Below are 57671 nucleotides of genomic sequence, written 5' to 3'. Positions count from 1 at the left end.
TCTATCCAATAAGATAATGCATTATTTCTATCTCCTTCCATAGGTGTTTGACCATTACTATCGAGGATACGATCAACACGACCAACTCCCTGAAATACCATGTTTAAATCAAAACCCTTTAAAGAAAGGTTGGCGTTGAACCCATAGATCCAACGTGGAAATGGGTTTCCGATAACTGTCCTGTCAAAAGCATTTACCAATCCATCAGGCTCGCCTTCAGGTCCTGAAATATCCGCATATCGTAAATCTCCTGGCGCAGTCAGATTACTACCAAATTGCTGAGGAGCATTATCTACTTCCTCTTGAGATTGGAATACGCCTTCAACAACATACCCGAAATAGGAATTAAAAGGAACGCCAATTCGAATGATGGTTTGTCCTCCGATAGTCTCCTCTCCACCAGGACCAAGGTCAGTAACCCGGTTATCTGCCATCCTTGTCACATTTGCAGAAACATTTAATTTAAGCTTACCGATAATCTCTCGATAATTCACCGCAAGTTCTACCCCACTATTCTCCATTCCTGCGGCGTTTTGAGCTGCCAGATTAGTGACCCCAATCGTATTGGGGATTGGAAAATTGGTATAAAGAATGTCAGAACTAATTCTCTTAAAGTAATCGGTAGTAAGCCCTAGCTTGTTACTGAAAAAAGAAGCATCCAACCCGATATTGTACTGCTCAATTGTTTCCCATGTGATGAGCGGGTTTGCCAAGGCTGTCAAAGCAACAGCAGGCACGATCACATCCTGCCCCAAGTGATAGTCAAGTCCCGTATTATACGTTTGCTCAAAAATATAATTTCCGATTCGGTCATTTCCACTTATTCCCCAGCTTGCCCTAAGCTTCAATTCTGTCAGCGTCTCTGAACCTTCGAGGAATGCCTCCCTTCCAATATTCCAGCCTGCGGATAAGGAAGGGAAAGTTCCGTATCGGTTTGCAGCACCAAATTTGGAAGAGCCATCTCTTCTGACATTAGCTTCGAATAAATACTTCTCTTGATAATTGTAATTGACCCTTGCGAAAAAGGATTGCCAGGCTTCTTCTGATGCTCCACCTGAAACGGAAGGATTTAGTACGCCTCCACCATTAAATTCTTGAATCGCATCAGAAGGGAACCCCTGAAGGGAGCCTGAAAATCCATCAACCTTATCATAGATAATCGAATGCCCCAATAAAAATCCAATATTGTGAGAGTCATCAAAACTGAAATTATATCTCAAAATATTTTCATTCAACAATCGGTAGTTGAAGTTTAAGTTATTGTTTAGGTCATTGAGATCTCTTTGTTGGACAATATTTCCTTCCCAATCCCTTTGGGTGAGAGTAGGCTGAAAATTGGAAATATTGGCAAAATTAATAATCGCACTTCCACTGGTTTCGAAAAATAACCCTTCTGTAATTTTTGCGGATAAGCCTATTCGTTCGCTTATGTTGATGTTATCGCGGGAATGGTCACCATAGGTACCGGTGAGCAAAACGTTATTAATCGGATAAGAGAAGTTTACATTCTCATAGGCTCCATCTACAATTGCAAGTTCACCGTTTGAATACCTAACAGGAACCACGGGAGAAGATCGCTGAAATTGATTAATTATCCCTGTTTCCCCTGTAATAGCTCCTGCTCCACCACTTGGCCCTACAAATCGGGACCAATATGCATTGGTTACATTTGTGACAGTTAACCATTCATTTGGCTTGACACTTAGATTTATACCTAGGTTGTATCTATCTGATTTAAACTTTCCGCGAACTACTGCTTCTTGATTAAGATATCCAAGGGATAATCTAAAGGTGGTTTTATCTGTTCCTCCGCTAAAGGATAAGTAGTGATTTTGTATCGGGGCATTTCTCAAGGCGACATCAGCCCAATTAGTGTTGGCAAATTGATCGGGATCAGTCCCGTTCCGGATTGCCTCAATATTTTCTTCAGAAAATCTCAAAGGAGCATCTGGCCCATTGTTATTCCTATCCCGTTCATTACGGAGTAGTGCATAATTCACGGCATCCAAATACTCAGGCACTACAGTCACTTGCTGGGAACCAAAATAATTATTGTAATCAACTGAAAACTTACCTTTTGTTCCCTTTTTAGTAGTCACCACCAAGACTCCATTGGCACCTCGTGCCCCGTAGATGGCCGAAGCAGATGCATCTTTCAATACGGATATACTTTCAATATCCGAAGGTGCCAAATTGTTAAATTCTGCTAAGCCTTCATATTGGATATTATCAATCACTACCAATGGATTAGCACCTCCAAAAGTGCCTATTCCCCGAATCACGATAGAAGAACCATCAGAACCTGGAAGCCCTGTAGATTGCGTTAATTGTACTCCGGAGAATTTTCCATACATCAGCTGTGCAGAATTGGTCACAGGTTGATTGACCGCATCTTCAAAGCGAACAGTTTCTACAGAACCCGTGAGGTTCAACTTTTTCTGCTCTCCATATCCTACTACCACTACCTCTTCTAAGAGTTCTTCAGATTCTGCAAGTGAAATATCAATTACCGATTGATTCCCCACCTGAACTTCCTGGCTCGTATAACCAATCAGACTGAAAATGAGTACTGATTCTGGATTGGTTACAGAAATAGAATATTTTCCGTCAATATCCGTGACTGTTCCTCGACTTGTTCCTTTGACTAGGACAACCACTCCAGGAATAGGTGTATTATCTGAGGATGAGCTCACTGTACCAGTTACTGTTTGGGCGTTTTGCCTAGCTGTACTGATTGAGAAGCTAAGAAGGAAGACACCAAAGAAAAGTAGACATCTTGCAGTTTTAGACCCCAATCGTGATCTCAGTCTTTGTCTGAGATGTTGGGTATAATTTTTATGCATGAAAGGGAAATTTTGGGTTGTTACTGATTAAATTCAATCAAATTTGATTTTTAACCAGTGATTTATTGAGGTATGAATCATTCATCTAAGGGGGCAAATCATTCAGATATAAAAAAAATCACCTTTACAGGTGCTTTCGCGGGACTATTCAGCTTTTTGAAGAATCAATGATTTGTAATCAGACGGAAGGCATCCAAATTGTTGCTGGAATGATTTTTTGAAATACTTGTAGTCGTTAAAGCCCACTTCATATGCTACCTGACTCAATTTGTAATCAGTCTGTAATATGAGTTGGGCTCCTTTTTTTAATTTGACAGATCGAATAAATGCTGTGATGGATAGACCTGTGAGGGATTTTATTTTCCTAAATAAGGTAGACTGGCTCATACAGAGCTCGTCAACCATGGTTTCAATACCAAAATTCTCATTTAACAAATTGGTATTTACCAAAGAAATCGCTTTTTCAATAAACTGTGCATCCAGATCACTTTCAAATACTTCCTTGGTATCCGGCTCAAAGCGCACCTTGTTTAAATAATACTCTCTAAGCTTTTTCCTGTTTTCAAGGATAGTTTTAACTCTGGTTTTTACAATTGCCGGATTGAACGGTTTTGTGATATAATCTTCAGCTCCAGTTTGTAAACCATCCATTTCATAAGCCATGGATGTTCTGGCAGTCAAAAGAATTACAGGGATATGAGAGGTATTGATTTGGCTTTTTACCTCATGGCAAAGTTTAATACCATCCATTTTAGGCATCATGACGTCTGAAATCAGCAAATCAGGAAATTCTTTTTGTATCAAGTCAAGGGCTTGTTCCCCATCCTCTGCTTCCAAAATGTCATACTCCTCACTGAGAAGAGATCTTAAATAAACCCGGATATCTTCGTTGTCATCCGCAATTAAGATACGGATCTCTTTGTTTTCTTGATTGATCTTAAGGGCATCTCTATGCTCAAAGTCCAGATCCATGGAATTTGCCTTTGAAGTTTCAGATACAGATTCTCGTAGATTCCCTTGTTTGGAAGTACTTTTGATAGGCAGCGAAAAATAAATACAGGTCCCTAAGCCAGGTTCACTTTGCAAATCAATTTCTCCGTGATGCAAATCCACAATATTTTTGGAAAAGGCCAAGCCTATCCCACTCCCAATCAAATTTGAGGTTTCCGCATTTTGAACTTGGTAAAACCGGTCAAATACTAATTTAGACTCTTGATAATTCATCCCAATCCCATTGTCTTTCACACTGACACGAACTGAATCTTCTAAACAGCATATGCTTAATTTAATCTCTCCTCCTACCTTGGTGTACTTAAAAGCATTGGAAAGAAGATTACAAATCACGATTTCCATTTGACTTCTGTCAAACTCTAAATACAGGGAATCAATTTCAGTTTCTAAATCATAGCTAATTTGCTTTTTGATCGCCAAACCTTTAAAGCTCAGGTAGACTTCCCGAACAAAACCGATGAAATCCGAATGGGTCAGATTTAGTTTGAGAAGTCCATGTTCTGATTTTCGAAAATCCAGTAACTGATTAATCAAATCCAACATCCTTTTCCCATTAGATTCTACTAATAATAGTTTTTCTTTGACGGAATCTTTAAGGTCAAAATTACTCAACAACTCAGTAATAGGACTTAATATCAACGTTAGCGGAGTCCTAAATTCGTGAGAAATATTGGTGAAGAAAGTGATTTTTGCTTCACTCAATTCATGGTCTTTTTCCTTCTCAATTTGAATGATTCGAAGCTCAGCTTCCAGTCTTGCCTGCCTTGCTGTAACATACCGAATCAAGAACAAAATTGCCGAAACCAATAAAAAGTAGGCCAAAAATGCCCACCAAGTGAGCCAGGGAGGAGAATCAATTTGTATTAGTAGACTTCGCTCTGGACTCCAGTCCTGGTTATTTCTACTAGCCCTAAGGAGCAATTCATAATCACCCCATCTCAATCCAGTAAAACTAATCTGATTCGTTGACCCGAGGGTTACCCATTCATCCTGCAACCCTTTGAGTTTATAGGAATAAAAAATATTGTCAGGTCCCAAGAAATCATTGACAGTAAAGGTCAGAGAGAGATGATTTTGGCTATAATCCAATTCAATTTTCTGAGTATTTTCTATGGAATTATCGAGAATGACCTTTCCTCCTACTTCATCCCCTACATTTAAGGATTTGTTATTTACAATCAACTTTGTCAATACTACCTCTGGAACCTCAATTTGCTCAGAAATTTTTGAAGGATCGAAAGAGATCAGTCCATTAGAACCTCCAAAAAAAAGCAAACCTTTTGAATCTTTAAAGGAGGCACCTATATGAAAAGAATTGATCATTACTCCGTCTTCTCTATCATAATTGATAAAGGTTTTTTGACTTGGATTAAATTTAGTTAGAGTAGTTGTAGTAGATATCCAAAGATTACCTTCTAAATCATCCTCTATCGCACAAATGAAATCATTGGTTAAGCCCGAACTTCGATCAAAGGACTCGACTACCTCCAACATGCTTCCCGCTCTTTTTAAAACAAGAATACCTTTGGGAGTTCCTAGGTAAAAAAAGTTTTCAATTAAATGCATGTCATTGATGATACTCGGGGGCAAAGAAGAGGTAGTTAATTGCTCTTGGGGGATGAAATTACCGCTCTGTTCATCATATTTATTTATTCCAGAGTAGGTTCCCAACCAGATTTCACCTGATTCTGACTCTTTGATTTGACTGATTCTGTTATTTGTCAAAGGATGTTCTGAGCTAGATTCAGAAAAAATAATCCACGTTGAAGATTCCAGGTTTTGAGTCGAATCCATCATTTTCAAACCCAGCTGTTGGGTACCTAGCCAAAGTCTGTTCTTCCTATCAACATGAACAGCAGTGATTTTTTGATTTTTGAAATGTTTCTCTATCTGATTGAAATTTTTGTTCTTCACAATGTAGAGTCCTTGCCCTGTACCTATATACAGATCCTGTTCGCTTTCAAAAAAGCAGTTGATTCGTGATGGAATCACTTCTCTTAACCTTGAGAAATCATTAAGATTCTGATCAGTAAAAACTCCTTTTGTTAATGTCCCTTTATAAGAATTGCCTTGAGAGTCCTTAAAAAAGGAAGTGATGTTAAAATCTGGAATTGGGCCCGAGTCAACTATTCTTGATATTTCAAAGCCTTTATTCGGGTAGAGAATTAGCACTCCTCCATGGGAGGTTCCTAACCAAGCGACTCCATTTTCATCAATATCAATACTAAGTATAATTGAGTAATTGATATTATCCAGACCTCCACCTTGGGGATTGGTATTGATTTTTCTAAAATTCTTGGCATTTGGATCACTGATATATAAGCCATCTCCCCAGCTTCCCAGCCAAATTCTATTTTTATTATCTATTGCCAAGCTTTTAACATAGGAGGCCTGTAAAGGAAGTAATTCCTCCTCTAAAGATTGTAGCTCATAGTCAAAATTTCCTAGGGCTACGATTTTTCCTTTGTTACCGATCAGCCAGATTTTATTCCGAAGGGTATCCTCTGCTAAATTGTAGTAGATAGATTTGGTTTGATATCGAATTCTTCGTTTTTCAGATGGGTCAAATTTATTGAGCCCATTTCCTGCTAGGAACCAAATATTATCATATCTATCCTTGATGATATTATAGACAGGCTGCTCAAAAGGAAAATGCTGGGTGATCAATTCATTGAAAGGGTCCAAGACAAAAAGACCACTGCTCCAAGTCCCTACCCAAATTTTACCATCTCCATCTTCCTGAATTGAAATTACCCGCAACTTCTTATCTGTTAAGGAGGAAAAAACATGATTCATATTTCGAATCGTTTGCTTTTGAGTATTCATTACAGATAGCCCCCCCTCTTTGGTTCCTATCCATATTTTGTTCGAATTATCCTTATAAAGGATTTCAATATTTTCATTTTCCAATCCCGGATATTCTTCTCCTGGCCTAAAATCTGTAAAACTATAGCCATCAAATTTTGAAATACCTCCTTCAGTGGCAAAAAACTTCAGATTGTTTTCGTCAGATACCACTTTTGTGACAAAATTGCTCAAAAGGCCTTTTCTCACATTCAATACATCAATAGAAAATTCCTCTTGGGAAGGCTCAACCTGTTTAGCACTTACTGAATGCAATAACAATAGAGCCACTAAAAAAAGGAGAAGTGATCTCATTCATTTTTGGGTTTATTATCTGTAAGTTATTCCTTTTGTATTCCAAAACCATTAAATACCCGCTAACGGACTGATTTTTTCAACTTTACAATAATTCTCAAATTACTGGGGAATATTTTTCATTTAGGGGATAAATAGAGCAAAAAGGGGTATAGATCGTTCAATGAATCAGGAAAGCATTGTTTGAGCTGGTGTGGACTATATATATTTAGTAGTTTGAAATAAAATGGGATTTTTGCGCTCTATTTCAAATTATTGGCAATCGACCATCAATAAAAACATCATGAAAAGATCTTATTCACACCTTCTGATTTTTCTATTGTTTATATGCGGGAATCGAGTCCTTGGTCAAAGACCCAATGTGATTTTTATCCTCGCAGATGACTTGGGATATGGTGACCTGAGCATGACAGGACAGGCATATTTTGAAACTCCAAATATCGACCAACTCGCAAGGGATGGAATCTTTTTTACTAATCATTACTCAGGTTCTACCGTTTGTGCTCCTAGCCGCTCGACTCTTTTGACTGGACTACATACAGGTCATACCCCTATAAGAGGAAATAGAGAAGTTCAGCCTGAAGGACAATTCCCCTTAGCTGATACATTGATGACGATTCCAAAACTGTTTAAACAGGCTGGCTACGTCACTGGTGCTTTTGGAAAATGGGGTTTGGGTTTTCCGGGAAGTACAGGATCACCCGAAAATCAAGGGATTGATTCATTTTATGGCTACAATTGCCAAAAACTGGCCCATCGATACTACCCTGAGTATTTATGGAAAAATGAATCAAAAGTTTATTTAAATGGCAATGAATTAGGTTTAAAGAAGGTATATGCCCCTGATTTGATCCATAGTCAAGCTATGGAATTTATCAAAATGCAAAATGAAAAGACTCCCTTCTTTTTATTCATTCCACTGATCATTCCCCATGCAGAACTTGCCGCTTCTTCAGAGAATAGAGTGGAGAAATACCGGAAAATAATTGGACCAGAGAAAGAACACCTAGCAGGAAAAGGTGGTGATTACGGTCCTGATATGAGCCCTGGTGGATATCAATCCAATCCCTTTCCTAAGGCTTCCTTCGCAGCCATGATGGAGGAATTAGATCTACAGGTGGGCGATATTATTCATTTGCTTAAAGAAAAAGGCATGGAAGAAAATACTCTCATAATATTCACATCTGATAACGGCCCACATGTAGAAGGTGGACATGATCCTGAGTTTTTTAACAGTAATGGCCCATTTAGGGGACACAAAAGGGATTTATATGAGGGAGGAATCAGAGTTCCTTTGATCATCAAATGGCCTGAAAAAATCCAATCTGGCAGCATCAGTCATCACATTTCAGCCTTTTGGGATTTTTTACCAACCTTTTCCCAACTAGTGGAAACACCCTTGCATAATCAGGTAGATGGAATTTCTTTCCTTCCAACTCTTTTAGATCAAGGGAAACAAGAGAGCCATTCTTATCTCTATTGGGAATTTTTAGAACAAGGTGGTAAGCAAGCCATCAGAAAAGGAAAGTGGAAAGGTGTCAAACTTAATGTCAGAGATTATCCCGAGCGACAGATAGAGCTTTTTGATCTTGAGTCTGACTCCGAGGAAAAAATCGACCTAGCTAAAAGGTTTCCAGAAGTAGCCAAAGAATTAAACACTTTGATGCTTGAGGCCCATCAAGAAAATCCAATTTTCAAACTTTATAAAAAGTGAAAAAAACCTCTGATTATTAATTAATTACCATAAGTTTTTATTCAATCCAACCTCAAATCATCCCCATGACATCATCCAACTTGGAGGTTGCAGCCCAGACACTATTGAAGTCATTAAGATTTACCTTTGCCAAGGCCTCATAGAGAATTTGGGTCTCAGCACTTCGGTTTGAGCTACTTTCCAAGCTTCCAAAACTTTCTGCTTTGGCTTTAACCTTTGCCAAAACTTCAGCAGGCTCTCCCCCTTTCGAAATCAGGGACTTGATTTCCGAAATACCCTTCGGAGTAAAGAAAAAGAAGGTTTTTGACCTCCAGCTTTTATCGGTAACCATAGTGAGCTTTGATAGCATAGATGCTTGTGCTCCAGCTAATGATCCTGGCTTTTCCAGTTGTGGGGCATCTTCTTTTGGCTTTTCCGTTAATCCCAAAAAGGCACCGATCTCTTTTGCAGTTTCCTCTACAGCTCCAATAAGTTTTCGGAATTTTGAGTCAGAATCTCTTAAATTATGAAGAGCAATAGCGCAGACTTCAAAATATTCTTGGTTCCAACTTTGCTCAATTCCCAAAAATACCCTTCCTGGTCCCTGAATATTTATGAAGGCATCATGAAGTGCATCCATCTGTGCCTTATACCGTGCGTCTCCTTCAACCTGTCCTACCAGGGTTTCATACCTTTTCTTCGCCATCATAAACTCCCTTCTTTGGCCCTCAAACTGTTTGGCAAATTCTATCCTGTTTCTAATATCCCCAAAAAATCCACCTACTTCTCCTCCAACCTTACCCGAAGCTTCAATAGCTTTTCCTTTAACCTCCTTTATTTTTTGATTGATTTTCTTATACTTTTTATAAACCTCATAGGCCTGTTTTGCATCGTCAAGAGTGAGTTCTTTTAAAGCATCTGCAACCAGGCTGGAAGAGCCTTGCGACTCGCTTTCTCCCTTATCCTTTTTCGGTTTTTTATCCTTTTTTGGCTTTTCACTCCCCTTTTCCTTAGCTCCAAAAATACTGAATATGCTACCCGAGGATTCAGATTCTTCATCTGGGGAGTCTGGTAAACTCGGCATTTGTTTCACAGCTTCCCAAAGGGTACCACCTACTTCCTTAGCTATTTCCCACTTTTCTTCTTTGCTCAATTGGCCCCATACCAGTTTAAGAGCTTCTTTCGGATAATTAGTCTCTTCACTTTCTCCTGAAATCAGACCTTTAGCCTTTTCCTCACCCTTCTCTTTTCCCTTTTCTTTATACTTGGCTTCCCAATCCTCTCCTTTTTTTGCTAATGCGGTTACGATAACCTTTGCCTGCTGAATAAGCTCAGACACTTTCTCATCAAAAACAGGCCTTTCTTCCTTATTTACCTTTTGTACTACCAGCTGTGTACTTGCAGAAGCTATCTGATTCTCATCTTTCAATTTATTTTGGGCTACAGAGCCAACATTCATTGCCTTTGCTCCCATAATATCCGCTTCCCGTTCAAGACCCTCATCATCATTGATATTGACTTTTCCTTTTAATTGTCGGGTTGGTTGAACCCTCCCCTGCTTTTGTTGGACCACATGCCAAGCCTCGTGCGGTAAATGCTTCTCTTGGCCTGGTGCAATATGTATTTGCGAACCCTGTGCAAAGGCATGCGCATGTAACTGTGTAGGAAGCTTTGAATTATAATGCACCTGAACATCGTCTAAACTATGCCCAGACAGATTCTCAACCCCAGACTTCAGCTGATCAGGCAGACCAGTTTGGTTCTCTTTTTTCTGAATACTGGCATCCGCTTTTTTACTTATTCCAGAATCTAATACTGGCCCATCCTGAGACTTCATTTGGAGTTCTTCTTCATCCTCCATACCCATCATCTGCAATTCCTCTTCCTCGTTTTCTGCAAGTTGTACCAATCCCCTATCCTTCTTCATCTGAAGCTCTTCTTCCTCTTCGACAGCCGCCATTTGAACTTCTTCCTCGTCCTGCATCATCTGAAGTTCTTCCTTCTCATTTTCTGCCAATTGTACCTGCTTACCATCTGGCTTCATTTGTAGATCTTCCTCTTGGATTGCTGCCATCTGAAGCTCCTCCTCATCACTCATTTGGGCTTTCTGAACAGCTTTCTTTTCTGCTGATAGATTGAGTAAGGAAGAAAGCTGTTGTTGTACCAAAATTTCTGAGCGATTGTCTTTCAATTGGGCTATTGGTTTCGAAGAATTCTTTTCAGAACCAGCTTTTTCACTTGACTTTATTTTCGCAGATGACTTCATGACATTTCCCATAGCTATGTAAGTTATTGATTTTAAGGCAAATCTCTTTGCGTAAAAGTTCTTGAAATACGTAATCGATGAATGATGATTCCAGCCAAGATGCCAACTATAAAAATTATGATTACCCCCCAAATAGTTACTTCGCTACTTCCGGCACCGATAAACTTGAGTTGGGTATTAAAAAAGAGAAAGAAAAAGAAACAAATAAAGGCTAGTAAACCAAATGCAATTGTCAATCCAATAAAAACACTCCTTAATGTCCATTCTTCCCCGAATCGCTTGATACCAAAAAAGGTAATCACCACAGCAAGAATTAGGAGAACAAAAAAGATAGCAAAAGCTATGAAATTCAAATCAGCATATTTATCCCAACGGCCTAAGAGGCAAAGGCATTCTTTATCTGAATCAAGGGAATAATAATCTGTCCCTGGATACTGGGAGAATTTATTTTCATAATCCCAATAACTTTGAATCCCCTTTTGGTTTGCCAAAACCCGCAAACTATCCCCATCTGGATAGATGTCGTAATAACAATACTCCTCTTTTGGCTTTTTATTTGGGTCTCCTATGTAAATATCATTTAGTCCCGCCCACTGAATATCTCTACTGTAGGTCTTTAAATAACTCCAAATAGTCCTAGGCTCTTGAGCTTCTTCAACCTCAATTTTCTGACTTGACACAACAAGGGAGTCTACTTCGATCATAGACGCCCCTAATACATCCCAAAGTGAGTTTAAGCCTGATTCCGTCCCTAAACCTAGAATAGCCACTCCACCTACATTATTGTCTAAAAGCCATTTATACTTTGCTCCTAAACCTTGGGACTCGGTAAACCAAAGTTGCTTTAAACCTTGAGAATCCCTGTAATTCAAATATGCAGATGCCTGAATTGGATCAAAGCCTAAAACCGATCCATTTTCACTTTCCAAAGCCCTGGATAGTATTGCCTGGCTTTCACTGTAGTCTATGATTGTTCCAAAATCATCAGCTCTACTACCTGGAATAAAACCTTGCATCGGCCAAAAAATCCCTTCATAACTGAGGGTGACCACCAGCTTACTGATGGGAACTTTCCCATTGGTATAAAAGGCAACTGCGTTTTCTATAGAACCTCTTGAACTAGTCTGATCAGGGTAAAGTGGGCTGAGTGAAAAGGGAATAGTTGTTTCAGCAATATTTAGCCTTTGAGCCTGAATTAAATAATAATCTACTTGGGAATTTAACTGCGTATAATCAATACTGGATGCCAAATCAAACTCAGGGCTATTGGCTATAGGGGGAATATTGAGTGTAAGAAGCAGAGTAGTATCAAGAGCAGCTAGGTTCTCTTTGAATTTTCCAATGAAATTAGAAAGACCCTCACTATCACTTTCACGTAGTCCGGCAAGGCTTATGTTGATTCCTCCTAATCCATACTCCTTGACCAATTCATTGATCCTGCCAAACAAGCTGGAACTTACACTTGCACTTCTCAATAAATTCCGGGTACGCTGTGCAGAGGTAGTCTCTATGGAAAGCGAGACGCGTTTGCCAAAAGCCAAGCTTTTGGATAAAACAGCCGAATCTAAGACCATTCTCAACCCCCTTGGATTTGCTTCCAACCCATCAGAGCCTACTTGATAGCTCTGAATGATCAAATCGGTCAGGTAGTTTAAATTATATTCTTGGAAATTATTTGCGTTTCCATACCATCCAAAAACAGGAATTTTTGCTTTAAGGCAGAATTGATAATCAACGATTAGAGTATCTCCCACCGAATCCCTTAAAATCGGTAGTCCGGGGGCTCCACAAGACAATCCTATTTGTCTAAGTTCAGAAAGGGAGGCAGTTAGGGAGCTTTTTTCAGCTGCCTTTTCTTTTTGTGATTGATCTAAAAGTCCCTGTAAGACATTCCCCAGTTGAATTTGAATGGAGTCCACCAAGACTTTTGGAGCTTTAGAATCTAAATTTTTTATGGTTCGTGCGATCTCGTTCTGTATGCTTACAGTGGTATCTTTTGTAACCATCAATTGATTGGTCAAGTCCAGAAGTTCATCAGCAATCAATTGAACTGTGGTAGAGTCAATAGCTAAATCTCCATCAGTGGTTAAGTTTCTAATTAAATCGACTACTCGCTCCCTTTCCCTTTTATTCCTATTTTCCTTGAAGCGAATAGGTTGAATCAATTTATTGATTATTCCTTTCCGAGCTGAGTCACCCACATCAATCGTATCCCGCATAATCAGCTTCGAGGGAGGAATGGTGTCATTTTGGGCTAAGGCCTTTGGATTAGCAATGAAAAGAAACATAAGTCCCAAGACTACTAAAGACTTGAAGAGCTTTTTCACTGCCAGGACACTATACATGCTTGTATAATTCATATTATCTCCATTTGACCTCTAATGACTTTTCCATCCAAGGCAGTCTAATCATGCCTATATTCCATGAAACCGAATCCAATAAAACATCAACCCCCGTCCTCGCCACACTAAGCTTAACACCTTCCTCACCATATTCTAGGATTCCCTCCCGCTGCAAAAACGTTTCTCGAACGGCTTCAACAGAAGCTTTTTTCATCTTTTCCCAATTACTTTGCATGCCTCTGATCAAGCTTTCAGAAAGGTTTATTTCTTCTTCGCTCAGTTCGACTTCCTCCAGATGTTGACTACTTTTCATACCGATCAAAAGCTTGTTTAAAGCCATTTCATACTCAGGAAAATCATAGCGACCAAATGCTATATTCTGAAGAATATAAACAGCCCTGGACTGATTTTTTATAGGAATTACCCCCTCCTCAAGAATCCCTAATCTTGAGAACAGAACAGATAAAAATGGCCAGCAAAGAATCAGGCCTGCATTCCTTATTTTTACCTGATCTCCAACTTGTGGTACATCTTGTTTTTCAACTTTTGTGGAAGGAAACTTTTGCTTAATGACATTTTGATAGGCTAAATACTTTTCGTACTTAAACTCTTGCTTTTGAGCTATTTTACTAAAAACTGAATTCCAGTTTATCACTGAATGGGATTTTACTAAATAGGCAAGAAACTCTTCAAAAAAGGCTCTTGAAAATGTTTTCTTATTCTTTTTATAAAATTCGTAGGCAAAGCCTAATACCAAAGACTTCCATAAGCCGGGATTAAGCCTTGACCCATACATCCACACACTCCAAGATATCATCTCACTTAATTGTTGTTGAATTCGAGGATCCTCAAAAAACCAGCGTTTGATTAGATCTAATTCATCGGAGCGGTTGATAGCCTTTTTAATCAAACGATCCAGATTCTCCGGATTCCCTTGCAAACTCTCTAAACTGTTCTTTTGGTCAGTATCTAGCCGGGGAATGGAAGTAGTATTTGAAATTGAAGTACCATCCGTTTCATCAGAGACTTGTTTAGCTCCATTCGAATCCACTTTTCCATTGCTTCCTTGTTTGCTGCCCCGTAAGGATTCAAACTCCTTAAGGCTTGAAAGTAAATCCCTGTAGTGATTTTTGTACTTACTATTGCTTAGCCAAATAATTAATAGTTGAATCTGATTGAGGTTCAAGCCGGATATAAGGTTTGAAAGTCCCTTTTTTGAAAAAAGTAAAAGCATGACTTCTGCTAATTCCGGACTAGCCTGTTCAATTCCTTTCAGGGTATTAAAAAGAAGTGAATAAGCTTCTTTAAATGGTGACCACCAAGGGATATATCCCTCTTTCTTTAGAAAAAGCAGCGAAGAATTAAGTGATTCCTGCTCTTTATCTCCCAATTCTTGGGGTTCGGACTTTCCATTTCTTGTCTCTTTAAGGACCTTTCCAAATGTATCTCTCCCAAAATTGCTCAAAGTCAAACCTTGAGCTGAAATAGGTCTATCTATTTCTTCCTGCAATTGCGATGAGAAAGAAATATATCCGGGACTCCTGGTAAGAAACTGCCCTAAATTTTCCCAGAAATCATTCAAAGTCCCATTTTTAGATAGGATCCCGGAAATAAATGCCAACAGTAATTTTCGCCACCGGGTTTGATATTGTCTATTAGAAAAATAGCCATCAGAGAGCATAAATAAGCCCAGCAGTTCATCCTTCAATTCTTTTCTCAATCCTAAAGCTGGAATTAGCTCTCGAGTTATTTTCTTTTCCAGGGAAGGAGAAGACAGATCAGCGTTCTCTTTCAACAGTTTATTCAAATCACTGTAATTGAACAATTCTTTCTTTTGGAGCCCTTTATTCAGTTTACCAAGGGATTGATTTGATACTTCTGGGGAGACTCGACTAATAGAAACCAGAATATTTCGCATATCGGAATAATTGGACATCAAAAATTCCGAAAAAGCGCGCCATTCCGATTCGCTCATCAATCCCTGCAAATCGGGAAGTCTCAAAATCAAATCTGGCAGGTGGCTATCGAGTGATTCCTTTAATAGTTGGGGTTGATTTTGAGTGAGAATCAACAGGCGCTTCAAAGAGCTTAACTTTCTCCTTTGTGACCATGCAGAAAATTGCTCCTGGGGATCAAAAATCAAACGAATATCCTTCTCAATTATCCCCAATACTTGTCTATTCGAATAATTCACATCAGAAGAAGACTTCAAAAAATCCTTGAAATCCTCCTCCTTGATAGACAGAAGATCTGACCAGTCTTTTGCTTCTATTTCCTTTGAAGAATAGATGGAAAAAATAAATGCTGAAGAATGTTTTTTAGCAACCTTTCTCAGATTTAAAAAGCCGACAGGAACCCCTCCCTTATTCTTTAGCGAAAGCCATAACAAATCAGTCATTTGCTCAGGCATGTTTATTGAAAAGTCAGAGCTCCAATTCAATAGCCTGCTTTTCTTCCTTTGTAATTCCGCTTCTTTGGCAAGCAAGGATCTCTGAAGGTCCTCAGGCATCGTTGGCATTCGGGCGATAAGAGCCAATGCGTCCTCCAGAAAATTAAGCTTGGAAACTAGGAAAGAAATGAGCCCGGATGAGCTTGGGGTGAATTCAACCAAGAAGGTCTTCCAAAGTAGCTCATCCAGCAGATCGGGTTTATTGGATTTGATCTGGAAAATTGACCTTAACTTTTGTGAGCGTGTCAGGACATCTTGAGTAATATTCCCTCCAAATTTCTCCAGATAATTAATCAAATAAGTAGAATCAAGCTCCTGTAACAATGACCAAATCCGCTTGGAAAGTAAGGGATAAGATGGTGATGAACCTTGCTTGAGCCAGTCTATCAAAATTGGTTTTTTCTTTTGAAGGACAGTCTCAAGACTTAGAATTAAATCCTTTTTATTAATCTCTGAAAATGAACCATTTAAAACTCCCGAGCTTAAGTATTTCCAGAGTATTTGTTCAGCAATTGTCTCCGAGTCATAAGCATCCTTGGAGTGTTTTTCTTCTTCTACCCTTGAGAGAATTGGTTCCTGAAAAGCCTGCTCTCTCTTGATACCTCCCTCCTTCAGTATTTCTTGCTGAATAGGATTAGACTTATTTTGGTTTTGCCTGGAATTTGATTGCTCACGGAGGAGCGTTCCCAAAATTAGCGGTGCTTCTGGAATTCCATGATCCACACCCACATCAATCAAGAATTTTAGCTTAAGAAGCTGGGCTTTTGATTCCAAATTGAAATAATCCAAAGCAAATGCCAGTAGGATTTTATACCAATCCTCCTTATTCAGCAGCATCAATGAATTGCTCTCAACCAGCTTCGCAGCAAAGGAAAAGAGTTCTTTTGCAGTTATTTCTTTAGAGGATGATTTGAACCCTTCTGACTCCTTTTGAATGAAAGCGAGGGAGTGGTCTGTCATTCTCTCCCATAAATCTCCCTGCTCGCCTGCAATAATTCGAAAGAACTTTTTTTGCCCATTTGGATTCAATTGATTCCAAAAGCCAGGGTACTTTTTCAACAATACATTGAATACCATTCCTGAATCAATCCATTGAGAAAGCCAAAATGGAATTATTGCAGTGGGAGAAGAATAATTGAACCATTCAATCAAACCCGCAGAATCTGGAAGCTCCTCAAATGGCTCAGCGTCCGTATTTTGTTCTGCAACCCATTCAATAGTTTCTTTAAACGTTTGGTGCCATTGAGTTTTAATCGGAACCTGTTCTACAAGTTGAATAATCTCTTTCAGGAAAAGCTCAAAATCTAAATTGTGATGAGCCGCGATGGATTTCAGAAAGTTGTTGCTGAAGCTCATCCGGTTAAACCGAGGTCCAGAATCCAATGCGATGTAATTAATAATAAAAAGATTCAAAGCTACCTTAAGCTGTTTCTCAGAAGAGCTTAGCTCGGGTTTCTCCTTTTGTACAGCCAAATAAGTCTCTCTGTAGCCGAGTACCCATTCAGCATCCTCGGGGATCAGAAGCTGGACTATTTTGTCAAAATAGTCATCGTTCAGTATAGCAATCCGACTCCGTACGGATTCATTTCCCAGAATTAGACGACCTATTAAGTCTGAAAAGTCTTTGGGTGAATTTCCAAATAATTCATCCAAAATCGAATCAAGGTCCCAGGCAGAATCCATCCAGGAAGGGAAGTATCCTTTCATTAAAAAGCTCTCCATAGCAAGGAGAATCAGCTGATTTTGGAGCTTAGCCCCATTATCGGGATTTTGTGAAGACAGCCCTATTCTTCCAGCAATCTCTTTCTTTAGTGCCTCTCTCAAAAGATCATAAATCCGCTCTCCAAGGCCCTCATCAATATCCTTTTCTGAAATTTTACCCAGATCAATCGCCAGATAATCAATTTCAAGACTGATCCCCTGAGAAGGAATGCTTTTAAAAGAACGCTCAAGGCTTGGAAGAAGAGTGGAGTGTACCAAATTCTCAAATTTTTGATTGCATTCAGATGCCAGTTTTCTCGTAGGGTACTTAAAAGAAAGTAAAAGTTCATCTACCTGGTTTTGTTGCATGTTAACCACCCGCTCCTCCTTTCTCCAATTCAGATAAAAACTTATAGAGTTCAAGAGCTTTGGATACAGTATCCTTATCAGACCTATCCTTTAAAAAGGCTTTTTGCCAAGCCAAGAACATTGGTTCAAAACGCCTAAATTCTTTAAAATCAATCCAGTAAACATTCATTTGGAGGTGAGCCGGAACCCGCTCTTTGACTTCGGTTTCAACAAAATGTCTAAAATACCTTTCCTGAAAGCGAGCAGGCCAGTCGGGAAAAACCAAGGAAGATTTTAAATTGAAAAAATCTTCACCGACGATTGTTCCATTTGCCAGTTTTCTCAAAAAAATGAGAGATCGCTGTCTGTAAATACCTTGATCATGAAGAGTCCCCTTCATTCTCAATTTCTCAATCTCCAACAAGGACAGCTGACCCGATAGACTAGGCTCTCCGGCAAATAGGTAAGCAAAGTCTGAAGTGTAATCAAAAAGATAGTCTAAATCGCTTTCAAGACTTTTATCAAAACTGATAATCCTGTCTCCTTCTTCAATCCTGATGAAAAACTGATCACCTGTTTTCTCATAAAACTCCTTATTGATTGCTGACTGGTAAAAAGCTTGAAGCCCATTAGACCGCTCCGTATGACTGGAAAACCATTTGGACCGTGCAAATGAATTACCCCACTCATCTCTGATTTCAAAACCAAATTCAGAATCAGAAAGAATGGATTTCAAAAGAATGTGATCGATCAGATACATTCCTTCAGATTCGATATTTTTCTGCCTAAAAAAAGCGATATTCTTACCTATTGCCTGAAGTGCATTTTCAACTTTTTTTCCTTCCCATACACTGACCCATGTTGAATCTGATTTCTGAAAAAGCACCTCTACCTCTTCAGAGTCCTTGCTTGTTTTGGAAATCCAGTAATTTTCAGCATCTAAAGTCCTTTCAAATAGATCTTTGATGGTGATTTTCCCCAATGAAAAACCCGATGAAAGCTCCTGATCAAGTTGAGTAAAACTGCGCTCTTTCTTACTTAGAGGCCTGTATTTTAGAATAAAATCATCGTATTGGGTTTTTGTCCTTACAATTCCGTTTGAATAAATAATCTCATCATCAGACTTAAATGGAAAAAAGTCAGGAATTAAGCCTGTTTTTGTTTTTTCAAAACCTAAAATGGAATTCAGCCAATCTAAAAGGACGAAGTTGATAGATTCCGTCTGCTTACTTTCAAGTGATGCGCGGTTTTTCGAATAATTGAATGTGGGAATTCGACTTAAAACATCAGCCTTTTGCAAGAGCATGATAGATAGAAATTGCTCCTCTGATTCAAACAGATTCAGCTTGAGCGATAGCTGGTATGGTAAGGAATTGAACTGTTCGCCAAACCTGGCTAACAAATGATCTAAAACCCGGTTTTTACGCCTTAACCATTCCAGCGAAGTTTCGCCAGTCTGTGGGTTCTTCTTTCCATGGGAAAAGTCTGAACCCATATTGGCTTTCATCTCCAGTTCATCTTTTCCTATGTTGGTCTCATATTCCTGCCCGAAATAGCTCCCTTTCTCAGCATCAAGAGTAGGATCGAAAAAATCTACTAAATGCCCTAATTGAGCCAAATAATTAGCTAAATGCTTTTCAAACAGCATTAAATACCCTTTCAATTGCCTGACTTTTGCATGCCTTTCCAATGGCTCGCGGCTAGGAAGTCCGTCTTTACTCAACCCATAGATTCCTGGAAAATGATGTTGGATGGAATGATACTGCGAAGGGTTTCGGAATTTCCCGTTGAGCTGACCTCCCCAAATATTTTCCTTATAAAGATCCACCTGATAAACCCGATAGTTCTTAGACCAAAAGTCCAGCAATAGATCACCAACCCGGTTTTTATTTGCTCTTTGTAAATTTCCATTGACATACAACTGAATGGTAGAATAGACTCCGGTTGGTTCATAAAAATTGGTATTGATAGCTGCATAGCTTCCCTCAGGGAGTCTTATTTCCTCTGAATTTTCGCTGTTTAGAAAACCAAAACTCCAACATTTCTTCACTCCATTAATCTTTGAAATCAATTGTTGGATTTTCTCTGTATATAATTCTTTGCTTCTAGGCTTGAGCTCGGAATCACGGATAAATCCCCTTTTCAATCTAGGTCCGGAAAAGATATCTTCCATTCTATTCCCATCCTTTATCAGCTCCTCAAGGCTGGCAAAAGCAACCGGATGGTAGAGATAGACCTCCAGTACAAAAAGAATCTCAGCCATGAGCCGGTCTACATCAAAATCACCATTGACTTCAATATTTGCGCTTAGACTGATTTCCAGTGGAGAAAGTAAAATGGGTGGATCAAAGTCCTCACAAAGATTTCGGTTTTCAAACAGGAAATCATTTAGTTTAGAAAGGAAGTTCTCTCCCTCTTTGGGATAATTTTTTAAACGCTTCTGAAATGAAAGAGAAGGAAGAATTTCGAGTTGGTAAAGACCATTGATTGCCTCTTCCCCTGCAAGGGAGTAGGCAGGTTCTATCCAGCAATTTTGAACCTCCGGAAAGGTATCGATAATTAATTTTCTAAAATCATTGGCTGTAACAGGATGCGAGCTAAAAACTTCCGCCGGTGAAAAAAAAGAATTTTTCTTCGTGTCGATGGAATGGGCTTTTTTTGTAGTCAGCAAATCCTCAATGGGAAAATCAGTCTTAAAACCTAACTCAGTAATCCCATAACAGAACTGTTCGAGGATAGTCACACCGGGGTCATGAGCATTGTAATCCGTCCAGATTTTGCCACTCAACTCCTGGACATAGGAAAGCCCTTTTTCCTTCAGCAAATTATAATCTTGCGATGGTTTGGCTTTAAAGTCCTTTTGTATGGTCCCGGGCTTTTTCATGAAATCAAGGCTGGCTTAAAAATTCATCATCCCAGAGTTTGGCTATCCGATAGGTAATTTTGGAATCACCTCCATAATTACTCCCTGTGCGGATCTGTAAAGAATAATTAAAAGTGTCCCCTCTCCACCTGCATTGGATTTTATTCCACCAAAACCCATAATAAGCACAGGTTTTGGAGATTTTTGGTTTGGACTTTCCAAATGTGCTTAAGGCTGTGGCATGGAGAAGGGCATATTTTCCCTTTTGTTTTCTTCCGGCATGGGCTACTATTTCAAATCCCTGACAGCCAGTAAGCTTGGTAAGTACATTATGCCATTTTCCATCTGCTGGAATCTGTCCTTGCCGATACACTCCCACCCTACCTTCAGAGGCAATCATACCGGCAACTTCCAGCTTTTGGCTAGGTGAATCCGTACCGATTCCGACATTTCCTCCTTTTTGAAAAAAGATGGTTGGACTGTCTTTTCCCCTTTCTTTCAGGATGATACCTTTGGTTTCCCCTTTTCCATTCACCAAGACATAACTTGCCTTTTTTTCCTTCAAGGAATCATAAAAACTCAGCAACACTTCTTCATCTCCTGATGGAAATATCATCAAGCCTTCCTCCTCACTTTTATTGATCCCATCATCCACTTTATTGAACATGGAATCAATCAAAATCGCAAAGTGCATTTCTGTCGGGAGCATGCCACTTCGGAAGTATTTCTTCAGTTGCTCCCGGTCATTGATCACTATACTGCTTTCGGATAAAATTGCCATGTAAGCTTCAGGATTTGTTTGGTTTCACGGAATGAATAATAAAATCGGAGTCTATGGAAAGATCCCCAATACTGGCTAGATCAGGATCCTTCAATGCCAGATCACTTGTAATTTCAAGCTGATGGGAAGATGCAGAAGTCAGAATGGCATAGGGACTGATAGTTCTTAAGCGCTCAATTCTTCGATTTTCAGCGGTATCTATGATTTTGTATTTTCCCTGAACCTCAACAATTTGAAGGACTGAAAAGGCTGTGATGGATTCAACATAGGGACGGGATTCAATGAAATTCTGTATCTCTGCCTTATAAATAGCTCGAATAAAGCCTTTTTCTTTTTGAAAGTCTCCCGGATTGGGTGATAGAAATTCAATGAGTTCCTGCTCGAGCTTATCCCGATAATATCCTGCCTGATTGATGAATCGAAACTGTACGGCGGCGCGGACCTTCAGTTTTTCAAAGACAGGGTTGGAAACCTCCAACCTAGAAAAAGGAGAAATAAACTTTTGTAGATAGCGCTTGATTTCATTTAGAAGCTCAAATGGAGCTCGAAACCCCTCCTCTCTACTTTTGGATAGCAGCGGGGTATGTGGAATTACCACTACCTGAATATTACTGTTCTTGACTAATTGGAGGGGAAAATCACTTCGACCATAGACCATCACTCGTCCAATCTGAGGAAAATGCTCCAAAACCAAGCGTTCGATATCCCAGGTGCTTACACCTCTTCCCCGGTGTCGGGTCTGTTCACTGATTCGAACTCTATCTTGCTGTGGGGTCTTTTTTAGACCCGGGATTTTCAAATGGAATGGCCCCAATACTCCATCTAAGAGGCTGTTTGCATTTGACAGTAATTGTGGAGACTGATGAATCTCCTCGAAATTCATTTCGATATCCTCCACCCCTTTCTTTTCAACCAAAAGAACAGCATTGACAAATAGGGACATCAGTCTACTATTGATATCCTTACTTCCAATATTACTGACTCGTAACCATACTTTGCCGGAAGACAAGCGGGTATTACAATCATCAAGGATTGAGGGAAGTTTGATCTTTACTATGCCAGATTGAAGCATGCCATGGGTGGTATCTTCCAAAATCAAATTACCCAAAGGAAGCCATTGGTTTTTTTCCAGAATTTCCCACCGCACAGCAGGCGCTTTGGTAATCGTATGAATAAAATATGCTGGATGAAGTTTGAAACCCAAATTGATAATTTGATTTGCCTCCAAATCAGTCAATCCAATGAGTAAATTCCCCCTTCCATTTATCTGGGGTACCAATCTAGATCCTGTGGAACGGGAAGCCGGAAATACCTGAGTATACCCGAATGGAAAAATATGGTGAAAGCGAATACTTTCCTGCTCTCCGTCACTTTTCCGGGTAAAATTCTCCTTGGTGTAATTGCTGTAGGTAAATTCAATTTTTTCAAGATAGGGTGTATAGGCTGGTTGAGGTAAGTCTTTTTTCCTTTTGGGGAATCGGCTGTTGTAAAATGAAAGATCAGCGAAAACCTTGGTGTATTGTTCATGCCCAAATACAAAGGGTTTTGGAGCAGCGATTCGAATTGATAAATAAAGAAGTTGTGAAATCTTTTCCAATCGAGTAGGAACAGGAAGAACGGATAAATCCATCAAATCCAAATTAAGCGTAATGCCTTTTTTAGTGGACAAATATGTTCCGTCGGGTTTCTCTATCTCATCGAAAAAAGAAAACTCCTGATCTAATTCAGAGTCCTCATCATTTTCAATATAGGCATCAGAATTTATCCCTACCTGTCCCTTAAAAGTCTGATTGGTAATAGGCTCTGGATAGGCCTTGTAATAATCAGCAAAACCATTGCGCTCTTCAGGAAGTCCAAGCCATGTCAGATTGAGAGATAGTCGGGAAAGATACCTGTTAATGACTGCCGGATGATATAATTTCAAATAGGAATCCTTGGTAGGTAAGGATCCAAATGGGAGAAAAGGAGCAGATGAATCAAGTTTACCACCCTGATTATAAAGCTCAAACCCATTGCTCACCCCTTTGGAAAGCGTATGGATTTCCATGGTGACAATTTCAAAGAGGCTCAAAGCTTTGTATGGAGGATAATGGGCCGTATTATTAATAAGAAACCTCAGAGAAGGCCAAGGACTTTCAGCCTGTTCTCCATGTATTCCTGCGGTAAAGGGAAAGGGTAATTCTTCATCCCCTTCAGGCTCCAATCTAAAAATTAAAAGATTCTCAGTAAAAACGAACTCTACCTGAATATAATTAAGCTGGGTCCATCCCGCACTAGTGCTCAGAAAAACAGTGAAAGCCTCATTCAAAAAACTATGGGTAAAACTTTTTTGCTCCTCCTCCTCCGGCTTGAGAGAATGATCCATAAACCGCTCTTTGGATACTAGGAGCTCCGAGATAAAATTGTTGAAATTACGGCTGGAGGAAGCGGATAATTCAATTGATATTTTGAAAAAATGAATCCCCGACTCCACAAGCAAGACTGGAGATGAAATAACAAAGCCTAATTGGCTACTTGTCAGTGCTCGTTCTTGACCACTTTTTTTACTTAAATCTTCCCCCAAACTGAAAGGGAAGTCAGCTGATTGATTGCCTTGAAAGCTTATTTCTTGTTTTCCGTCTCCCTTGACAAGAACCTGATCATAAATGGTATTAAGTGAAAACTCTCCTACCTTATCTCCCGATGAAAACGGATAATATTCACTCTTATACAGCGTTCGAAGTTCAGCTATTTTTCCCTTGCTCAATTCACTAGCGTAGGGGTTTTCCATGGCCACTGTTTTTTTCGAAGGGAAAACCAAATTGAAACTGGAATTTTCAGGCAGATACTTTGCCCCTGGCTTGGGGATAAGACCAGCCAATACTTCAATGGGAAAGGGGTGTTTTGGAATCTGGTTCAATAAACGCTGATAATAAAAGTCCAAATGCTTTTCAGTCAAGGTGTTTATATCCTTTTGGACCTCCTGAAAAAGTCTTAACCCGGCGATTAATAAGCCCAGATGGGGTTGTAGATCGCCATTTGGATTTTTTATCATCTCTTCAAAGCGAAGGGCCGCAAATTCTGTGATATACATCAGATTTTTATAGGCTGTCTTGAAGTTCTCCTTGATACTGTTTTCAGTAGATCTTCCGGAATAACTCAATGAGATACCCGCTGCCTGAAAATCATTCTGACTATATTTTTTTTGAGCTTTTAGAGAATCAGAAATTACAGGCTCCAAAAATTGTAGCCCATTTCGGATTTCCTTGACGATTGGACCTGAATAATGGCAAGCATCAAATAAGCCTTCCCAATAGAATAGCTTCTTTATCATAGCCAAAAGATTGACTGACATTTCTCTTCTAATCTGGGCAGGCGGCTCTCCGATTCCTCCCCATTTGATATCCAAGTCCTCTTGAATGGACTTAAATTCATCCAGATTAGTGGAAGCAATCAGTCCTACAATAAAAATCGGATCATGGAGTAAAAATGGTCTCCAGTTACCTATAGGCCTTTTTTCCAGATCGTAGTAGGCTACAGATTCGGCATACTCCAACGTAAATTGAACCAACTCAAGCAAAGAACGCTCATCCGGCACCACAAAAGTGGGCTCCAATTCAGGCAGCATTCTTCCAGATTGATTGATCCCGTTTTTCATTTACAAATTGGTTCCTTCCTTGAAATAATATGGGTAAACCATATTGGTCCTGGAATTAGTGATGATAACCGTATAGTCTATGTAGATCAGTAATATCCCTTCATGTAACTTTTCTTTGCCAAACCTGATTTCCTTCACTTTAATCCGGGGTTCATAATACAAAAGCGAATCACTGATCGTATCTCGAAGCAAGGTCAGGTAAGTGGGGTCATCCGTTTCAAATACAAAGGATAAAAGATCGCAGCCGAACTTGGGATCCATGACACGCTCTGAAGGTATTGTACCCAGAATAATCCGGATACTCTGTTGGATATCCTCTTCCGCAGAAACCATAGCCACCCACTTCGAGTCCATCTCAAAGGCAGGTGGAAATGCCCAGCCATTTCCCAGAAATGTTTTAGTAGAGTCATCCATTTTATCCTCCTATCATTACCGTGGGACATCCTAATACTATGGAGCCACCATGTGCGGTCGTATCTCCCATTCTTGCGGCAGGTTTCCCGCCAATCATCACTGTCGCAGATCCTTTAACAATACTATCAGGTGGACCTACACAAACACACATATCGCCTAACACAGCTGCTGGAAGTTTTCCTATCAAAACCGTCGGAATACCGGGACCCACGACAGGGCCTCCTACATGAGGGATTGGTGGTAGCCCGGGAGTTTGCATTGGGCAAGTGTGCATATCGGTTAATCGTGCTGCTAGTGGCATATTTTTTAATTTATCATGACCATTGCTCCCTTAACTGTCGTAGTGCCTGAGGCTGAAAACTCAGCAGAAGCATTTCCTGCAGCCTTCATAGATACATCTGCTTCTAGATCCACATTCATACCTTTTCCTTTGATATCCCCTCCAGAAGCTTCCAGATTTATTCCAGTCACTGCCTTGATATCAATTTTACCTTCGGCATTCAATGTGATATCTTTTGCACTACTGAGTTTAATACCCGTATTATCCATGATACATTCGTTGTTATTACAATCCTTTAGGGTAATGCTTTTCCCCTCATCATCTAGTATGAAGGTGTTTTCAGCAGGAGTTTTGATGGTAAGAACTTTATCTTGATCATTAAAAAGGATTTCAATACCAGATTTTGAGTGAATGGCTTTTTGGGTATTATCCGCATCGGGTTCTATTTTCGGCTTATTCTTCGAACTGTATAGGCTTCCGATAATAATGGGGAAACGGGGGTCCCCATTCAAAAAGGTTAATACGACTTCATCTCCTACTTCTGGAAAGAAAAAAATACCTGCCTGATTAGAGGCATAATTAAACGCCAATCTAGCCCAGAGCATATTTGAACCTGAATCAGCCTGAAAAGAGGATAACTCTACCTGTACCCTATATTCGTTATCTGGATCCTCATTAATTTTTTTAACAGTGGCCAAATGAGTCCCTTTTACACCGGGCAGCAAACCCATACCATCCTCTTCCTGCACACCCGGGAGGGAAGCATGCCATCGAGGGTTTACCCCTACAAAAACACGGGTTTTCCAATCACCTTCTGAGCAATCATGCTCTATTTTTGAAATAAATGCAGTTCCATTAAACCGGGAATTAAAATTTTTGAGTTCTACCAAGTCTCCCGGCTTAAGCTTATTCGTTCCCAGAATGGTAATCTTTCCCTGTACCTTAGAAAGTATTGCTTTACTGACCCAACTTTTTGAAAAGCTCATCAATTCTTCTTGACTCACAGGAGCGGATGTGAATTTATTGATTCCGGGGTTTGATGTGTTCTCAGCAAGTTTATTGGCAGTTAAATTACTGACCTCCAAATTATCAGATAGTGAAGTAGTAACCGAAACCACCGCCTGGGTTTTTGGATCCCAAGAGGATAATGTAATGTCAGGGAAAGTATTTTCACCACTCAGATCTAAGTCGGCATCAATCACAATCATATCAGCCTGAATGCTATAATCAGCTGACCCTGAAAAATCGAATTCTTTTACTGAAACCTTATCCTGATCAGTCAAAACAAAAGCATTATTAGCTTCTGCCCGAATCACCAAATAATCCCAATCCGATGAATTGTATTGAAAAAGTGGATAGGAATATTGCTGACCCGAAGATACATCAGCTGTTAATCCAGCATTGGAAATCAGTTGCGAAAACAAATCAGAATCCTTAGAAGTCTCCATCACCTGATTGGCTCTTGACTTGGTTAATTTAAATGCCTTGTTTTTACAGGTAACAGACAGATAGGAAGTTTCACCCCTTACCACGAGCCGCTGACCGGTAATAATACCCTTAAATGAAAGACTTCTTTCATCTCCATAGCCTAAATCGATCTCAATAGCTTTCCCGGGTACAAAATTTTCTGATTCACTATTAGTAAATGGATCATTTTCCAAACCAAACGCCCCACCATCTGAAATTTTCAAGGTAGCTTGGGCGATCCTGTTAATTTCCCATACAATGGAAACACCGATGATTTCTACCGTGGCAGGAAGGGAACTTCCATCGATTTTGATCTCAATGGAAATAGGTAAATCATTTTCTGTTAAAAGCTCTGCCATACTGGAGGTTAAACTAAAGGTGGAAAAACAAGCTGATCACCGGGTCGGATATCCCGAATATGATCCAGAGAGTTAAACTCGGCGACTTGCAGGTAATAACCCGGATCACCATAAATTTTAAAGCACATAGCCGGTAAGGTATCTCCTGCCTTAATCACCCGGATATGCGTAAGATCTGAGGAGTTTCTGGCCTCTTGAGCAGCCTTCTTTTTTACAGGGACAGAACCTATGAAAGTTGCCTTGATTTCAGCTCTTAACGGCGTTCCGTTCAAATCCATCATGGAATAGAGAATATCCCATTCCTTTAACCTTCCCTCAAACAGAGATTGGGTTCCCCAGAGTATTTTGACATAATTGGGTTCATGGATATCTCCGTTATAGGTATAAATCAGCTCTTTTAATTCATCAATCTGATCATCTACCGGATCGGAGGACATCACACCGGTGCTGTCAAAAAAGAAATCCATACTGAACTGCTTGGTACCTGCTCCACGAAATTTGACTGTTTCTGCCGAAACACCCGAGGGAGAAGAATTGGTACTATACTTATATTCAGATTTATCATGATACTGGTCTGGATTGACCAGTACATCATATTCCCCAACTTTTTCTGAAAAATCCGGCTTTTTATAAGCCACGACTTTCATCTTGGTCAATTTCCCTGAATCCATATCAACGGGTGGCGCTATAGTCTATCACTTGGGAAAACTTTTCCTCCAATTCTCTTTCCATTTCCCTTTTGGCCTGATTGATCAAATCCCGGATTTCTTCAAGAGAAACTTCCTTCTTGCGATCAAATTGACCAGAATCAGGAATCACCTCACCCCTGATTACCAACTGCCTGATAATTAATGTCATTTAACTGTCTTTTTTAAAGTGTTTATACTTCAGCGTCAAGGTTTCCAGTGCCAACTCATTTTTCGTACTACCAAGAGCTGATAGTTCCCAAGAAAGTGGTATCGCACGGAAAACAGACCAGGAAGCCAAGGGGCTGCCGTCAGCGCCAAGAAGGATTACCTGAAGGTCTAAAGGCTTGAATTTAAAATCCTCCAAAGCATCTCTACACCAATCATCCAAACTGGAGTTTTGGACCAGACAGCGCTTGAGTACCAGATCCGAATATTGAGGAGGTGAAGGGAGATAATGCATGTAGCTATTATCTCCTCCCTCCTTTTTTTCTGTAACCTTGACGGTAACCTTCAGCCCGGATACCTCTTGAAAACTGCTGTCCATCTCCGGGAAATCCGGAAATTTCACCTGGAAATAGAATGCAGTCGGTGGAGAATATCCTTGCTGAAAGAAACTGTTTTCACCCATTGATCTTAGCCGTTGGCAATAGTCAATCCTTCATGAGAAATCACAATGGATTCCACCGCTACTTCATTCGCATCAGACTTCATATCAGTAGATGTGATTTTAGTAGGCCAAGCATTGTTGAGTGTCCAGGTCATAGTAGGCGATCCAGACTCATCCAAGAGTTTGATCACTACATTCTGACGCTCGATGGTATTCATCTTAATCTTATTGTACCAGTCCCAGAATGCATTATCATTGACAAATACACCCTTTTTCATGGTAACCTGATTATTCTTTACAATACCCGGCATATTAATGGTTGAAAAAACCGGACTGTTGCCATGTCGGTACTCGATAGGTTGCGCTTCGATTTCTAGGCCACTTACCTCCTGAAAAGGTATATCGGTGGTACTACCCCAGTCTACTGAAAAATAAAACTTGGGTAATGGCCAATTGCTGTCTTGTGCTTCTCCTGCCATGATTTATAGTATTTATTGGTTATTTATTTAAAGTGAATGAATTAAGATTTTTGCATTTGTTGCTCGAATGTGACCACGATGAATTCAGCTGGTCTTACGATCGCTAGTTTGACGGTAATCAACATTTTACCTTCCAAAATATCCAGAGCGGTCATGGTAGAACCCAATCCAATCTGCACATCAAAGGCATCCTCCGGACTGGCACCTGCCAAAGCTCCTTGCTTCCACTTTTCGACAAGGAAATTGGAAATTAGACTTTTTACTGTCACCCAGGTATTGGCATCATTTGGCTCAAAAACATAAGCCCGCAACGCCAATTTGATGGATTGCTCCAACATTATCATAGTTCTGCGGACGTTGATATATCTCCAGTCCAAGCTGTTTCCATCCAGTGTTCTACCACCCCAAACCAAAGTTCCAACTCCGGGGAAGGTTCGAATGGCATTTACTGATTTCCCAGATAAAGCATTGACATTCAGATCCTCTTGTTGATCATGAGTAATATTTACAGCGGGCTTGACAACTGAATTCAGACCCACATTGGCAGGGGATTTCCATACTCCTCTGCTATTATCCACCATGGTATAGATCCCTGCCATCGCCGGAGCTGCAGGAAGCAGATTCATGATGGCTCTGATTTCGTCCAGAAGGGCAGAATACGTCGGACTGGTAGCCAATAGCCCCAAGTGATGATTGCTCTCTTTATTTTTGATGTAGCCGGGAAGGACAGACTCCAAATCCTCATCAGATATATCCGGTCGGTCGGCTTTTAAGCGCTCCTTGAATTCATCGGCTGACTTCGGAAAAGCTTCAATGAGGCTTTTGGCTCTTGCCTCTGGCAGGATATCCCCCAAAGCAACCGACTCATCAAAGTTCTTAAAGGTTATCTCCCCTTTCTGAACCACATTGGTTTCCAACCATGGATAGTAAGCAGCTGCGTAACTCAGGTATTCAGTACCGATTTTCTCACGGAATACCTTAATATTATCATCCTCACCATCTTCCCGGCTGTTATATCCGTCATAGATATCAAGAATGGCTACTCTGTTCTGCATTTTGGCACAGTGAGCAAGCATTTGCTTGTAAACCTCATAAGACTCCTCCCCTAAAGCAACGGCATCCGGGATGACTACCATAGTGGGCTCCAATTCCTTGACAAGCTTTAATAGACCTCCTTCCACTGCTTTTCCATTGGCGTCGGTGCCCGTACCCAATAAATCATCTTTTTTGATCTCTATCCCATCCTTTCCGGCATAGGTTCCCACTGAAACGATGTAGCAGGTTCCTCCACCATTTGAGAAGAATAAGCGAATACTGTTGAATAGATAAACCAGATGATTAGCCTTGTAATTGATTGTCTTATCACCACCCGCAAGGGAAACAAGATTTCTATCCCCGTCTTGAGGATCCGAAAGTGTAAATCTCGGACTGAATGCTCCCCCGAATAACTCCAGATAATCAGCAAATGATGTGATCCTGGTAGGCTTGTTTACAAGGGATTTGCCGTTTTTCGAAGCTCTTTCTGTATACCCAATAAAGGCGGGAATAGCAGTAGCCACTTCGACAACCGAACCCGGGAATGCATTTTTTTCTTCAATGTAAACTCCGGGAGTCATGAGGTTTTGTGCCATAATTTTTGTGTTTGTTAGTGTTAGAAATTGATTAAATAAAAATTTGTGAAACTATTGTATCGTCATTTGGGGCTTTTCTATTCAAAACCTCAGGACTAGCTTTCGGCAATTGTTTAATGACTACTTTCAAATCCTCTCCCCCATTCACCTTTTCAACCAATTGGAACTTTGGAGAAACATTCTCTAAAAAAGGAAGTGCAGTTTGTGATTCAAAACTTCTGACTTTTCGATCTCCCTGAATCTGAAATTCAGATTCATGAAAGAGAAAATCCTGATTTTGAGTATCAATTATAGACAATCGATTAAATTTTTCGTAGATATCATCCGACAGCACATAGCGCCAAATTGTCTTTTGGGATTTAAAGCGAATGGTATATTGAACAGGTACTTCGGATTGCTTAAAGGAATTAAAAAGCTCAGAGCATTCTAGCGTTAACAGCCCAAAAGGTGTCTTGCCCATTTTGGATGAAGGTTTATAATAGGTCTTTCTCCCCTCCTGTCCCTCTACCATGAAAACAGAAGATTCACCGGAAAAAAACCGATTGAATTCTATGATCGACACCTCTTGATGATCTTCATCGTAAAGTTTGATCTCTCCTCCATTTAATCGGGACTGCAAATCCCTAATCCCATGCTTTTGAAGTACCTCTAAACCATCTGACAAAGACACAAAATCTCCTTGATGTAAATTCCCCCTATCTGATCTCTCAGGATCGATTGAAAAATAAAAAACCCGCAAGTCAGGCCTAAAGGACCCTCCGAAATCCGTGAAATTAAAAAAGAGCGGATTGGAGTTAAATACATCAAAACAAAGCTTAGCTTCTTCACCCTGCAACAAATCGGGAGCAGCCGAAAGAATATGCAAACCACCCGAGAATGGCTTAAAGACTATGTTTAAATTTTGGGCAAGCAATTTGGCTTCAGTTGTAGGTGAAAAAGATAGCCCATTAAATAATCCTTCTCCTGAATATTCATGAACAACATTGACGCTGGCGATATGAAAGAATTGCTGATTCATACTTAATTAGAATTCTCAGCACCGGTAGAGGAAATCGCCGGAGTGATTCCTTTAATAGGAGTATCATCAAAGACTACCAAACCAACTTTATAAATCACGGAAGGAAGTAATTTGGAACCTATGGCCGACCAAACCTGACTGATATTATCATAATTGAGATTGCATAGCTCAAAAGTTATCTTTTCCACTCTTTTAGACATCCCGGGTATACTGCCAGGATTCATTACTTTTTGATGCTGAAAAAAACTGAGGATCTGAGATATATAATTCAATCCCTCCAGGTAGTTTTTGCTTTTGAAATTGGCGCAAAAAACCAGGTGTAGGTTTAAGAAAAGCGGGGAGGATTTATCCAAAAAACCGGAGCCGCCACCCGATTGTCTCGGAGATTTATTTCGAAGAGTTGTTTCTTCTTCTACTGATAAAAGAAAGCAAATTATCCGGTCTTCCAATTCTGCAGGAATAGCCCCTGAATTATCCAATAATGAAGAGACAACGACTTTGTTATCTGTGAAGCCATATTGATTTTTAAAATTCTGATTTAAAAGTTCTCTGACATGTGCCAGTAATGTATCAATCATCTCACCTAAAAGATTAAATGGGGTTTAAAAAATTCAACACCGTATTAACTGGCCTTGAAAATTCTTCTCAATGTTTTTTTAATTTAGAAAAAATATTAATAATTCAAGCTACCCCAAATAAAATTATAAAATTACTTCTTAGATTAGACAATTATTCGGCTCAGTCATTTATTGTAATATGTACTCTATTTTGTTTTTTATACTCTATATTCTTCTCTTTGTACTGTTTTTCATCCTTAAAAACAATTTCAAGCGAAAGGAAATTTTTCTACAAAAAAATGTAGAACAGCTTGATTTTGAGAAAGAAGTACTCGAGGATAAGCTCAAAAAAAGTCAAGACAAAAATACCCTTCTTGAAAAAGAGCTATTGAAAAGCAATAAAAAACTTGTTGAAATGCAGGCAGTTTTGGATCGTGTGAACACAGAAAATGAATCCCTTAGAAAACTTATATCCGAACTTCAAAAAAGCAAAGGGACAAAAAATGATGATATCACCATTGAATATCTGGTCCAAAAATAATCAGCTACGTGAACACTAATTTTTCCTGTTTTTTGCGAATCAGTACCTTTTAACCGACAATACTTTTTCCTTCTTTAATCCGCTCTAAACGTAAGCCTTGAATAATATCCTTTTGTCTGATTTTCTTCTCATTTCTTGCTAAGGATTTGAGCAGACAAAAATGAAGCACGTTGACGATAGCGGCGGCACTCAACTCCTGTTGTTCCGCCAATTCCCGCAAGTCTATGCTTGACTCATATTCAAATTCCCCGTGAAGTGCATTTTCCCAGACCTTCAACCGTTGGTAGAAGTCCGGTAATTCAAAATCAATAACCAGCTGAAATCTCCTAAAAAAAGCCTCATCGATATTGTTTTTATAATTCGAACAAAGAATAACCAATCCATCAAAATCTTCAATCCGCTGTAACAAATACGAAACCTCCTGATTGGCGTAGCGATCATGGGAATCCGAAGTTTGGCTTCGCTTACCAAAAAGTGCATCCGCTTCATCAAAAAACAGAATCCAATTCTTGTTCTCGGCCAAGTCAAATACACGAGAAAGGTTTTTTTCAGTTTCACCGATGTATTTGGATACCACAAGCGAGAGATCAATCCGATAGACATCCAGATGACAGGCTTTGCCCAATAATGTGGCTGTCAAAGTCTTTCCCGTGCCCGGAGGACCGGTAAACAAGGCTCTAAACCCAGGCTTGATTCTTCTTCCAAACTGAAAGTCACGCTTCAATCGTCTTCCGTGAAGCAACCAATTCTGAATTTCTTTGATCCCTTGATGAACTTCCTCTCCTACTACCAGATCTGACCATTCCTGATCAGTGTGGATACGTTTAGCGGGAAAATCACCATCAAAATCCGGCTTATATACCTCACCTGTAGTTAACAAACTCAAATACTCTTTGGATATTTTTAAAACTCCGCTCAGAAAAGGTTCATCTTTTGAATGATGCTCTAAAGCAAGAATCCCCTCCTTCCCGAAGTAATGCGAAGGATCAAAGAGTCGGATCAATTCAAATCTCCGTTCCAGATTTGACCCAGCTAAAAGGAAAACTGCTGTCTCCCCAGTTGGAAGAAAACCCCGGTGCTTCTCCCCTTTAATACCCCCAAATTCTGTGAAAGGCATATCATAGGTCTGGTTCTTGATATGGAGAATATCCAGCAAGTGAGGTTTGACATGAGGCATCAAAGCCAAAAGCAAAACCAATCGCTCTTCCAAGCCCATCTGATGCCGCGCAACTAATTGAGCATAGGTTGAATCGGAACCTGAAAAATCAGGTAACTGGATTTTTTCAAGCTCAGCTTCAGTTTGACTTTGCTCAAAGGTAATTTTACCCCGCAAAAGCAGCAGCTCCTGAAACCACTGCATTTCTTGCTCCAGGCAATCTGCGTTAGAAAGTTTAAGTGAGGGCATAAATGATTTTTACAAAGAGCTAATTGAAGAACTCTTATTCAATAATATCCAATATATAGTTAATTAAACTTTCATCCCATTCCTTTCGAAAACTAATATAAGAATCACCTTTGTCTAAACCTTACAAACAAATTAGGCCATTTCACTTAGCCCACTTGAAAGCGAGTCTTTTAGCAAATGTTTACTCCAGCAATTTGGCTTTGATTTCCACCACACTTCTCAACTCCCGGATCTCTTTGAGCACATTTCTTCTAATCAAGAGGGTGAGAATAATTCCAGGAATAAAATAAGAACAAACCAAGGCTGCCATCCAAAATGAACTGATATACAGGGAGAATTCTGGCAGTAGTAGCATAAATCCCAAGGTATAGCCCCCCAGAGTTAGGTAGGTCCAAAAGCCGTGTATCCTAAGTCGAAGATGAAGATACTTTTTCTCAGTTTCCAGGTTCTCAATGGCAGCCTGCCCTGCATCCTTTTTCTTACTTTGAAACATACTATATGCTTCAAGCATAATTCTCAGAAAGAAACACCCCAACATCACCCCCACGCCGATATGACTTACCGTATCCCGAAAACCGAAATAAAAGAGTAAGAAATAGCACATCATCAGAAAAGTAGAACCTAAAATCAGCAAAGTGCTGCGTTGAAACTTATAGCTTTCCCTATTCAGGCGTTTGGCCTCTTTGATGAGTTCCTCCATAGGAGGAGGTGTTGGTATGTTTAAGATGGAACTTTGCCAACCTGATTTTAATATATTTCCTAATTCATTCATGATCGATCAATTTTTTGAGTTTGCGTTTGATTCGGTGGATTTTAACTCGGAGGTTACCATCTGAAATACCCAATATGGCAGCGATTTCATCCTGTGGAACTTCCTCCAAAAGCAATCCGGTAATCAAACGGTCTATTTCAGGAAGTTTACCCATGGCTTCAAAAAGCCTTTTTCCCGGATCAGTTTCCATTAATTTAATTTCATCCAAAGTCTCCTGGCCTCTCAGAATTTCAGCCATTCGATTCTCCTGAGATTTCTGTTTTTTGAGGTAATTCAGGCAAGTATTGACTGTGATTCGGTAGATCCAGGTTTTAGATGAAGAATCCTGTCTGAATCGGTCCAACCCATTCCATACTTGTATAAAAACTTCCTGAGTCAGGTCTTTGGATAGGTCCTGATCTCCCTTGACAAAGCCCAGGCAAAGCTGCATTACCATTCGGTAGTGTGCCTGGTAGAGCTCCTCGAAGCTTAAAGGGTTGGAATGATTCACTGCGAAAGTAAAGCTTTAAGTTGCTGATTAAACCATTCTGGCTGATCAAGCATCACATAGTGACGGCTGTCTTTGGCAAGCACAAAGGCCTTATTGGGAAGCTGTTCATATTGCTTTTTCATCGTTTCGATTGCTTCAGTACCATATGGTTGGCCGGCGACTAGTAAAAGTACAGGGGCTTTGATCGAAGAAAGGATAGGACGACTGTCCAATTTAAGAAGGTCGACATAGCCATACACGAAAGTCTTTCTATCAGCAGCCATCATCCAAGATTTGACCTGAAGCTGATCTTGTGGATTAGAAATCATATTCTTGGTCATTTGATCAAGATAGCTACTTTGGGCAGCTTCATCCATGCCCAGGAGTTGTTCATTGTATGGACTTTCATAAGCCAATGCTTCTACCGGTACACCGGGCATCATAACCTCCCGCATACAGGGAAGTGCATCAACCACCAAGACTTTAACCACATTTTCCGGAAGACTCGACGCTAAGTCTAAGGCAAGATTGCCCCCCATACTATGCCCTACTATAGTCAGCTTTTTAAGCTGCTTATTCTTTACATATTCAATCAGATCAATTTTTAATTTATTATACCAGGGCATTTCTACAGGAGCAATTCCTCCAAATCCAGCATAGGTAACCGTGTGTGACTGGTAATCAGGAAGCTGCGTAATAACAGGTTCCCAAACCTCACCGGGAGTAGCAAACCCCGGAAGGAAAAGAATGGGATCGCCTTGGCCCGAAGTATTCACAGAAATAGCCGATTGGGCCAGCAGGATACTTTGAAACCCTGTAAAAACGATTAGTAGAAATAGTATCTTTTTCATGTGTTTATTATTGTTTTTAAGTGGTCACACGGAATCTTTGACGATTAACCCCGACATATCGGGGCATTACCCTGTTTGTTTAATGATAATTTCAATCGTGTCGATTTCATATTCAGATTAGTTGTTTTTCTTCTTGGAAAAAGACCCCCCCCCATTTGTTACAGGGCAATGCCAAAAAATTTAAAATAATCGGGAACTAGAGCTCTTTTAGACAAAGCAGGAAAAAGAACCCAACAAGAAAAAGAAATCAAAAAATCAAAAAAAGACTCTTTTAACCTGATCCAAAAACTACCTGAACAAGAATAGATTCCAAAATAGAGAAGGCTAAATTACCCCAAGCTTGAAAACCATGAACTTTGCCTTCCTTCCAGCCGTGAATCAGACCGAAAAGGCTACATGACTTATCGCCATCATCAGGGACTGAGGAGTTCGCTTATCGAATGTGCCTGGACCACTGTGCAACGCGATCCGGTGATGCTGAATCGATACGAGGAACTATTGCAAAGACATACCGGCAAACGAGCCATAGTTATCATAGCAAGAAAACTCCTGTCAAGAATATATCATGTCCTAAAAACCGGTGAACCTTACCAAATAGGATATTCCACTTAGTCCGTGGCTGAGACCATCGGATCAAGCCCGTCAAAAAGCTCCAGACCTCTCAATCTCGATGCCTATCGGGATTTGAGTCCAATAATCAGGAACTCTATTATAGTATGGGGCTGGAGCACTTACTAAACTAAACGGAAACTGAGACCAATCAGTCCTGCTTTAAGTTGGCAGGCCAAAAAACAGGCAATCAAGCCTGCCTGCCTCTGGTAGGTAAAAACAGCCCCGCCTGAACATCTGGCAGGCTAAACGAAGAAAAAATGCTAGAAAATGAACTTTTGATTATTCATGGAAGCCGTTGTTGGCAATAGTTATTTTATACTTCCAATTATCTTATCAAAAAATAAATTGGACGAATTATCTAAAAGCACAAAACTGGTTTTCTTTTTTGTGTTTCTCACAAAGTATGTATTCGCTGCTAACCAAGCTCCATTGTGCATGACTACGTCATCATTTATAATTACCCAACCAAAACCATAATTTGATTTCTCTCCATTATGTAGGGTGGGTCTTATAAAGGCTTCTTTTAGGTTTTCATCACTAATAAGTTTATTTCCGTACCAAAATTTATCCCATTTTACAAAATCATTAATACTACTAAAAACAGCACCATCTCCGGCAACGCCATCTACAAATGTTGGTTTAATTTCTCGGGTTTCTCCAGCTATATCCTCAAATCCATCGGTTTTTCCTTTAAACGTTTTATCGTCTGAAATTAAATTCCAAACTCTTGTATCATGCATCCCTAGTGGAAAAAAAATATTATCTTTCATATAGTTCTCGAAGGATTGGTTAGAAACCAATTCAATTATTCTTGCTAAAATTATATAGTTTGTATTAGAATACTCGAATTTTTCGTTAGGCTGAAAATTGGCTTTTGGTTTATTCTTTACGATTAGTTGAATTGCTTTTTCATTGGTTAAAATTCCAATTTCATCTTTTGCTTTTTCTGCTAAATCTAAATAAGAATCTGGTATTCCAGAAGTTTGATTTAATAGGTTTCTAATGGTAACACTGTCATATGGAAAATCTGAAATGTATTTTGAAACTAAATCGTCGTAATTAATTATTTTTTTTTCTTTTAACAGCATAATTCCACTCGCTGTAAACTGTTTTGAGATTGAAGCAAGTCTGAATGAAGAATTATTATTTAGTTTTTCTGTTTTCTTGGAATTAGTGAAACCGTATGTTTTTGCCAAAGTTGGTTCGCCATCTTTTGTTATAAGAATTCCACCATTAAATTTTCTTTGAGAATTAAGTTTTTCTAACCAATTGTCAATTAAAACTATTTTTTCTTTTTCACTTGAATTTTCAGGAATATTCAATTCAGGTACGTGAAGAAAGAAAACAAAAAACCAAACAAAAAATCCGATAACTATTATTACAATTCCTAATGTAATATAAAGAGCAACTTTCATTATTTTTTTTCTATTTGTCTTTAAAGTTAGAATTTTGTTACTAATTATTGCCACCGGCTCGGCTATGCGTAGTGCGGGATTTCAAGGCACTTACATTTCCATTTAGCACTTGATTAATTTAATTTAACTACTTTCATATCAGCACTTTCATCCGCATTACGTATAGTTCCCATGATATTCTCTGGCTCGTAAGAGTAATAGAACCAAAAAGAAGATATCATGGACACCGAAGTTTCTCCTAAGTTATTCATTGGGATCGATGTACACAAGCATCAGTGGAGTGTTTCGATCTTTACAGCCAATTGCCATCATAAAACCTTCAGTCAGACACCTGATCCCAAGGAATAGACTAATTCTACAGAAGTAAAGAACAAGGCGAGTGGACCTGCCGACCGAAGGTGGGCAATCCACCCGCAGGGCAGCGCTTTGTCCATTCTTTACTTTAAGATGGATTTCATATTAAACCAAATAGAAAAATATCCAGATCTAAATTTAAAAAACATACAAAGCCACAGCTTATCTTAAAGTTGAAAGACAAAAAAGCGAGACAGAATCAAATACTAATCTTTTTTGCATTTCTTTACTACGATTTAAATTCTAAATCATTTCTAAAAAACACCCTCTACCAAATCAACACCTCATTATCTGTTCTTCGAGTGTTGTCTCTGAACAGATTGAAAACAGCCGTGAACTCGTGGGTATTACCCGGCAAGTTGTAATCTCCACCCACCGGAAACTCAAAGAGGTAGCCGATTCGCAGTCGTTTGGTCAAAATACCCATCTGTAGATTGGTCGCATTGTTCACACGCGTGCCCACACCCAGCCAAAACCTATCCATCAGCAAGGTCTTCAGATTTAGCTCAAAGTTGTCGTTGACATCTTTCTGTGTTCGGTAATAGGCATTGAAAATCAAGGCCACATTGGGACTCAAGGCTTCCCGATAGCCTCCCTGAATGATACTGGAGGCCGGATAGCTGTCAATAAACTCATCCCCGGAGATGATCGCCCCTCCCCCTACTCGATGCATGCCGTAAGAGAGGTAATACTTGGAGTGGGTCAAAGCTAATCCAATATTGAAGTCTACCACCTGCATATCAGAGAAGCCACCCAAATACTGACCCAAGGTGGGGTCGTTCAGGTCTTCCGAAGTCAAGGCATTCCCGTCAAGGCGGATGTTCTGATAACTCACACCCGCACCCAACCTCAGATTATGCTTCTCGGTCAATCTTACTCTAGAAGCATAGGACACAATCAATTCGGTCTCTCTAAAAGCGCCATAAGTATCCTGAAGCATGTTTACCGATAATGCATTCTTACCCATCAAGGCTGGATCCATCTCTCCTGACAGTTCCCCAAAATCCAGCTCCGCACTCACAAAGTAGCTTCTCGGAGCTCCCTCAATGCCCGACCACTGGTTTCGCACAAAGCCTCTGACCGCACTTCCCTCATAGCCGGTCAGGCCGGGATTGAAATAGCTCTGAAAATGGCTAAAGTTGGAAACGTATTTTCTGGTCTGAGACTTTGCTTGAAAATTCATTCCAAACATCAAAAGTCCAATGGCGAGTATATAGTAAAATTTCTTCATCGTTTTCTTCGTTTTACACTGTTAAAAAATGGGGGCAGAAAGGGTCTTTTTCTTATCTGCCCCCTTGTTTCTACTGTTTCAATAGGTTTAGCATTCCCCTTCTCACCTCTCCGGTTTCTACCACCGTAATCACCCAAACATAGGCCGTTACTACCGGGTCTTTGCCATTTACACGACCATCCCATCGTACATCGGGATCTTCGGTGTAGAAGACTCTGTTGCCGCTTCCTACTTCAATGACCTGGATCTGAACTCCCTCGTAGTATCGCAAGGCCGGTACTCCCCAGGTGTCATTGACACCGTCATTGTTTGGAGTAAAGGTGTTTGGAATATCCAACTGATCCAATGGTGTACGCTGTCGTTCGATCTGGAACTCTTTGTCCAGAGTATTGCCTGCCCGGTCGGCAACCCTCACACGAATAGTGAATTGGGTTCTTCCCGATACCTGCTCTGCACTGCTCCAGAATAGGATTCCATCAATGATTTCAAAATATTGATTGTCTGCTGCTCCATCGATCAAGGTGATCTCGTGAACATCATCGGAAGGATCCACTACTGTAAAGAAGCCTATCTCCTGGAAGAATACATCCGGTATCGCAATGAAACTGTTTGCGCTCAAGCTCAGATCCTGCGGGGCCGGCTTCGGCTCAACGGTAATCGAAACGATTGGCTCCAGCTCATAGGTATTAAACAGTCCTTCAGGGAGCGTTACGGTTCCTCTAAAGTTATTGGTTCCTACAATCAGCGGGTTAAAGCCTGTCAGGTTCCAGCTTACCGCCAGGTTGATAAATTCTCCAAGACCCGTGATGCCCACCACTTCGTCTGCCAATGGTACTTCCGTGGCCGGGGTGCCCCAGGCAACTGTCACAGACTGGCTTACAAACTCAACAATCGAGCGGTCCTGTACATAGTCCGGAACACCGTCTTGGTCGGAGTCTAGGAAATCTGAACCGTTGTTTGGATTGGTTCCCTCTCTTTCCTCCGCATAATCAGGAACTCCGTCTTCATCCGTATCCGGATAGTCACTTGAATCATTCGGATCAGTACCTGCATCCTCTTCAACCGTGTCAGGAACGCCGTCTCCATCTGAATCCCTGAAGTCGTCCGGATCATTCGGACCGGTGCCGTCCGCCAGCTCCACATCATCGGGAACGCCGTCTCCATCACTGTCATTCGTAATAATCTCAAAGTCAGCTCCCGTAAAGTTGATCGTGTAGTTTACTCCAGCGTCCAGGCTTCCCTGATTGATCGCATAGAAACCTACCGCTTCACCGGCTTCTCTGCCCAAGGCTCCCGTAAAAATGGATTCATCATCCCCTTCTCCGTAACCCGTAGCTGTAAATGTCAAGACCGGATCGGTCTCACCGAAGAGCTTGCTCTGCCCTATATCTGCTGTCACTGTCAATTCAGCTGTAGTGATCGTCAGACCAGCTGTCAAGACCAACTCAGTATAGTTGCTTCCTGTGATCGTGGCCGTAGCCTCCTGGGTTCCAACATCCGTTCTGGTGTTGTTTGCATAGGCTACCGAGGTTCCTGCCGGAAGAGTACCCGAGATCACTAGGGCCTTTTCAGTTCCATCGAAGACAAAGCTTCCATCATCAAAGGTGATTCCTGTAATATCGGCCGGTGTGATCGTCAGATCAGCAGTCAAGACCAAAGTATTGTAATTGCTTCCTGTGATTGTGGCAGTAGCCTCCTGAGTTCCTACATCGGTTCTTGAATTGTTGGCGTAGGTTACCGAGGTTCCTGCTGGAAGCGTACCCGAGATCACTAGGGTCTTTTCAGTTCCATCGAAGACAAAGCTTCCATCATCAAAGGTGATTCCTGTAATATCGGCCGGTGTGATCGTCAGATCAGCAGTCAACACCAAAGTATTGTAATTGCTTCCTGTGATCGTGGCCGTCACCTCCTGAGTTCCAACATCGGTTCTTGAATTGTTGGCGTAGGTTACGGAGGTTCTTGCTGGAAGTGTACCTGAGATCACTAGGGTCTTTTCAGTTCCATCGAAGACAAAACTTCCATCATTAAAGGTGATTCCTGTAATAGCTGCCGGAGTGATCGTCAGATCTGCTGTCAAGACCAAATCATTGAAATTGCTTCCTGTGATCGTGGCCGTAGCCTCCTGAGTTCCAACATCCGTTCGCGTGTTGTTGGTGTAGCTTACAGAAGTTCCTTCTGGTAGAGCACCCGTAATAGCCAGCGACTTGGGTGTGCCATCGTAGACAAATTCTCCGTCATTAAAGGTAATACCTTCGATATCTGCCGGTGTGATCGTCAGATCAGCGGTCAAGACCAATTCATTGAAATTGCTTCCTGTGATTGTCGTCGTAGCCTCCTGAGTTCCTACATCGGTTCTTGAATTGTTGGCGTAGGTTACCGAGGTTCCTGCTGGAAGCGTACCGGAGATCACTAGGGTCTTCTCTGTGCCATCGAAGACAAAGCTTCCATTATCAAAGGTGATTCCTGTAATATCTGCCGGGGTAATAGTCAAATCAGCAGTCAAGACCAAATCATTGAAATTGCTTCCTGTGATCGTGGCCGTCACCTCCTGAGTTCCAACATTCGTTCTGGTGTTGTTCGAGTAAGCTACCGAGATTCCTGCAGGAAGCGTACCCGAGATCACAATACTCTTATCGGTACCATCGAAGACAAAACTTCCATCATCAAAGGTGATTCCTGTAATATCTGCCGGAGTGATTGTCAGATCAGCAGTAAGTACGAGATCATTGAAGTTGCTTCCTGTGATCGTAGCCGTTACTTCTTGGGTTCCAACATTCGTTTTGGAGTTATTGGTGTAAGCCACAGACGTTCCAGACGGAAGCGTTCCAGAAATCGCCAGCGACTTGGCCGTGCCATCAAAGACAAAGATGCCATCGTCAAAAGTGATTCCTGCAATATCTGCCGGCGTGATCGTCAGATCAGCGGTCAGTACCAGCTCATTGAAATTGCTTCCTGTGATCGTGGCCGTAGCCTCCTGGGTTCCAACATCCGTTCTGGTGTTATTTGCATAGGCTACCGAAGTTCCTGCCGGAAGTGTACCCGAGATCACAATACTCTTATCGGTACCATCGAAGACAAAGCTTTCATCATCAAAGGTGATACCTGTAATTTCTGCTGGAGTAATTTCAAAATCAGCCCCAATAAAATTGATTGAATAGTCTGCACCTGCATCTAGAGTACCTACAGTAATGGAATACATGCCTATCTCCTCACCTGACACTCTAGCTAATGTACCTGTCAGTATCGATTCATTATCTGTACCTTCAAAACCATCGACGGTATAAGCAAAGATAGGATCAGTAGCTCCGTAGACTTTCGACTGACCGGTGGCTACCTTTACATCCAGTTCTTTTTTGGTAGTTCTAAAAGTAATCTCATTCCCATAGATAGTCCTACCATTCTGGTTGGTGGTATAAGCTCTGGCATAATATACCGTATTGAGTTTGAGACCAGATACGGTACCCGAAAATTCACTACCTGATAACGCCATCACTACTTTGTCATCAGTAATATCAGGTCCTGAAGCAGTACCATAAACAATCCCGCTTTCAAGTGCACAATCCACTCCATTCTGGAATTCACCGCCTAAAACAGCACTTGAATAAGATATCAGGTTTGGTGATGATGTAGTGATGGCTGCGGGGGCAGGTTCAGTGACCTCAACACTTTTGGTGACGGCACACCCATTGGCATCTGTAATCTTAACCGAATACCTGCCGGCAGTTAGATTCTCGACCGTAGCTGTCTCAGCTCCGGTATTCCATTCATAAGTAAATGGTGAAACACCTTCATTAAGAGTTGCTGTGATAGATCCGTCAGAACCTCCATTACAAGTCACATTAGTGGATCGAATCTCTACGTCCAGCACATTGACCTGAATCAGGTCTGTCTTCCTAAGCGTTCTTGAACATCCATCAAAATCACTTATGGTCAGGGATACCGAATACGTTCCAGCTTTCTCAAACGTGTGAACCGGGTTTTGATCTGTAGATCCTGATCCATCCCCAAAATCCCATTCCCATGAAACTGCCCCCACCGATGTATCAGTGAAATTTGTAGTAAGTGGACCACAACCAAGGGTAGAAGACACTGTAAAATCAGCTGAAACCTCTTCAATACTGAACACTTTACTGGAAAAAGATGAACAACCTGTAACCGTATCTGTAACCGTAAGAGTCACTGTAAAATTACCTTCCGATGTATAGGTATGGACAGGATTTTGAGCCGAAGATGTACCTCCATCACCAAAATCCCAAGACCAGCTGTCCGCAGAAGTAGAATTGTCTGTAAAGTAGACGGTAGTTGGGCTTGTACAGGATTGTTCAGGGTTTATCGTAAAGTCACTCTGCGCCACACAGGACTCAGGATCTTTCAGTTGCACAGTAACTTCCTCAGAACAGCCATTTTGATCAGTTACTATACATTTGTAAGTACCTTTACTCAATCCCGAAATAGTTGACGTCGTACCTAGATTGGGAACCCAATTAAATTCGTACGGTCCCATTCCACCGGTCACATCCAGTGCTACTACCCCGTCACTCCCTGCTGACTTGGTGGGATGCGTTAAAGTTGGCGTAATAATCAGCTTTGAGGGTTCTTCAATAGTTGCTGAAGCAGTCGCTTTCTGCCCATTTCCGTCCGTAATAGTTACCGTGTATGTCCCGGCACTAAGGCCATTAACCGTATTGGTGACTGAGGATGTGTTAGTGGTCATAGCCCCATTGCTCCATGAATACGAATAGTTTGGTACTCCTGCGTTTACCTGCACCGTCAAGCTACCCGTAGCCTCGCCATTGCAGGCTACATCTACTTGGTCGCTTATGCTTGCTGAAATCGGGGAAACTTTATTACTCGTATCGGACACTGCTTCTCCCACATTTCCGGCAAGATCAGTAAGCCTTACCGATAGGGTAACCGTACCATTCCCAAGACTGGTCAGATCAATTCCTATTATTTGCTGGTTTGCAGCAGTGATAAGCCCGCTACCGGTAATGACCGCAGCTCCGGAAGAACTGGAGAAGGTATAGGTGTAGTTAGTTCCTACTTCAGCTCCGTCAAAAGTAAAGCTTACTACATCTTGATTTATAGAACTAATTGGAGACTGATCTATAGCCACCGAATATCCGGAAGGAGCCACAGCATCAACCAACACACCTATGGTTGGGGGAACAAAACCTAAGGTTAAATCAACAGAAACCCCTTTATTCGTTTGAATACTTCCGCCATTTAAGCTTAATCTATTTACCTCGATCCCATCTTGATCTAAATCCCCTTCTCGAACCGTGTAGCGAAATACCATCCTCGAAGTACCACTACCTGAAAGGTAAGCCGCTGTTTTGGTTTCACCCCCTATATTTAAGCCTAAACCAGGTGTTCCGTCTGTGGTATTGACAACAACAGCTTCCGAAAAATCAAGTATAAAATCTATATTTTTCCCCAAACCGTAAGTACCGCTTTCAGGAACTGTTATCGCAGTAATGGTTGGTCTTCTCAATACATCAATATATACCGGATCAAAAGAGGAGGCTCCACTCCCCGAGCCTGTATTTCCGCCATCATTCGCGCTAATCAATAATTGGGCAACAGCATCCCCTGTGACACCCGTTTCAGGTGTATATTGAATAGTTGCCGCATCTTTTAAGAATGCATCAATTTGGGATGCTGTGCCTTCTATATTTATAATGTTAGGCACATTTTGGGACACCGTCACACCAGCATTGCCTATGGCAGACAATGATCCGGAGGTGACCATCAAAGTTAAAAGTACCTCTTGAGAGCCTGAATCCACATCCCCAAAAGTGGCATCCGATAGGTCAATAAAATCGGCTGCGCCTTCATATACCTGTATAGTTTTAGGCAGTCCTGTTAAGAATGGAGAGTCATTAATCGGAGTTATATTAACTGCCACCGTTCCTAAATCTACAAGCGATCCACCTCCTATCCCTCTATTTCCATTATCGGTGATTTTTAAATCAACAGATCCGGCCCCTGTGCCATTGAGATTGGCATCCGGCCTGAAGTAAATACGATCTGCAACGCTTAGGTACTCATTCAGTTTGCCAAGGGTCCCGGTTAGACTTAAATCAGTGGTCAAATCGCCAGAAACCAGTATCCCTGAAAGTCCAGCAGCTTGGAAAACACCACCACTAGCTGATAGCAATAAAGTCAAGTCCCCGCTTAAGGCATCAACATCTGAAATGGTAGCTGCGGAAATATCAAAGTTTCCCGTTAAATCATCTTCTTCTATGGTAATACTGGCAGGTAAACCAGTTAGTTGTGGATCATCATTTATAGGATCAATATCAAAAATTACAAATGCGGTTTCAGAGTCTAAATGCCCATCGTTGGCCACAATTGAAATACTACCGGCTCCAGCTCCATTTAAATTAGGAGAAGAGATAAATGTAGCCGCATCCAGGGCGCTATTCAGGTTTACTAAAGTACCCGATGCGGTAAAACTTGCCGAACCGTTGCCCTGCCCTCCGAAAGTAATGCCATTAGTACCCATACTTAGGGTACCTCCTGTCACAGTAAAAGTGAGGATTAAGTCATCTCCTTCTTCATCGGTAACCTGTATAGCATCAGGCATAGCATAAACCACATCTTCCTGTACCCCGGTAATAGCTGGCGCTGTCACCACAGGCGCTGTCCCCTTTTTTATGACCACATTTTGCGTTTGCGTACTGAAATTGCCAGCAGCATCTGTATATGTCCAAGTGACCACAGTGTTTTCGGTAATCGGAAAAACAGCATCATTAGTCACCGTCACACCGGTTGTACAATTGTCTGTTGCGGTGGGCAGGGTCAGTTCCGTGACCGGAGCCTCAGCGGTGACCTCGGGTAAGGTGACTACGTCCGGTACCGGCGGGCTAAGATCCTTAATGACCACATTCTGAGTTTGTGTTGATGTATTTCCATTACCATCATCATAAGTCCAGGTCACAACCGTGGTGCCCTGAGTTGCTATGGGTAAAACAGCATCGTGGGTTACCGTAACCGTAGTAGCACAGTTGTCTGTTGCTGTTGGGGCTGTAAGCCCCGTAACTTCACACTCGGCAGCAATATCGGGCAAGGTAACCAGGTCAGGTTCAGGTGGAGTATTATCATCTGTACATCCCGTAGTATCACAACTTGGTCCACCATCTGTAATTTCCCATCCAAAGGATTCTATTAATTTAGTCCTACCGGGTTCACCCAAGCAATAGTTACTATTACCTGCACTAAAAATCACATCGCGTTTTAAACCCAAATTGCTCCAACTGTTCAAAAGCTTATCATAGTTTTCTTCTGATAGTGTGACCCCATCAAACATCCCCTGCATATTGGTAATCGTACTCACATTCCAATGGCTAAAATCATAATCCAGGCTTGTGGCTCCGGCAAACATGTAGGAAAGGTCTGTGGCATTTATTAAACTAGGAGCATCTTTTGCATTGATCACCAAGTTGGAACAACCGTAAAATGAATTTCTCATCGACCTCCAATTGCTACTGCCCCATTGATCAATCGAAAGTAAATTGTTTTTATAAGGTGAATCTTTAAAATTAAAATTAATCCCTAATGCATAGATGACAATTGTATGGATTCCAGGTTCAGCAAACGTATGGGTTATTGCTCTGGATTCAGTCTGTAAGGCAGAATTTAGAGTATAATCAAACACACCATCGTTATCCCAATCAATCCTATAATAGTTATATCCTACTACCGGCAGTGTAATTCTTTCGTTAACTGTGGTAGTTTGCCAAGTAGTTACAAAATAATCAGTATCATACCCGTATTCATATGGACCTAAGTCAATTTGACCAAGAATACGTTTCTGACCGTCCAAATCTTTCTCTAAAGTATTATAAGATTTATCTCCTGCATCCCTAACAATTCCAAGTTGCGCGTGGAAATCCCCAGCGGTTGTAGGTAAAGCTTCCGTCGTAAAATCGATACCTTCTACAAACAATGGGTCTGCATTTGAGACAATACCCGAGCTGCTTATATTGGCTACCAAACTATTTGCGTAAGATGCAATTCCCGAAATAGAAGCACTAACCGAAGTTGTGCTTCCTTGAGCACGATTATTCCAAATAATACTGTTTTTGACGGCTAAAGTACTCCCTAAGGGACTGGAAATTGCTCCTCCATCTGTTGATGCGCTATTGCCTGACAGCGTAGAGTTAATCAATGATAAACTTGATACATCGCTATAAATAGCACCACCGGTATCAGCTGTATTTCCCGAAAAAATACAGTTGATAAACTCCACCTCAGCATTAGTACTAAAAAATGCACCCCCTGCCAAATTTGCCGTATTCCCGGAAAAAATACAGTTTCGAAACGAAGAAGATGAATTACCGGCTACCCCCCCACCAACACTGGTTTCATAAGTAGTTCCATTGGAATTACCTCCCGAAATGATAAAACCATCCATTATAAAAGGCAGGGTATTCAATGAGGATACCACTGTATATGCATTATCTGCATTGTTCAAACCAGCTTGATCATCTTGCTGCAGATCCCCACTTAAAATGGTGGGGTTATTGGCATAATCCCTTTGATCCAGGCTGGTTTCATCCCCTGAAAAACCTCCATAGATGGCTATCTCATTACCTAACAAAAATGTTGATAGCCGATCATTATCGGTTTGGTTTGTCCCTTCATCGGGGTAATAGTTGCCACCTGCAACCCATATTTGTTTACCTTTATAACACTGAGCCCCATCAAGCATAGCCAGTGCAGAGTTTAAATACTTTTTAGCGGTGGCCCAGCTTAGGCCATCCCCACTATCATCGGGCTGATTTGCATTTACATATATTTTTGATGTGTTTATGGCACTGCTGGTAATGCTGTAGTTTAAGTACACGACATTTTGATTGCCCGATGCATCTGTAGCCACAACTTCTTTGACAAAGCTCTTACCTATATCTGAGCAGGTCACCGTAAACGGTTCTGCCTGAACCACACTTGCCACCCCACAATTATCCACAAAATTTAACTCTGGCGGAGTAATAGTCAACGAGGTTCGGAATCCCATATCTATAACCCCAAAGTCGGGCGCATTTATAATTCTTGAAGTCGCTGAAGTAATAGTAGGTGCAAAATTATCGACCACTGTCACCTGGGCCGAACAACTTCCACTATTACCATTTGCGTCTGTAACCGTTAAGGTGACCGTATTTTCACCTAAATCATTGCAGGTGAAAGTGTTTTTTGAAGTGGTCATTTCCACTAATAAGACATCATCAATAGAACCACCATCAATTGCTGCGGGATCTAAAGTTGCCTCCCCGTTTATACCTGAAGCAACACCTATTTGGCCATCATTGGTAATATAATTTCCCTGCCCCAAGACAAGGACTGTGTTTTTACAGACTGCTACCGGAGGCTGGTTATCGTAATTAACCTGATAGCTTACTGTCCCATTTTGGGAATTTGTGACATAACCACCTTCCCTGAACGAGGTGTTTGTAAATTTCGGATCGACATAAGAAGAGCCGCCGCCACCGCCACGCTGCTTACCACCGCCACCACCGCCGTCATAGCCACCGCCTCCTCCTCCTGCACCAAAGCTATTCCACAAAACTTCTGAGCAGCTTGAAAAACCAGGATCGTAAAGCCATGGGCTTCCGGCACCGCCCCCGCTGTATCCGGTTCCCCCGCGACTGCGGTCTTTTGTTCTTACTTGTATACAGCCTTCAACCTGAAATGGAGTGTCCTGATTGCAATTGGTGCCAGAATAAAAAGTATCTTCCGGATGATAACCTCCCCAACCACCATCGCTGGCTGACTTTCCTGTTATGCTCTCACTATGAATTCCAGTGTTTACTCTCGAGATTCCACTAAGCCCTCCTCCTCCTCCTGCATGAATGCTTAATTTGTCTGAGGATCTAGCAACTATAGCCCCTAAAGACTCTGGTGTGTTATTTCCGGTAGTTCCATTTACTCCTGCATTTCCTGAATCACCACAGGTTGTGGCATGTCCATCTGTTACCGTGCCTCCCGGCCTTCCCGAGGATTGATAAGTTTCTACAGCAGACCCACCGCCGCCACCACCGGCAAGCGCAAGTAAGGTACCGTTATGATCAACTATAGCTGTAGATGCCCCGCCGCCGCCACTTGCTATAATAGGATGGGATTCGTTTTCCCCATGTTTACCCAGGTAAAAGGTGATTCTTTTCCCCTCGTTTTCAGATGTGATGGGCATCGTAAAGGTCACTGTACCTCCTTCTCCCCCTTGCGCAACAAGGTCTGTAAACAATCCATCCCAAGTTGCTGTGCCTCCATCACCTCCTTTTAAAGTAAAGGTAATACTTGCCGCCCCAGTGCTTCGTAAGGGTATGGTGGCTGTTGCAGTAGAACGTACCCTTATAGATGCATTATCAAATTCAATAGCGGTTTGTGCGGTATTGGTCAAAGTGCCATTGTCTAAAAAGGTAGTGACTTGGGCAAAACTTAGCTGAGCAATTAAGAAGCAGAGACAAAAAATTACGGTAGACTTCGTCATAATCAATAGGTCTTTTTAAGTACCTCAAAATTATTGACGGGGCAGTCCTGATAAAATACGTAACTCATGCAAATATTACGTAGAGTACGTATGTCTTTAAAATACTTACAGACTGTTTATGATCTCGGTATGGGAGTTGATCCAAACAGATAGGGTGTTGGCTACAGGCTCCAGTTCTAACTTGGCAATGATGTTGGTACGGTGCTTTTCAACCGTCCGTTTAGAAATATTCAAAGTCTCACAAATCTCCAGAGAAGTCTTATTTTGGGAAATCAACCGAATGATGGTGCGTTCTGAGGGAGTAAGTAAACTTATCTTTCTCAACTCCTCGTTGGCCATGGTTTCAAAATCACCTTCAAAGGACTTGCTGTAATAGTAATTGCCCTTCATCACCTCAGCTATACATAAAGCAATTTCTTCAAAGCTATCCTCTTTCAACAGGTAGCCCTGTACACCTACTGTTTTGGCCTGTACGACAAAACCTTTCTGCCTATGATAGCTCATCATTATAAAACGGGTATCCAATTGCTGATCCTTTAATCGGTTTACCACTTCAAAACCATTTAAAAATGGCATTTCTATATCTAAAAAAGCGATATCAGGATTATGCGTATGTATAGCTTCAAGCGCCGAAGTACCGTTAGTTGCAGTTGCCACTACCTTATATCCCGCCTGCTCTAGTTCTTGTTGCAGCCCGGTTAACATTAAGGGATGATCATCTGCCAGTATTACGGAAAGGTTGGTTTTAGACATAAAATTTAAACTTAAGGATTATAAGGAAACTGAGACTTTTAAACGTGTTCCTTTGGAGGTTTCTGAATGCACTTCTAGGTGAGCCTTAATAATCTTACAGCGTTCCTGAATGGATTTTATACCTAAACTTTTACCGGAAGTCATTATTTCTTTATAATCGAAACCAATTCCGTTATCCTGTACGGTCAGGCTTACCCGGTTTTTCTCTTTTAAAACTGTTATAGCAACTGTACTGGCTTTTGCGTGTTTTACGATATTTTGTAAAGTTTCTTGAAGGATTCTATATACGTGCAGTGCTTGTTCCTCATTTAAAACATCATCTACGAAAGCTATTTCTGTTGTAAAAAACAATTCTGTTGTTTCATCCAGATCGTTTACAAGCTCCTCAGCAGCCTTTGTAAAACCCAACCGTTTGAGCACTACCGGGTACAGGTTGTGAGAAATTGCCCGAATATTAGCCAATGTATCTGTAGCCAGGTCTTTGATAAAACTATCTCCCGAACTCTTTGCCTTCCGCGTTAGCAACATCAGTTGTTGACCCACACTATCGTGCAACTCCATGGCCACCCGATTTCGCTCCTGCTCCTGGGAAGATATTACGTATTGAGAAAATTCCTCGTTCTGTTTCTGAGCCTTTTTCGCAAACCTCCTGGAGCGCAAAACATTGGAGAAAGCGAATGCAAAAACCAATCCCAAACCTCCAAAAATAAGCCATTGTGTCTGCAACTTCTTTTGGGCTTGCAACAACTCAATATTCGTTTGTTGCGCGGCTATTTTTGAATCTCTCTTTTCGGTTTCATAAAGGGTTTGATAATAACTTAAAACCCGTGCTCTTTGAATATTGGTTATGGAATCTTTAAGGTGTGCGTAATTTTCAAAATGCTTTAAGGCCTGCTTTTCATCACCAAGCATTTTATATACTTTCGAAAGAAACTGATCAGCTTCCTGGATTTCCTCATATTCTTTACTCTCTTGTTTCAGTTTGAGGTAAGCTGTTCCATAATCTAGTGCCTTTTGATAATCTTTTTCGGCAAATGCCAATCGCTTTTTTGCATCTAAATAGAAAGCTTCGTTAAAACCACTTATCTGATTGGGATCCCGCTCCAATTCTTTTATTAACCTATTTGCCTTGGAGACACTATCGTTTTCGGCATAAGCCCCTATTAAGCCAGTCACAAGTATGGGATGAAAAAAATCCTGATATTCAGATGTTTCATTTGACGATAAGGCCTTTTTTAAATAATTAATGCGTTTTTCTTGCTCCCCCATCTTATTGGCACTGGCTGCTGCATTATAAAAAATCAAAGGTAAACTGGGGTATTTTTTATACGCTTCCGCTAAGCTGATCAGCTCATTACGTTCTTTGGTCTCTTCATCATAAAAACCGTTTTTACCATACAAAATGGTCATGGAACTTTTGGCATTGATCCAGTTGAGCGTATCCTTATCCTTTCGGAAATAGCCAATAGCCTCCTGAAGAGTAAGGGAGGCTTTGCCAAACTCCCCTTTATCGACATATACAATCCCTTTCCCCAGTTTAGCAAGTCCTTTTAAAGGAGTATCCCTGTTTTCGGCATAATAAAATGAACTGTCAAAGTTGGAAATTGATTCTTCAAATTCCCCTGAATAGTACTGCAGATCAGCCAGCTCAAAATAAAACTTACTTAGCACTTCTTTATCTTCTACCGATTTTAAAAGCGGGATTGTTTTGGGTATAAGGACTTTTGCCCGGGCTGCGTTTTCATATTTGAAAAGGTTGATCAGGTTAGCGGTATGCTTTACCGCAACATCATAGTCCTTTAGCTTTTGAGCTAGCTCAATGGTTTCATACAATAGGGAGTCATTGCTTGGATTTAAAGAACTTAAGCTGTCCAGCTCCTTAAGCTCATTTTTAATTTTGGAAGAAAAATTCTGGGCCTTTGTCCTTGGTACACAAAACGCACTAAGTAAAAGCAAAAAGAAAAAACAAGGGATGATCCTCATTGAAAAACAAGTAATTAAAGTATAAAACCAGCCTTTTATTTAACTCTAGAAAGTACAGAAACCACTTAGTGTAGCTAAAGCAGTCTTACTTTCTGCTCCGAAAGGAAGCCCAATTTAATATTAAAAGGGCGTAATAGTAACCTAAAAGCTAAGAATATGGGGGTATCCCTACTTGTTAAGCAGGACTCATCTAATCCTAGGCTCCTTGTGTAGCCTCGGATAAAGTCGGGTTTTTCTGGGTGTAATTAGCTTCCGCTTAGGTATTTTGGCATCAGATGCGCAACCACAAAAAACAGGTAGGATATTCCACTTAGTCCTTACCGGAGGAGACCATCGGATCAAGCCTATTAATAAGCTCCAGACCTATCAATCCCGATGCCTATCGGGATGTGAGTCCAATAATCAGGAACTCTATTATAGTATGGGGCTGGAGCACTTACTAAACTAACCGGAAACTGAGACCATAAATAGTATGGATCTTCCCGATGAATATCGGGAGAAGCATGGCTTGCCCGCCTGTGGCGGCTAAATATTCCGATGATCGCAAGGAATGGACTGAATCTGCAGAAGTAAAGAACAAGGCGAGTGGACCTGCCGACCGAAGGTGGGCAATCCACCCGCAGGGCAGCGCTTTGTCCATTCTTGACTTCTTCCAATCAGTCCAAAAAGAAGGCAATCAACTCAAAAACAGCCTAAACAAAGAAAAAATGCTAGAAAATGAACTTTTGATTATTCATGGAAGCCATTGTTGTGGGCAGTTTTTATTTGTTTCATTAAATTTTCTATTCCCTTAATTTTCTCAATTGTCCTTTCGAGGTCAATTCTATTTTCAGAGTCAGTTTGTATGTAACTCGATGATAATTTGGCAACGGTCATAGTCTTGGTTTTGCCTTTTATACACCGCCCATTCCTTTCTATTCTAAGGTCATTTTTTTGTGCAAACTGAAAAAGTATATTTCTGTAGTAGTTTCTTATCTCTTGATTTAATTGTACATCATTCGGAATGATTTTGAAACAGAATTTTCCATGTTCAAGTTGTAAATAGAAATCGAAACCTGACTCCTTGTAGTCCATGTGGTCCCAATGCCACCAAAATCCGAGAAACCCACCGTTCTTTTGAGGCACGTAGTCCCAATCTCCTTGATCTAATCTTTTTTGAAGTTCTATATAAAACCCTTTCCAACTGTCCCTATGCCATTTATCTATTGGCAGTGTTTTAAAACTGTTTACTGAGTTGTCAATATTCGTTAGGTAATTAAGAAAATCGTTAAAAATATTGTTGTTTACTCCATTTTCTTTCCCTTCATTCAGTAGTTTCAATAACTGGCTACGCTTAAAAGTTTTATAACCTTTTGACTCTACATTCCTGTAATTGCTTTGGTCACCTGTTTTAAGGTAAATGAGATATAAGTCTTTTTCAGAAAATTCTTCTTTTAGGGTTTCAGCATATCGCTGAAGTTGGTTGCTATGATTTTTTGCGTGAACCTTGTCTTCAATCAGAATTGCAAATCTCTTATTGATTACAACAACTATGTCAATGTTTTTATACTGTTTTCTAACTTCTAATTCGTCAATATCAGATGCTTTAAGGTCTGAAAGTTCTGTAATGAACTTTGTGGCTAACGTATTTAGGGGTTCACCTTTTAAGTGAGGTTTTCCCCATTCAACTAACCAACAGAGAAATGCGTCCTGACTAAGTTCTGATGTCGCCCATCTAAATAAGTTTGGTTTCATGTTTTTCTTTTAATTGCCCACAACGTTTTGCGTATATGACTTGTGGCGGTTTTCGAAGCACTTTCCTGTCGGTTTGCAACAAACTTACTTAAAAGCACAAAGCTTGAATTTACCACTTTCCCCGCCATAAGTTATAGTTCCCATGATATAATCTGGTTCGTAAGAGTAGTAGAAACAAAAAGAAGATATCATGGACACCGAAGTTTCTCCTAAGTTATTCATTGGGATCGATGTACACAAGCGTCAATGGAGTGTTTCGATCTTTACAGCCAATTGCCATCATAAAACCTTCAGTCAGGTACCTAATCCCAAGGCCTTGAAGTCTTACTTGGATAAGTTTTTTCCAAAACATCAGATCATCTGTTGCTATGAAGCCTGTAAGTTCGGATTTTGGATCTATCGTGAACTATGTTCTTTCGGATATGAATGTTTGGTGATCAATCCTGCCGACCTACCCACCACCAACAAGGAGAGCAGTGAAAAGACTGATCCGGTGGACAGCCGTAAAATGGCCAAAGCACTTCGAGCGGGACTGCTGCGAGGAATCCACGTTCCAACTCAGGAAACAGAAGGTGATCGACAACTCTTCAGATATCGAAAGAGACTCTGGGCAGACTTGGTCCGGGTGAAAAACAGGATCAAAGACAAACTTCTACAAAACGGGATAGAAACACCTCATAAGTACGACAATCCTTATTGGACCAAGGACTTTCTGGACTGGTTGGCCGTAGTCGAGCTTCCTTCAGCCAGCAGCAGACTGGTAATGGATTTATTGCTTGACCAATTTGAGTTTACGTATCGCCATTTTCTAAAAGTTTCTATCTCAGTACGCTCCTTACAGCGAAAGGCAAAATACAAGGCAAATTCCAAGTTGCTGAGACAGATTCCAGGAATAGGACCTTTGACAACAGTCCAGTTACTCACTGAGATTGAGGATATCCATCGCTTCAGGAATTTCAAACACTTCAACAGCTATATCGGGCTCAAACCGATGGTCCATTCCAGCGGTGAATCAGACCGAAAAGGCTACATGACTTATCGCCATCATCAGGGACTGAGGAGTTCGCTTATCGAATGTGCCTGGACCACTGTGCAACGCGATCTGGTGATGCTGAATCGATACGAGGAACTATTGCAAAGACATACCGGCAAACGAGCCATAGTTATCATAGCAAGAAAACTCCTGTCAAGAATATATCATGTCCTAAAAACCGGTGAACTTTACCAGGTAGGATATTCAACTTAGTCTGTGGCAAGGACCATTGGATCAAGCCCATCAATAAGCTCCAGACCTCTCAATCCCGATGCCTATCGGGATGTGAGTCCAATAATCAGGAACTCTATTATAGTATGGGGCTGGAGCACTTACTAAACTAACCGGAAACTGAGACCATAAATAGTATGGATCTTCCCGATGAATATCGGGAGAAGCATGGCTTGCCCGCCTGAGGCGGCTAAATATTTTGATGATCGCAAGGAATGGACTGATTCTGCAGAAGTAAAGAACAAGGCGAGTGGACCTGCCGACCGAAGGTGGGCAATCCACCCGCAGGGCAGCGCTTTGTCCATTCTTGACTTCTTCCAATCAGTCCAAAAAGAAGGCAATCAACTCAAAAACAGCCTAAACAAAGAAAAAATGCCAGAAAATGAACTTTTGATTATTCATGGAATACCGTGTTGTATGCTGGGCTTTATTCATTATCAGTTAATTATCAATCTTTTCCAATCACTAATCCGCTCAATCAAAGTACGGCTGTTTCTGAAAAATTTAGTTTTTAGGGTCGGCAAAAAAGCGTTGGTAGACAGGTAAGCTCTTTTGCAATTTTTGGTTGTGTCTTGGCTTGTGCGAATTGCAAATGTGCTTGGCTGTGTGCGCTTGAACTACCATTTTTCATCTTCAAATCTATCTCTTTCAATATCATTATTTACTCTTTCTAATGAGTAATCAAAAATTCTTTTCACTTTCGCATGCATTTGATATTTGCCCATCAATTGATTTAATTCTTCTCTTTTATTTAAATCTTGAGGAAAGGGTCCACCTGCAGGACCCGATTTTGAACCAAGATTTCTGATATAATTGGAGCCAAAAATTTGAATTAATTTTTCATTATCAAATTCATATTTAGCACATAATTCATTAGCTATTTCGATAAGCATGGAAATTAAGAATTCCCCCTTTTCTTCATAAACATCAAGGGAGCTACATAAATCAACTGCTCTATCAATGTTATCACCGCATTCTTCAATTAATTTCTTAAATTCAGTTTTGAATACTTCAGATTGAATCTGAATTGGACGTAAAAATTCAACTAGTGCTTTATGAATATATTCAGATTTACTTTCTAACTCTGCTCTTTCCGCTAAAAAGTTGGACTAGTTAAGCAGCGATTTTAAAGTTATAAAATTCATTTGGTGTTTTCATTTCTAAAGCGGAATGTGGTGCATATGTATTGTATTCATTCATC

The 57671-nt window shown here is 40.7% G+C and carries 34 protein-coding genes and 1 pseudogene (1 of these 35 running past the window's edge); 6 read left to right on the top strand and 29 right to left on the bottom strand.

Annotated features, from left to right (window positions below; all coding sequences use genetic code 11):
- Both CDH51_RS19660 and CDH51_RS19655 read right to left on the bottom strand, forming a co-directional pair.
- Positions 1-2843 carry the 5' portion of a SusC/RagA family TonB-linked outer membrane protein gene (locus CDH51_RS19660; RefSeq protein ID WP_100630281.1) on the bottom strand. It extends 313 nt beyond the left edge of the window, so 2843 of the gene's 3156 nt are visible here — the first part of the coding sequence; its start codon is at positions 2841-2843; its stop codon lies off the left edge, out of view.
- Between the two features lie 144 nt (positions 2844-2987).
- Positions 2988-7013 carry a hybrid sensor histidine kinase/response regulator transcription factor gene (locus tag CDH51_RS19655; protein WP_100630280.1) on the bottom strand — a complete coding sequence of 1342 codons (4026 nt, stop codon included), beginning with the start codon at positions 7011-7013 and terminating at the stop codon, positions 2988-2990.
- A gap of 283 nt (positions 7014-7296) precedes the next feature.
- On the opposite strand from CDH51_RS19655, the gene CDH51_RS19650 reads away from it, so the two are divergent.
- A complete protein-coding gene (locus CDH51_RS19650) occupies positions 7297-8727 on the top strand; it encodes an arylsulfatase (RefSeq protein WP_100630297.1) in 1431 nt (476 codons plus the stop codon).
- A gap of 52 nt (positions 8728-8779) precedes the next feature.
- On the opposite strand, the gene CDH51_RS19645 is transcribed toward CDH51_RS19650, so the two are convergent.
- From CDH51_RS19645 to CDH51_RS19570, 16 genes are read right to left on the bottom strand one after another with little or no spacing between them, the layout of a single operon-like run.
- Positions 8780-10984: an eCIS core domain-containing protein gene (locus tag CDH51_RS19645; RefSeq protein ID WP_198514359.1), complete on the bottom strand. Its 2205-nt coding sequence runs from the start codon at positions 10982-10984 to the stop codon at positions 8780-8782.
- 20 nt (positions 10985-11004) lie between these two features.
- Positions 11005-13332, bottom strand: a complete 2328-nt coding sequence (locus tag CDH51_RS19640) for a glycosyl hydrolase family 18 protein (protein WP_100630279.1) — start codon at positions 13330-13332, stop codon at positions 11005-11007.
- Between the two features lies 1 nt (position 13333).
- Entirely contained in the window at positions 13334-17887 is a 4554-nt protein-coding gene (locus tag CDH51_RS19635; protein ID WP_157807179.1) for a contractile injection system tape measure protein, read from the bottom strand.
- Positions 17835-20696: a hypothetical protein gene (locus tag CDH51_RS19630; protein WP_100630277.1), complete on the bottom strand. Its 2862-nt coding sequence runs from the start codon at positions 20694-20696 to the stop codon at positions 17835-17837. The genes CDH51_RS19635 and CDH51_RS19630 overlap by 53 nt, the downstream gene beginning before the upstream one ends.
- A gap of 4 nt (positions 20697-20700) precedes the next feature.
- Positions 20701-21456, bottom strand: coding sequence for a hypothetical protein (locus tag CDH51_RS19625; RefSeq protein WP_100630276.1), 756 nt, complete (start codon positions 21454-21456; stop codon positions 20701-20703).
- 7 nt (positions 21457-21463) lie between these two features.
- Positions 21464-25093: a hypothetical protein gene (locus CDH51_RS19620; RefSeq protein WP_100630275.1), complete on the bottom strand. Its 3630-nt coding sequence runs from the start codon at positions 25091-25093 to the stop codon at positions 21464-21466.
- Complete coding sequence (locus CDH51_RS19615) at positions 25094-25507, bottom strand: GPW/gp25 family protein (protein WP_100630274.1); 414 nt, start codon at positions 25505-25507, stop codon at positions 25094-25096.
- Between the two features lies 1 nt (position 25508).
- On the bottom strand, positions 25509-25808 hold the full coding sequence (locus CDH51_RS19610; protein WP_100630273.1) for a PAAR domain-containing protein: 300 nt from the start codon (positions 25806-25808) through the stop codon (positions 25509-25511).
- Between the two features lie 5 nt (positions 25809-25813).
- A complete protein-coding gene (vgrG, locus tag CDH51_RS19605) occupies positions 25814-27613 on the bottom strand; it encodes a type VI secretion system tip protein VgrG (protein ID WP_100630272.1) in 1800 nt (599 codons plus the stop codon).
- 8 nt (positions 27614-27621) lie between these two features.
- Positions 27622-28284 carry a CIS tube protein gene (locus tag CDH51_RS19600; protein ID WP_100630271.1) on the bottom strand — a complete coding sequence of 221 codons (663 nt, stop codon included), beginning with the start codon at positions 28282-28284 and terminating at the stop codon, positions 27622-27624.
- A 1-nt stretch (position 28285) separates the two neighbouring features.
- Positions 28286-28471 (bottom strand): hypothetical protein, encoded by a 186-nt coding sequence (locus tag CDH51_RS19595; RefSeq protein ID WP_100630270.1) that lies wholly within the window; start codon positions 28469-28471, stop codon positions 28286-28288.
- The gene (locus CDH51_RS19590) at positions 28472-28930 is read right to left on the bottom strand and encodes a phage tail protein (protein ID WP_100630269.1); all 459 of its coding nucleotides are present in this window, start codon (positions 28928-28930) and stop codon (positions 28472-28474) included.
- A gap of 5 nt (positions 28931-28935) precedes the next feature.
- A complete protein-coding gene (locus CDH51_RS19585) occupies positions 28936-29388 on the bottom strand; it encodes a phage tail protein (protein ID WP_026948145.1) in 453 nt (150 codons plus the stop codon).
- Positions 29389-29429: 41 nt separating this feature from the next.
- Positions 29430-31019, bottom strand: a complete 1590-nt coding sequence (locus tag CDH51_RS19580; RefSeq protein ID WP_100630268.1) for a phage tail sheath family protein — start codon at positions 31017-31019, stop codon at positions 29430-29432.
- Positions 31020-31050: 31 nt separating this feature from the next.
- Positions 31051-32037, bottom strand: a complete 987-nt coding sequence (locus tag CDH51_RS19575) for a dihydrofolate reductase family protein (protein WP_100630267.1) — start codon at positions 32035-32037, stop codon at positions 31051-31053.
- Between the two features lie 2 nt (positions 32038-32039).
- Positions 32040-32615, bottom strand: coding sequence for a DUF4255 domain-containing protein (locus CDH51_RS19570; protein ID WP_100630266.1), 576 nt, complete (start codon positions 32613-32615; stop codon positions 32040-32042).
- 178 nt (positions 32616-32793) lie between these two features.
- Here CDH51_RS19570 and CDH51_RS19565 point away from each other — a divergent pair, with 178 nt between their 5' ends.
- A complete protein-coding gene (locus tag CDH51_RS19565; RefSeq protein WP_100630265.1) occupies positions 32794-33135 on the top strand; it encodes a hypothetical protein in 342 nt (113 codons plus the stop codon).
- 49 nt (positions 33136-33184) lie between these two features.
- Here the strand turns inward: CDH51_RS19565 and CDH51_RS19560 are convergent, their stop codons facing one another.
- The 4 genes from CDH51_RS19560 to CDH51_RS19545 form a co-directional block, all read right to left on the bottom strand.
- The gene (locus tag CDH51_RS19560; RefSeq protein ID WP_100630264.1) at positions 33185-34540 is read right to left on the bottom strand and encodes an ATP-binding protein; all 1356 of its coding nucleotides are present in this window, start codon (positions 34538-34540) and stop codon (positions 33185-33187) included.
- Between the two features lie 181 nt (positions 34541-34721).
- The gene (locus tag CDH51_RS19555; RefSeq protein ID WP_100630263.1) at positions 34722-35312 is read right to left on the bottom strand and encodes a hypothetical protein; all 591 of its coding nucleotides are present in this window, start codon (positions 35310-35312) and stop codon (positions 34722-34724) included.
- A complete protein-coding gene (locus CDH51_RS19550) occupies positions 35305-35802 on the bottom strand; it encodes an RNA polymerase sigma factor (RefSeq protein ID WP_100630262.1) in 498 nt (165 codons plus the stop codon). Before CDH51_RS19550 ends, CDH51_RS19555 begins: the two co-directional genes overlap by 8 nt.
- The gene (locus CDH51_RS19545; RefSeq protein ID WP_100630261.1) at positions 35799-36632 is read right to left on the bottom strand and encodes an alpha/beta fold hydrolase; all 834 of its coding nucleotides are present in this window, start codon (positions 36630-36632) and stop codon (positions 35799-35801) included. The genes CDH51_RS19550 and CDH51_RS19545 overlap by 4 nt, the downstream gene beginning before the upstream one ends.
- A 381-nt stretch (positions 36633-37013) precedes the next feature.
- Between CDH51_RS19545 and CDH51_RS20150 the strand changes: the two are divergent.
- Positions 37014-37244: pseudogene (locus CDH51_RS20150) on the top strand (hypothetical protein); the annotation flags it as partial.
- A 308-nt stretch (positions 37245-37552) separates the two neighbouring features.
- Here the strand turns inward: CDH51_RS20150 and CDH51_RS19540 are convergent.
- Positions 37553-38659, bottom strand: a complete 1107-nt coding sequence (locus tag CDH51_RS19540) for a serine hydrolase domain-containing protein (protein ID WP_100630260.1) — start codon at positions 38657-38659, stop codon at positions 37553-37555.
- 219 nt (positions 38660-38878) lie between these two features.
- Between CDH51_RS19540 and CDH51_RS20370 the strand changes: the two genes are divergently transcribed.
- Complete coding sequence (locus CDH51_RS20370) at positions 38879-39007, top strand: hypothetical protein (protein ID WP_262494527.1); 129 nt, start codon at positions 38879-38881, stop codon at positions 39005-39007.
- 274 nt (positions 39008-39281) lie between these two features.
- Here CDH51_RS20370 and CDH51_RS19530 read toward each other — a convergent pair whose 3' ends face one another.
- The 5 genes from CDH51_RS19530 to CDH51_RS19510 all read right to left on the bottom strand — a co-directional run bounded on the left by CDH51_RS19530 (position 39282) and on the right by CDH51_RS19510 (position 55206).
- The gene (locus tag CDH51_RS19530; protein ID WP_100630259.1) at positions 39282-40244 is read right to left on the bottom strand and encodes a PorP/SprF family type IX secretion system membrane protein; all 963 of its coding nucleotides are present in this window, start codon (positions 40242-40244) and stop codon (positions 39282-39284) included.
- A 70-nt stretch (positions 40245-40314) separates the two neighbouring features.
- Entirely contained in the window at positions 40315-50736 is a 10422-nt protein-coding gene (locus CDH51_RS19525) for an MBG domain-containing protein (RefSeq protein ID WP_100630258.1), read from the bottom strand.
- Positions 50737-50841: 105 nt separating this feature from the next.
- On the bottom strand, positions 50842-51489 hold the full coding sequence (locus CDH51_RS19520) for a response regulator (RefSeq protein WP_100630257.1): 648 nt from the start codon (positions 51487-51489) through the stop codon (positions 50842-50844).
- An 18-nt stretch (positions 51490-51507) separates the two neighbouring features.
- The gene (locus CDH51_RS19515) at positions 51508-52899 is read right to left on the bottom strand and encodes a tetratricopeptide repeat-containing sensor histidine kinase (protein WP_165967529.1); all 1392 of its coding nucleotides are present in this window, start codon (positions 52897-52899) and stop codon (positions 51508-51510) included.
- A 1302-nt stretch (positions 52900-54201) separates the two neighbouring features.
- Positions 54202-55206, bottom strand: coding sequence for a PD-(D/E)XK nuclease family protein (locus CDH51_RS19510; RefSeq protein ID WP_100630255.1), 1005 nt, complete (start codon positions 55204-55206; stop codon positions 54202-54204).
- 190 nt (positions 55207-55396) lie between these two features.
- Here CDH51_RS19510 and CDH51_RS19505 point away from each other — a divergent pair, with 190 nt between their 5' ends.
- Together CDH51_RS19505 and CDH51_RS19500 are read left to right on the top strand one after the other, a co-directional pair.
- Positions 55397-56452, top strand: coding sequence for an IS110 family RNA-guided transposase (locus CDH51_RS19505; protein WP_100630254.1), 1056 nt, complete (start codon positions 55397-55399; stop codon positions 56450-56452).
- Positions 56453-56620: 168 nt separating this feature from the next.
- The gene (locus CDH51_RS19500; protein WP_157807177.1) at positions 56621-57016 is read left to right on the top strand and encodes a hypothetical protein; all 396 of its coding nucleotides are present in this window, start codon (positions 56621-56623) and stop codon (positions 57014-57016) included.
- A 71-nt stretch (positions 57017-57087) separates the two neighbouring features.
- Here the strand turns inward: CDH51_RS19500 and CDH51_RS19495 are convergent, their stop codons facing one another.
- Complete coding sequence (locus tag CDH51_RS19495; protein ID WP_100630252.1) at positions 57088-57363, bottom strand: hypothetical protein; 276 nt, start codon at positions 57361-57363, stop codon at positions 57088-57090.
- Positions 57364-57671 lie beyond the last annotated feature (308 nt).

Source organism: Algoriphagus formosus (assembly GCF_002807035.1).
In the GTDB taxonomy this organism is placed as follows: domain Bacteria; phylum Bacteroidota; class Bacteroidia; order Cytophagales; family Cyclobacteriaceae; genus Algoriphagus; species Algoriphagus formosus.
This window is presented reverse-complemented; position numbering and strand designations above follow the sequence as displayed.

Bases quoted from the DNA above. Each gene is read 5' to 3' on its own strand.
- CDH51_RS19565 (WP_100630265.1), top strand. From the start codon at position 32,794: ATGTACTCTATTTTGTTTTTTATACTCTATATTCTTCTCTTTGTACTG.
- CDH51_RS19540 (WP_100630260.1), bottom strand. From the start codon at position 38,659: ATGAAAGTTGCTCTTTATATTACATTAGGAATTGTAATAATAGTTATC.
- CDH51_RS19500 (WP_157807177.1), top strand. From the start codon at position 56,621: ATGAATATCGGGAGAAGCATGGCTTGCCCGCCTGAGGCGGCTAAATAT.
- CDH51_RS19525 (WP_100630258.1), bottom strand. From the start codon at position 50,736: ATGACGAAGTCTACCGTAATTTTTTGTCTCTGCTTCTTAATTGCTCAG.
- CDH51_RS19545 (WP_100630261.1), bottom strand. From the start codon at position 36,632: ATGAAAAAGATACTATTTCTACTAATCGTTTTTACAGGGTTTCAAAGT.
- CDH51_RS19625 (WP_100630276.1), bottom strand. From the start codon at position 21,456: ATGGCAATTTTATCCGAAAGCAGTATAGTGATCAATGACCGGGAGCAA.
- CDH51_RS19530 (WP_100630259.1), bottom strand. From the start codon at position 40,244: ATGAAGAAATTTTACTATATACTCGCCATTGGACTTTTGATGTTTGGA.
- CDH51_RS19590 (WP_100630269.1), bottom strand. From the start codon at position 28,930: ATGGGTGAAAACAGTTTCTTTCAGCAAGGATATTCTCCACCGACTGCA.
- CDH51_RS19555 (WP_100630263.1), bottom strand. From the start codon at position 35,312: ATGAATGAATTAGGAAATATATTAAAATCAGGTTGGCAAAGTTCCATC.
- CDH51_RS19570 (WP_100630266.1), bottom strand. From the start codon at position 32,615: ATGATTGATACATTACTGGCACATGTCAGAGAACTTTTAAATCAGAAT.
- CDH51_RS19580 (WP_100630268.1), bottom strand. From the start codon at position 31,019: ATGGCACAAAACCTCATGACTCCCGGAGTTTACATTGAAGAAAAAAAT.
- CDH51_RS19645 (WP_198514359.1), bottom strand. From the start codon at position 10,984: ATGGGAAATGTCATGAAGTCATCTGCGAAAATAAAGTCAAGTGAAAAA.
- CDH51_RS19650 (WP_100630297.1), top strand. From the start codon at position 7,297: ATGAAAAGATCTTATTCACACCTTCTGATTTTTCTATTGTTTATATGC.
- CDH51_RS19560 (WP_100630264.1), bottom strand. From the start codon at position 34,540: ATGCCCTCACTTAAACTTTCTAACGCAGATTGCCTGGAGCAAGAAATG.
- CDH51_RS19505 (WP_100630254.1), top strand. From the start codon at position 55,397: ATGGACACCGAAGTTTCTCCTAAGTTATTCATTGGGATCGATGTACAC.
- CDH51_RS19585 (WP_026948145.1), bottom strand. From the start codon at position 29,388: ATGGCAGGAGAAGCACAAGACAGCAATTGGCCATTACCCAAGTTTTAT.
- CDH51_RS19510 (WP_100630255.1), bottom strand. From the start codon at position 55,206: ATGAAACCAAACTTATTTAGATGGGCGACATCAGAACTTAGTCAGGAC.
- CDH51_RS19495 (WP_100630252.1), bottom strand. From the start codon at position 57,363: ATGCTTATCGAAATAGCTAATGAATTATGTGCTAAATATGAATTTGAT.
- CDH51_RS19515 (WP_165967529.1), bottom strand. From the start codon at position 52,899: ATGACCATTTTGTATGGTAAAAACGGTTTTTATGATGAAGAGACCAAA.
- CDH51_RS20370 (WP_262494527.1), top strand. From the start codon at position 38,879: ATGGACACCGAAGTTTCTCCTAAGTTATTCATTGGGATCGATGTACAC.
- CDH51_RS19615 (WP_100630274.1), bottom strand. From the start codon at position 25,507: ATGGATGACTCTACTAAAACATTTCTGGGAAATGGCTGGGCATTTCCA.
- CDH51_RS19600 (WP_100630271.1), bottom strand. From the start codon at position 28,284: ATGGATTCAGGGAAATTGACCAAGATGAAAGTCGTGGCTTATAAAAAG.
- CDH51_RS19620 (WP_100630275.1), bottom strand. From the start codon at position 25,093: ATGAAAAACGGGATCAATCAATCTGGAAGAATGCTGCCTGAATTGGAG.
- CDH51_RS19520 (WP_100630257.1), bottom strand. From the start codon at position 51,489: ATGTCTAAAACCAACCTTTCCGTAATACTGGCAGATGATCATCCCTTA.
- CDH51_RS19640 (WP_100630279.1), bottom strand. From the start codon at position 13,332: ATGAATTATACAAGCATGTATAGTGTCCTGGCAGTGAAAAAGCTCTTC.
- CDH51_RS19610 (WP_100630273.1), bottom strand. From the start codon at position 25,808: ATGCCACTAGCAGCACGATTAACCGATATGCACACTTGCCCAATGCAA.
- CDH51_RS19575 (WP_100630267.1), bottom strand. From the start codon at position 32,037: ATGAATCAGCAATTCTTTCATATCGCCAGCGTCAATGTTGTTCATGAA.
- CDH51_RS19595 (WP_100630270.1), bottom strand. From the start codon at position 28,471: ATGACATTAATTATCAGGCAGTTGGTAATCAGGGGTGAGGTGATTCCT.
- vgrG (WP_100630272.1), bottom strand. From the start codon at position 27,613: ATGGCAGAGCTTTTAACAGAAAATGATTTACCTATTTCCATTGAGATC.
- CDH51_RS19655 (WP_100630280.1), bottom strand. From the start codon at position 7,013: ATGAGATCACTTCTCCTTTTTTTAGTGGCTCTATTGTTATTGCATTCA.
- CDH51_RS19630 (WP_100630277.1), bottom strand. From the start codon at position 20,696: ATGAAAAAGCCCGGGACCATACAAAAGGACTTTAAAGCCAAACCATCG.